Origin of the sequence: Ruminococcus sp. OA3 (genome assembly GCF_022440845.1) — a bacterium.
Lineage (GTDB): Bacteria > Bacillota > Clostridia > Lachnospirales > Lachnospiraceae > Ruminococcus_G.
Genome location: NZ_JAKNTO010000001.1, coordinates 3343068 through 3400612, shown reverse-complemented (window position 1 = coordinate 3400612; position 57545 = coordinate 3343068). Strand labels below are relative to the sequence as shown.

Annotated in this window: 60 protein-coding genes, 1 tRNA gene and 1 riboswitch (2 of these 62 cut by a window edge); of the genes, 48 read left to right on the top strand and 13 right to left on the bottom strand. The window is 46.3% G+C overall.

Annotation, left to right across the window (positions count from 1 at the left end):
- The 5 genes from MCG98_RS15475 to MCG98_RS15455 form a co-directional block, all read left to right on the top strand.
- Positions 1 to 679, top strand: partial view of a DNA-binding protein gene (locus MCG98_RS15475; protein WP_240302786.1) — the 3' portion only. 215 nt of this gene lie to the left of the window's left edge; 679 of the gene's 894 nt are visible here — the last part of the coding sequence; the start codon falls outside the window, past its left edge; the stop codon is at positions 677 to 679.
- A gap of 62 nt (positions 680 to 741) precedes the next feature.
- Entirely contained in the window at positions 742 to 903 is a 162-nt protein-coding gene (locus MCG98_RS15470) for a FeoB-associated Cys-rich membrane protein (RefSeq protein ID WP_240302785.1), read from the top strand.
- Between the two features lie 83 nt (positions 904 to 986).
- On the top strand, positions 987 to 2264 hold the full coding sequence (locus MCG98_RS15465; protein ID WP_240302784.1) for an aminotransferase class V-fold PLP-dependent enzyme: 1278 nt from the start codon (positions 987 to 989) through the stop codon (positions 2262 to 2264).
- Positions 2265 to 2288: 24 nt separating this feature from the next.
- On the top strand, positions 2289 to 2831 hold the full coding sequence (locus tag MCG98_RS15460) for a hydrolase (RefSeq protein WP_240302783.1): 543 nt from the start codon (positions 2289 to 2291) through the stop codon (positions 2829 to 2831).
- 17 nt (positions 2832 to 2848) lie between these two features.
- Positions 2849 to 3292, top strand: a complete 444-nt coding sequence (locus MCG98_RS15455) for a GNAT family N-acetyltransferase (RefSeq protein WP_240302782.1) — start codon at positions 2849 to 2851, stop codon at positions 3290 to 3292.
- Between the two features lie 61 nt (positions 3293 to 3353).
- Here the strand turns inward: MCG98_RS15455 and MCG98_RS15450 are convergent, their stop codons facing one another.
- Positions 3354 to 4256 (bottom strand): sugar kinase, encoded by a 903-nt coding sequence (locus tag MCG98_RS15450; RefSeq protein WP_240302781.1) that lies wholly within the window; start codon positions 4254 to 4256, stop codon positions 3354 to 3356.
- A 153-nt stretch (positions 4257 to 4409) separates the two neighbouring features.
- On the opposite strand from MCG98_RS15450, the gene MCG98_RS15445 reads away from it, so the two are divergent.
- The 4 genes from MCG98_RS15445 to MCG98_RS15430 all read left to right on the top strand — a co-directional run bounded on the left by MCG98_RS15445 (position 4410) and on the right by MCG98_RS15430 (position 8727).
- Positions 4410 to 5582 (top strand): LCP family protein, encoded by a 1173-nt coding sequence (locus tag MCG98_RS15445; RefSeq protein ID WP_240302780.1) that lies wholly within the window; start codon positions 4410 to 4412, stop codon positions 5580 to 5582.
- A gap of 102 nt (positions 5583 to 5684) precedes the next feature.
- Positions 5685 to 6104 (top strand): HIT family protein, encoded by a 420-nt coding sequence (locus tag MCG98_RS15440; RefSeq protein ID WP_028529630.1) that lies wholly within the window; start codon positions 5685 to 5687, stop codon positions 6102 to 6104.
- Between the two features lie 63 nt (positions 6105 to 6167).
- Positions 6168 to 6725: a LemA family protein gene (locus MCG98_RS15435; protein ID WP_240302779.1), complete on the top strand. Its 558-nt coding sequence runs from the start codon at positions 6168 to 6170 to the stop codon at positions 6723 to 6725.
- Positions 6726 to 6738: 13 nt separating this feature from the next.
- A complete protein-coding gene (locus MCG98_RS15430; protein ID WP_240302778.1) occupies positions 6739 to 8727 on the top strand; it encodes a DUF2207 domain-containing protein in 1989 nt (662 codons plus the stop codon).
- A 221-nt stretch (positions 8728 to 8948) separates the two neighbouring features.
- Here MCG98_RS15430 and MCG98_RS15425 read toward each other — a convergent pair whose 3' ends face one another.
- Positions 8949 to 9722, bottom strand: a complete 774-nt coding sequence (locus MCG98_RS15425) for a tyrosine-type recombinase/integrase (RefSeq protein ID WP_240302777.1) — start codon at positions 9720 to 9722, stop codon at positions 8949 to 8951.
- A 68-nt stretch (positions 9723 to 9790) separates the two neighbouring features.
- Between MCG98_RS15425 and MCG98_RS15420 the strand changes: the two genes are divergently transcribed.
- The 7 genes from MCG98_RS15420 to MCG98_RS15390 all read left to right on the top strand — a co-directional run bounded on the left by MCG98_RS15420 (position 9791) and on the right by MCG98_RS15390 (position 15180).
- Positions 9791 to 10213 (top strand): hypothetical protein, encoded by a 423-nt coding sequence (locus MCG98_RS15420; protein ID WP_240302776.1) that lies wholly within the window; start codon positions 9791 to 9793, stop codon positions 10211 to 10213.
- A gap of 52 nt (positions 10214 to 10265) precedes the next feature.
- Positions 10266 to 11027 carry a phage terminase small subunit gene (gene terS / locus MCG98_RS15415; RefSeq protein ID WP_240302775.1) on the top strand — a complete coding sequence of 254 codons (762 nt, stop codon included), beginning with the start codon at positions 10266 to 10268 and terminating at the stop codon, positions 11025 to 11027.
- Entirely contained in the window at positions 10960 to 12084 is a 1125-nt protein-coding gene (locus MCG98_RS15410) for a hypothetical protein (protein ID WP_240302774.1), read from the top strand. The genes terS and MCG98_RS15410 overlap by 68 nt, the downstream gene beginning before the upstream one ends.
- Positions 12081 to 12329, top strand: a complete 249-nt coding sequence (locus MCG98_RS15405; RefSeq protein ID WP_240302773.1) for a phage minor capsid protein — start codon at positions 12081 to 12083, stop codon at positions 12327 to 12329. Before MCG98_RS15410 ends, MCG98_RS15405 begins: the two co-directional genes overlap by 4 nt.
- Positions 12330 to 12717: 388 nt before the next feature.
- On the top strand, positions 12718 to 13569 hold the full coding sequence (locus MCG98_RS15400; protein WP_240302772.1) for a hypothetical protein: 852 nt from the start codon (positions 12718 to 12720) through the stop codon (positions 13567 to 13569).
- Positions 13566 to 14090, top strand: a complete 525-nt coding sequence (locus MCG98_RS15395) for a hypothetical protein (RefSeq protein ID WP_240302771.1) — start codon at positions 13566 to 13568, stop codon at positions 14088 to 14090. Before MCG98_RS15400 ends, MCG98_RS15395 begins: the two co-directional genes overlap by 4 nt.
- Positions 14091 to 14928: 838 nt before the next feature.
- Complete coding sequence (locus MCG98_RS15390) at positions 14929 to 15180, top strand: hypothetical protein (RefSeq protein ID WP_240302770.1); 252 nt, start codon at positions 14929 to 14931, stop codon at positions 15178 to 15180.
- 245 nt (positions 15181 to 15425) lie between these two features.
- Here MCG98_RS15390 and MCG98_RS15385 read toward each other — a convergent pair whose 3' ends face one another.
- The 6 genes from MCG98_RS15385 to MCG98_RS15360 all read right to left on the bottom strand — a co-directional run bounded on the left by MCG98_RS15385 (position 15426) and on the right by MCG98_RS15360 (position 21324).
- Positions 15426 to 18026, bottom strand: a complete 2601-nt coding sequence (locus MCG98_RS15385; protein ID WP_240302769.1) for an FtsX-like permease family protein — start codon at positions 18024 to 18026, stop codon at positions 15426 to 15428.
- Positions 18023 to 18712, bottom strand: coding sequence for an ABC transporter ATP-binding protein (locus MCG98_RS15380; RefSeq protein ID WP_240302768.1), 690 nt, complete (start codon positions 18710 to 18712; stop codon positions 18023 to 18025). The genes MCG98_RS15385 and MCG98_RS15380 overlap by 4 nt, the downstream gene beginning before the upstream one ends.
- An 84-nt stretch (positions 18713 to 18796) precedes the next feature.
- Positions 18797 to 19786: a HAMP domain-containing sensor histidine kinase gene (locus MCG98_RS15375; protein WP_240302767.1), complete on the bottom strand. Its 990-nt coding sequence runs from the start codon at positions 19784 to 19786 to the stop codon at positions 18797 to 18799.
- Positions 19773 to 20459 (bottom strand): response regulator transcription factor, encoded by a 687-nt coding sequence (locus MCG98_RS15370; RefSeq protein WP_240302766.1) that lies wholly within the window; start codon positions 20457 to 20459, stop codon positions 19773 to 19775. The genes MCG98_RS15375 and MCG98_RS15370 overlap by 14 nt, the downstream gene beginning before the upstream one ends.
- Before the next feature lie 186 nt (positions 20460 to 20645).
- On the bottom strand, positions 20646 to 20981 hold the full coding sequence (locus MCG98_RS15365) for a sporulation initiation factor Spo0A C-terminal domain-containing protein (RefSeq protein WP_240302765.1): 336 nt from the start codon (positions 20979 to 20981) through the stop codon (positions 20646 to 20648).
- Positions 20982 to 21135: 154 nt separating this feature from the next.
- Positions 21136 to 21324 carry a hypothetical protein gene (locus MCG98_RS15360; protein ID WP_240302764.1) on the bottom strand — a complete coding sequence of 63 codons (189 nt, stop codon included), beginning with the start codon at positions 21322 to 21324 and terminating at the stop codon, positions 21136 to 21138.
- Between the two features lie 273 nt (positions 21325 to 21597).
- Between MCG98_RS15360 and MCG98_RS15355 the strand changes: the two genes are divergently transcribed.
- From MCG98_RS15355 to MCG98_RS15340, 4 genes are all read left to right on the top strand, one after another.
- Complete coding sequence (locus tag MCG98_RS15355; protein ID WP_240302763.1) at positions 21598 to 23052, top strand: sodium:alanine symporter family protein; 1455 nt, start codon at positions 21598 to 21600, stop codon at positions 23050 to 23052.
- An 83-nt stretch (positions 23053 to 23135) separates the two neighbouring features.
- A complete protein-coding gene (gene truA / locus MCG98_RS15350) occupies positions 23136 to 23876 on the top strand; it encodes a tRNA pseudouridine(38-40) synthase TruA (protein ID WP_240302762.1) in 741 nt (246 codons plus the stop codon).
- Positions 23866 to 24972, top strand: coding sequence for a UDP-galactopyranose mutase (glf, locus tag MCG98_RS15345; RefSeq protein WP_240302761.1), 1107 nt, complete (start codon positions 23866 to 23868; stop codon positions 24970 to 24972). Before truA ends, glf begins: the two co-directional genes overlap by 11 nt.
- 13 nt (positions 24973 to 24985) lie before the next feature.
- Complete coding sequence (locus MCG98_RS15340) at positions 24986 to 25651, top strand: DUF6553 family protein (RefSeq protein WP_240302760.1); 666 nt, start codon at positions 24986 to 24988, stop codon at positions 25649 to 25651.
- 75 nt (positions 25652 to 25726) lie between these two features.
- Here MCG98_RS15340 and MCG98_RS15335 read toward each other — a convergent pair whose 3' ends face one another.
- Positions 25727 to 26791: a PTS sugar transporter subunit IIC gene (locus MCG98_RS15335; RefSeq protein ID WP_240302759.1), complete on the bottom strand. Its 1065-nt coding sequence runs from the start codon at positions 26789 to 26791 to the stop codon at positions 25727 to 25729.
- 21 nt (positions 26792 to 26812) lie between these two features.
- Positions 26813 to 27289: an S-ribosylhomocysteine lyase gene (locus tag MCG98_RS15330; protein ID WP_240302758.1), complete on the bottom strand. Its 477-nt coding sequence runs from the start codon at positions 27287 to 27289 to the stop codon at positions 26813 to 26815.
- 160 nt (positions 27290 to 27449) lie between these two features.
- Between MCG98_RS15330 and trpS the strand changes: the two genes are divergently transcribed.
- From trpS to MCG98_RS15230, 20 genes are all read left to right on the top strand, one after another.
- Complete coding sequence (trpS, locus tag MCG98_RS15325) at positions 27450 to 28454, top strand: tryptophan--tRNA ligase (protein WP_240302757.1); 1005 nt, start codon at positions 27450 to 27452, stop codon at positions 28452 to 28454.
- A 399-nt stretch (positions 28455 to 28853) separates the two neighbouring features.
- Positions 28854 to 29543 (top strand): F0F1 ATP synthase subunit A, encoded by a 690-nt coding sequence (locus tag MCG98_RS15320; protein WP_240302756.1) that lies wholly within the window; start codon positions 28854 to 28856, stop codon positions 29541 to 29543.
- 23 nt (positions 29544 to 29566) lie between these two features.
- Positions 29567 to 29794: an ATP synthase F0 subunit C gene (gene atpE / locus MCG98_RS15315; RefSeq protein WP_028529613.1), complete on the top strand. Its 228-nt coding sequence runs from the start codon at positions 29567 to 29569 to the stop codon at positions 29792 to 29794.
- A 21-nt stretch (positions 29795 to 29815) separates the two neighbouring features.
- Entirely contained in the window at positions 29816 to 30319 is a 504-nt protein-coding gene (gene atpF / locus MCG98_RS15310) for a F0F1 ATP synthase subunit B (protein ID WP_240302755.1), read from the top strand.
- Positions 30300 to 30803 carry an ATP synthase F1 subunit delta gene (atpH, locus tag MCG98_RS15305; protein WP_240302754.1) on the top strand — a complete coding sequence of 168 codons (504 nt, stop codon included), beginning with the start codon at positions 30300 to 30302 and terminating at the stop codon, positions 30801 to 30803. Before atpF ends, atpH begins: the two co-directional genes overlap by 20 nt.
- Positions 30800 to 32311 carry a F0F1 ATP synthase subunit alpha gene (atpA, locus tag MCG98_RS15300; RefSeq protein WP_345891677.1) on the top strand — a complete coding sequence of 504 codons (1512 nt, stop codon included), beginning with the start codon at positions 30800 to 30802 and terminating at the stop codon, positions 32309 to 32311. The genes atpH and atpA overlap by 4 nt, the downstream gene beginning before the upstream one ends.
- Before the next feature lie 6 nt (positions 32312 to 32317).
- The gene (gene atpG, locus MCG98_RS15295) at positions 32318 to 33199 is read left to right on the top strand and encodes an ATP synthase F1 subunit gamma (RefSeq protein WP_240302752.1); all 882 of its coding nucleotides are present in this window, start codon (positions 32318 to 32320) and stop codon (positions 33197 to 33199) included.
- Positions 33200 to 33236: 37 nt separating this feature from the next.
- On the top strand, positions 33237 to 34652 hold the full coding sequence (gene atpD, locus MCG98_RS15290) for a F0F1 ATP synthase subunit beta (protein ID WP_240302751.1): 1416 nt from the start codon (positions 33237 to 33239) through the stop codon (positions 34650 to 34652).
- 15 nt (positions 34653 to 34667) lie between these two features.
- Entirely contained in the window at positions 34668 to 35075 is a 408-nt protein-coding gene (gene atpC / locus MCG98_RS15285) for an ATP synthase F1 subunit epsilon (protein ID WP_240302750.1), read from the top strand.
- Positions 35076 to 35265: 190 nt separating this feature from the next.
- A riboswitch (cobalamin riboswitch) is annotated at positions 35266 to 35470 on the top strand.
- 100 nt (positions 35471 to 35570) lie between these two features.
- Positions 35571 to 36476, top strand: a complete 906-nt coding sequence (locus tag MCG98_RS15280; protein WP_240302749.1) for a hypothetical protein — start codon at positions 35571 to 35573, stop codon at positions 36474 to 36476.
- Positions 36477 to 36682: 206 nt separating this feature from the next.
- Entirely contained in the window at positions 36683 to 38773 is a 2091-nt protein-coding gene (locus MCG98_RS15275; RefSeq protein ID WP_240302748.1) for an NlpC/P60 family protein, read from the top strand.
- 230 nt (positions 38774 to 39003) lie between these two features.
- Positions 39004 to 39939, top strand: a complete 936-nt coding sequence (gene fba, locus MCG98_RS15270) for a class II fructose-1,6-bisphosphate aldolase (protein ID WP_028530323.1) — start codon at positions 39004 to 39006, stop codon at positions 39937 to 39939.
- Positions 39940 to 40281: 342 nt separating this feature from the next.
- Complete coding sequence (locus MCG98_RS15265) at positions 40282 to 41601, top strand: aspartate kinase (RefSeq protein WP_240302747.1); 1320 nt, start codon at positions 40282 to 40284, stop codon at positions 41599 to 41601.
- A 109-nt stretch (positions 41602 to 41710) separates the two neighbouring features.
- Positions 41711 to 42412, top strand: a complete 702-nt coding sequence (gene pyrH, locus MCG98_RS15260) for a UMP kinase (protein ID WP_240303463.1) — start codon at positions 41711 to 41713, stop codon at positions 42410 to 42412.
- A gap of 25 nt (positions 42413 to 42437) precedes the next feature.
- Positions 42438 to 42989 carry a ribosome recycling factor gene (gene frr / locus MCG98_RS15255; RefSeq protein ID WP_240302746.1) on the top strand — a complete coding sequence of 184 codons (552 nt, stop codon included), beginning with the start codon at positions 42438 to 42440 and terminating at the stop codon, positions 42987 to 42989.
- Positions 42990 to 43209: 220 nt separating this feature from the next.
- On the top strand, positions 43210 to 43935 hold the full coding sequence (locus MCG98_RS15250; RefSeq protein ID WP_240302745.1) for an isoprenyl transferase: 726 nt from the start codon (positions 43210 to 43212) through the stop codon (positions 43933 to 43935).
- Positions 43917 to 44708, top strand: a complete 792-nt coding sequence (locus MCG98_RS15245) for a phosphatidate cytidylyltransferase (RefSeq protein WP_240302744.1) — start codon at positions 43917 to 43919, stop codon at positions 44706 to 44708. The genes MCG98_RS15250 and MCG98_RS15245 overlap by 19 nt, the downstream gene beginning before the upstream one ends.
- Before the next feature lie 13 nt (positions 44709 to 44721).
- Positions 44722 to 45864 carry a 1-deoxy-D-xylulose-5-phosphate reductoisomerase gene (dxr, locus tag MCG98_RS15240; RefSeq protein ID WP_240303462.1) on the top strand — a complete coding sequence of 381 codons (1143 nt, stop codon included), beginning with the start codon at positions 44722 to 44724 and terminating at the stop codon, positions 45862 to 45864.
- Positions 45848 to 47152 carry an RIP metalloprotease RseP gene (gene rseP / locus MCG98_RS15235; RefSeq protein ID WP_240302743.1) on the top strand — a complete coding sequence of 435 codons (1305 nt, stop codon included), beginning with the start codon at positions 45848 to 45850 and terminating at the stop codon, positions 47150 to 47152. The genes dxr and rseP overlap by 17 nt, the downstream gene beginning before the upstream one ends.
- A 17-nt stretch (positions 47153 to 47169) precedes the next feature.
- Positions 47170 to 47631, top strand: coding sequence for a heme-degrading domain-containing protein (locus tag MCG98_RS15230; RefSeq protein WP_240302742.1), 462 nt, complete (start codon positions 47170 to 47172; stop codon positions 47629 to 47631).
- 79 nt (positions 47632 to 47710) lie between these two features.
- On the opposite strand, the gene MCG98_RS15225 is transcribed toward MCG98_RS15230, so the two are convergent.
- The 3 genes from MCG98_RS15225 to MCG98_RS15215 all read right to left on the bottom strand — a co-directional run bounded on the left by MCG98_RS15225 (position 47711) and on the right by MCG98_RS15215 (position 50265).
- Complete coding sequence (locus MCG98_RS15225; protein ID WP_345891730.1) at positions 47711 to 48952, bottom strand: peptidoglycan-binding protein; 1242 nt, start codon at positions 48950 to 48952, stop codon at positions 47711 to 47713.
- Positions 48953 to 49095: 143 nt separating this feature from the next.
- Positions 49096 to 49179 (bottom strand) — tRNA-Leu (locus MCG98_RS15220).
- Positions 49180 to 49323: 144 nt separating this feature from the next.
- Positions 49324 to 50265 (bottom strand): L-lactate dehydrogenase, encoded by a 942-nt coding sequence (locus MCG98_RS15215; protein ID WP_240302741.1) that lies wholly within the window; start codon positions 50263 to 50265, stop codon positions 49324 to 49326.
- A gap of 350 nt (positions 50266 to 50615) precedes the next feature.
- Here MCG98_RS15215 and MCG98_RS15210 point away from each other — a divergent pair, with 350 nt between their 5' ends.
- The 8 genes from MCG98_RS15210 to MCG98_RS15175 form a co-directional block, all read left to right on the top strand.
- Complete coding sequence (locus MCG98_RS15210) at positions 50616 to 50981, top strand: CidA/LrgA family protein (protein ID WP_240302740.1); 366 nt, start codon at positions 50616 to 50618, stop codon at positions 50979 to 50981.
- Positions 50978 to 51676 carry an LrgB family protein gene (locus MCG98_RS15205; protein ID WP_240302739.1) on the top strand — a complete coding sequence of 233 codons (699 nt, stop codon included), beginning with the start codon at positions 50978 to 50980 and terminating at the stop codon, positions 51674 to 51676. Before MCG98_RS15210 ends, MCG98_RS15205 begins: the two co-directional genes overlap by 4 nt.
- A 124-nt stretch (positions 51677 to 51800) precedes the next feature.
- The gene (locus MCG98_RS15200; protein WP_240302738.1) at positions 51801 to 52808 is read left to right on the top strand and encodes a deoxyguanosinetriphosphate triphosphohydrolase; all 1008 of its coding nucleotides are present in this window, start codon (positions 51801 to 51803) and stop codon (positions 52806 to 52808) included.
- A 15-nt stretch (positions 52809 to 52823) separates the two neighbouring features.
- Positions 52824 to 54608, top strand: a complete 1785-nt coding sequence (dnaG, locus tag MCG98_RS15195; RefSeq protein WP_240302737.1) for a DNA primase — start codon at positions 52824 to 52826, stop codon at positions 54606 to 54608.
- Between the two features lie 39 nt (positions 54609 to 54647).
- A complete protein-coding gene (rpoD, locus tag MCG98_RS15190) occupies positions 54648 to 55778 on the top strand; it encodes an RNA polymerase sigma factor RpoD (RefSeq protein ID WP_240302736.1) in 1131 nt (376 codons plus the stop codon).
- Between the two features lie 12 nt (positions 55779 to 55790).
- Positions 55791 to 56489: a class I SAM-dependent methyltransferase gene (locus MCG98_RS15185; protein ID WP_240302735.1), complete on the top strand. Its 699-nt coding sequence runs from the start codon at positions 55791 to 55793 to the stop codon at positions 56487 to 56489.
- A complete protein-coding gene (locus tag MCG98_RS15180) occupies positions 56479 to 57261 on the top strand; it encodes a Nif3-like dinuclear metal center hexameric protein (RefSeq protein WP_275891339.1) in 783 nt (260 codons plus the stop codon). Before MCG98_RS15185 ends, MCG98_RS15180 begins: the two co-directional genes overlap by 11 nt.
- A gap of 18 nt (positions 57262 to 57279) precedes the next feature.
- A protein-coding gene (locus tag MCG98_RS15175) for a nucleoside kinase (RefSeq protein WP_240302733.1) crosses the window boundary here: on the top strand, positions 57280 to 57545 show its start. Its footprint extends 1402 nt past the window's final position; only the first 266 of its 1668 coding nucleotides appear in the window; it begins with the start codon at positions 57280 to 57282; its stop codon lies off the right edge, out of view.

Below are 57545 nucleotides of genomic sequence, written 5' to 3'. Positions count from 1 at the left end.
ACGTCCTTTGACGGAGGGAGAGGCTGAACGGCTGACAGAGGAATTTGTGGTTGAATTCACTTATAATTCCAATGCCATCGAGGGGAATACACTGACTCTCCGTGAAACTGATATGGTACTGCGCGGTTTGACCATTGATCAGAAGCCGTTAAAAGATCATATGGAAGCGGTTGGACATAAAGAAGCCTTTGACTTTGTGAGGGACCTGGTGAAAGAACCGTTACCATTATCAGAAAGCATCATTAAACAAATTCATTATTTAGTGTTGGCTGATAAAAAAGATGACAGGGGTGTATACAGAAAAGTTCCGGTAAGAATTATGGGGGCAAAATGTGAGCCTGTACAACCGTATTTAATCCGGAAAAAGATGGAGCAGTTGCTGGAGGCTTATAGAAACAGCACAGAGCATATCATTCCCAGGCTTGCCCGGTTTCATATTGAATTTGAAGGCATTCACCCGTTTATCGATGGCAACGGCCGCACGGGCCGCCTGCTTGTGAATCTGGAATTGATGAAAGCCGGATATCCGCCGATTGACATCAAATTTGCAGACCGAATTGCATATTACAATGCTTTTGACGAATACCATGTGAAACATAATTTGGGAGCGATGGAGAAATTATTTGCAGGATATGTGAATGAAAGACTGGACAACTATTTAGCAATGCTGAAAGAATAAAATAAAGCGGGGGTAATCGATACCCGGTAATCCGGCTATATGAAACACAGGAGGAAATGAGAATGGCTGAATTTATCATCATCGCAGTGATTGCAGCATATGCAGTCTGGGTCATCGTGAGAAAAATCCGGCAGTTTCGGCAGGGTAAGTTCTGTGACTGCAACTGCGGCAGCTGTCCCGGACAGGCAAAGTGCCGCACAAAAGAACGGGATAAGGGAGAATAAATCTCCTTGCACAGTGACGCCGGACGCGTTAAAATAAGGGATAACGTGATGAATGAAAGATGTGTAGAAGAGAGGATAAAAGCATGGAATTGAAGAAAGAGACGATCTGTGTGCAGGGAGGATGGCAGCCGAAGAACGGCGAACCGCGTGTGCTGCCAATTTACCAGAGCACAACATTTAAGTACGAGACGAGTGAAGAGATGGGGAAGCTGTTTGACCTGGAGGCGGAGGGATATTTTTATTCCAGACTGCAGAATCCCACCTGTGATATCGTAGCGCAGAAGATCTGCGACCTGGAAGGCGGCGTGGCAGCCATGCTGACTTCATCCGGGCAGTCAGCGACGCTGATGGCTGTGACGAATATATGTGAAGAGGGTGACCATGTGATCTGCGCAGCGAAGGTATACGGCGGAACATCGAACCTTCTGACTGTGACACTGAAGCGGTTTGGGATTGAGGTGACGCTGGTCGACCAGGATGCGGACAGAGAGATTCTCGAAAAAGAGTTCCGTTCGAATACAAAGGCTGTGTTTGCGGAGAGCATTTCCAATCCCGCAGGAGTTATACTTGATATTGATAAATTCGTATCACTGGCACATGAGCATGGAGTTCCGATGATCTGTGACAATACATTTGCGACACCGATCAATTGCCGTCCGTTTGAGTTCGGAGTGGATATCGTGGTCCATTCCACGACAAAATATATGGACGGGCATGCCATGGCGATGGGAGGCTGTATCGTGGACAGCGGTAATTTTGACTGGGATGCATATGCCGATAAATACCCGGGTCTGACGACGCCGGATGATTCCTACCATGGGGTGGTCTATACACAGCGGTTTGGAAAGAAAGCATTTATCATGAAGGCAACGGCACAGCTGATGCGTGATATGGGAGTGTGCCAGTCTCCTCAGAATGCATTTCTGACGAACATCGGACTGGAAACACTGCACCTGAGAGTTCCGCGCCACTTTGAGAATGCCCGAAAGGTTGCCGAGTTTCTGGAGAACCATGAGAAGGTTGCATGGGTGGAATTCGCGGGTCTTAAGAGCAGCAGGTATTATGAGCTGGCACAGAAGTATATGCCGAACGGTACCTGCGGAGTGTTGTGTTTCGGACCAAAAGGCGGGAAAGACGGGGCGATGCGCTTTACGAATGCCCTGAAAATGATAGCGATCGTGACACACGTTGCAGATGCACGCTCCTGCGTACTGCATCCTGCCAGCCATACACACCGTCAGCTGAATGATGAACAGCTTGCTGAAGCGGGAGTACTTCCGGATCTGATCCGTCTGTCTGTCGGTATTGAAAATGCTGATGACATCATCGAAGATCTAAGGCAGGCACTTGCAGCCGTTTAACAATAACAGAAGAGGAGAATGAGTATGAGAATTAAGGCAGAAGATACGATGGCGATGATCGTAGATTATCAGGAAAGCCTGATGAAGGTGATGTACCAGGGGGAGGAGCTGGAGAGAAATGCGTCGATCCTCATCCAGGGGCTGAAGGCACTGGATATTCCCATGATGATCACACAGCAGTATACAAAAGGGCTTGGAAATTCAGTACAGTCTGTCTATCAGGCGGCAGGTACAGAAGAATATCTTGACAAAAAGACGTTCAGCTGCTGGAAGGACGATGCAATTGCCAGGAAGATAAAAAGTTCAGGAAAGAAAAATATTATCATCTGCGGCATTGAGACGCATATCTGTGTGCTGCAGACGTGCATTGACCTGAAGGAGAACGGATACCAGCCAATCCTGATCACGGACTGCGTGAGTTCCAGGAAAAAAAGTGACAAAGACACAGCGATCAGCCGTGCGGTTCAGGAGGGAATCCTGGTGAGCACGTATGAGTCGATTTTGTTTGAACTGCTGGAGATGGCAGGTTCTGATACCTTTAAGACGATATCCAAACTGATTAAGTAGGGAGGACAGTTTTATTTATGTTGCAGATAAGAGAGATGTGTGCCGGAGATGAGGAACTTGTCGTACCAATGGTTCATGAGTTTTATCACAGTGATGCGGTTGATCACACGGTGGATGACAGTATCCTGCAAAGGACGTTTAAAGATGCGGTGCGGGAAGGTTCTCTGCTGCGCGGTGTGGTGCTTCTGGATGGGGAGCAGCCGGTTGGGTTTGCGTATATCACCTGCTTTTATGCGTGTGAGACCGGGGGTGTCACCGTGATGATAGAAGAGATCTATCTGAATGAGACATGCCGCGGTAAGGGATATGGGACACAGTTTTTCGAATGGCTGTTTGAGGAATACCCTGAAGCAAAACGCTTCCGCCTGGAAGTGACGAAGAGCAATGAGGGTGCAGTGCGGCTTTATGAAAAGCTGGGCTTTACCTTCATGAGATATGACCAGATGATAAAAGACAGATAACGGTACAAGAGCCGCAGCCTGATACCTGATGGGCTGCGGCTCTTACATGTCTGACGCAATATCATTCAATCCATGCGGTGGCACCCATCCTGGCGATGCAGTGTGCCGCTGTTTCATTCGCAAGGCGGCCGCATTCGTACAGCGGCTGTTTTTTTATAAGCCCGTACAGGAAGCCCGCGGCAAAATTATCACCGGCACCGGTGGTATCGAGACACACGGCGCCTGGAACGGCGGGTACGATAATGCGTTCGCTGCGGCTTTTGATCAGACAACCCTGTTTTCCCAGCTTGATGACAGCATGTCTGACGCCGCAGTCCAGAAATACGTCCGCTGCCTCATCCGGATCTTCTTTCCGGGTTACCATCTGCGCCTCTTCGAGATTCGGAAATACATAATCCAGATAGGACAGTGCACCACGGATATCCTCCGTGGTTTCTCCGTTTTTACATTTTGTCATGTCAGCGCAGAGCGTCATCCCCTGTTCCTTCGCCTTTGAAAAAATACGTACGAGGTCGTCATTCTGAAAATACGGAAAGACGAAAATACTTGCAAAGCACAGCAGAGCGCTCTCTGAAAACGCAGAGAGGTCTATATCCTCAGGTTTCAGCTGGCGAAGGCCTCCGCTTCTGCTGGTGATGAAGCTGCGCTCACCATTTTTTTCGATCAGCACGATATTGATACCTGTATCCATGGACGGATCCGTGACAAAAGATGACGTATCGATCCTGTGACGGCGGCAGTGCTGCAGGATAAAATCCCCTCCTGGATCGCTGCCGATCTTGCTGATCAGCTTGATATCAGCTCCCAGGTGGGATAAGACGGTCGCTTCGTTGATGGCGTCGCCTCCAACCTGGAAGGCAAGCCGGTCCACCGGGTGTGAGCCTGTGGAAAATACAGATGCATCTACAGGTCCGGCAGGGATATCAATGATAGAAGCACCGATGATAATAGCGTCGTATGGCATATTGTGTCTCCTCCTTGAATGAATCTCTCTGTAATTAAAATGTAACAGTTCATACGGTTACATTAAATTATAGCACAATTTTTATCGGGAAAATCTTGTATTTTTCGACATTTTATATATAATAAAATTAACAGACATGAGGGCAGGTGTAAAATGAACGAAAAATTGAAAAAGGCGGGACGGACTGTATGGAAGAAAGTGACTCAGATTGCGGCTGGTTTTGCGGAGGATGTGACATCCCATGTGCATTGTGCGGCGGAACATAAGTGGAAGACTGCTGCGAACTGCAGTCTCTTTGTGCTGGCAATGCTACTGCTGTGTGTCTCGGTTGTTTATGCGAAGGGGCACAGCTATTTTGCGCAGTCGAATTATGTGCCGGACAGCGAGACGCAGGAGACAATACCGGAAGAAGAACCGGTGAAAGAAGAACCGGTTGATGAAGAACTGCAGGCGATTCAGGATAATATAGAAAAGTATCGCTATGAAGGCAATATCATGACGGAAGAGAATGTATATAACATACTGCTCGTCGGGGTAGACAGGACAACGAGCACGGAGAATGCAAATTCCGATTCCATGATACTGCTGTCGGTAAACTATGAGAAAAAGCAGATCAGCATGGTTTCTCTGATGAGGGATACGTATGTCGATATACCGGGGATCGGATACCGCAAACTGAATGCGGCGTATGCAAATGGCGGCGGACCGCTTCTCGCGGAGACGGTGACGGAGAATTTTAAGGTCAGCGTAGACCGGTATATGGTCGTTTCTTTTAAGGATATGATCGACATTATCGATGCAGTCGGAACGATCTCTCTCACGTTTACGGAAAAAGAAGCGGCAAATGCCAATCAGACAATGGAACATATGTGCCAGAATATGAACATTGAGGACAGATACCCGGAGTATATGATACCGGGGGAAGGCACCTATGAATGCAGCGGAATACAGGCCGTTGCCTATGCCAGAATCCGTAAGGTGGGAAATTCGGATTATCAGAGGACAGAGCGGCAGCGTGAAGTTCTGACGAAGCTTACTCAGAAAATCCGGCAGATGAGTATTCCCGATATTGACAGGCTGGCAAACAGGCTTCTGCCGCTGGTCACACACAACATACCGGAAAATGAATTCTGGGGACTTCTCGGAAAAGTGCCGTCCATGCTTCAATATGAGCTGGTCAAGGACAGGATTCCGTATGACGGGATGTTTGTCTCAAGAAATGAAAAGCTGATGCCGGACTGGGAACAGACGATTCCAAAACTTCAGGAGATGCTTTACGGGGCAGAACAGCAGGAGGAGACGGCCGGGGAGGAACCGGAATCATAAAAAAGGATTGTGAATTCTCAGTAAAAGAGGTATACTTATGCGTAAGCAGGAGATATTATTCTGCTTATGAGAAAACATTACAGTTAAAAAGGAGAGGGTAATATGAAGGATCAAAAATGCGCATACTGTGTAGAAGGCGAGTTCTTAGCACCATTCGGCCTCAAGATCTGCGAACTGGACAACGCACTGGTTTATCTGTTTAAAGAGCAGAGTCATAAAGGAAGATGTATCGTCGCAACAAAATCTCACGTTCCGGACATCACACAGCTGTCTGACGAAGAGAGAAACGGATATTTTGCAGATATGGCAAAGGTAGTGGCGGCAATCCAGAAAGCATTCAGCCCGGATAAAGTCAACATCGGAGCTTACGGTGATACAGCAGGCCACACACATTTCCACCTTGTACCGAAATACAAAGATGGATTTGAATGGACACAGGTGTTCGCAATGAATCCTGAAAAAGTATTCCTGAGTGATGAAGAATACGATGAAGTAATCAGCAAAATCAAAGCAAATCTGTAAAAGATAAAGGACGGAGGGTTTCTCGTAAGCTCCCCGTCTTTTTGGAAGAAAGAGGTGTAAAGTATGACAACAGCATTGATTATCATTCTGGTGATCGTTGTCCTGCTCGTCTTGTGGCTGGCAGGCACATACAACGGTTTTGTAAAACTGAGGAATAAGACGGAGGAAGCATTTTCCGCCATGGATGTCTCACTGAAGAAGAGATATGATCTGATACCGAATTTTGTAGAGACGGTCAAGGGCTATGCAAAGCATGAGTCGGAAACGCTGGAGAAAGTGATTGCAGCGAGAAACATGGCGATGACCTCCAGAACCCCGGAGGAGACGATCAAAAACGATAATGTACTGACGGGTACCCTGAAGTCACTGTTTGCATTATCCGAAGGATATCCGGATCTGAAGGCCAACCAGAATTTCCTGCAGCTCCAGGAGCAGCTTTCCAGAGTAGAGGAGGAGATCGCGGGTTCCAGACGGTATTATAACGGAGTCGTCAACAAGTATAACACGAAAACTGAAATGTTCCCGGGAAATCTGCTGGCAGGAATTTTCGGATTCCGAAGGAAGCCGCTGTATGAGGTGAATGAAGCTGCCGAGCGTGAAAGCGTTAAAGTTTCATTCTGATTGAGAGGCAAAAATGAAACGATTGAAACAGGTAATGGTTGTTGCCATCTGGGCAGTCCTCATTCTGCTGGTCACGAATGCCGGCACGCTGTTTGCAGCATTTGGCTCGTCGGGAACTTCAGATGAGGTTCAGAGCGTCCAGGAAGATGTCTACATGACGACGAATGGCTATGACACCAACGTGGTAATACATGAAGACAATTCATATACAATAGAAGAAAGGATTGACGCTGACTTTGTAACCCCGCGGCATGGGATTTACCGCTATATTCCTTACAGAGGCAGGCTCATCACAGGCGCCCAGGACGGCCGGATCGACGATATCCCCTACCGGGCGAGTATTGATCTGACAAGTTCCAATACGGAGACGGACGAATCGACGGAAAACGGAAATGTGGTGCTGCGCTTCGGAAGCGAGGATTCCATGGTGACCACTGCGGCATACAACTTTTCTTACGAACTGAAGCCGAAGACGCAGTATGGTTATACGGAAGTGTACTGCAATGTTTTTCCCGCCGGCTGGCAGAATGAGATACCGGCGGGCAGTAAATTCACAGTCAGTTTTCCAGGCGATTTCAATCATGAAATCCTTAAGTTTTATTACGGACGTTATGGAGAGCGCAAAGATGGCTCAGAGATCCTTACCCTGTCCTGGGATGGAGACACACTGACGGGGGTGCTGAAACAGCCGCTTGCGGTGGGAAATGGCCTCACGTGTTATGCTCCGATGCCGGAAGGCTACTTCACGGGGGTAAGATCGGCGGACAAAGAGGGATATTATCTGATGGTGGCGGGAGTTATCCTGACTGCAGTGATCGCCCTTCTGTTCTTTTTGTTCGGAAGGGATGAAAAAATCTATCCCTCCATTCAGTATACGCCGCCGGAAGGACTGGACAGTGCGGCGGTGGGTTATATCATAGACGGCAGCGTCCAGGACAAGGACATCGTATCACTGCTTGTATACTGGGCGGACAAAGGCTGCCTGGCGATAGAAGAAGGAAAGAGTGATGCGCTGACATTCATAAAACGAAGAGAACTGCCGGATGATGCCAGACAATATGAAAAGGATGTCTTCGACGGTATTTTCGGAAAACATGCGCCGGTTGGTGAGCGCAAGATGCTCTCTTCCCTGAAATATAAGTTTGCGCCTACGCTGCAGAAAGCGAAGACCAAGGTGAAAAAAGAGATGAACAAAAAGAAAAACGGAGGTGTCTATACCGGAAAATCTCAGGCTGCCAGAACAGCGGCAATGATTCTTTCACCGATTCCCTTCGGTCTTTTTGCTCTGGCTGTCAGCGTATATTCTGCCGACGGAAGCGGTGTCATCAGTCTGATCTGCTGGCTGCTGTACGTGGCGGCTGTGATCTATCTGTGTTATATGGTAGATAACTGGTATGCCAAAAAAAGCAGCTCACAGAAGGGCGGAATCATCACGGGCGCTGTCCTGTGTGCCGCGGGACTTGTCGTATTTGCTCTCAATTATCTAATAAAAGTACGTCAGCACATGACATTTTCATGGTATGTGCCGATGCTGGTGATTCTGGCGGCTTCTGTCCTGAATGCAGTCCTCACGGCTTTTATGAAAAAGAGAACGAAGAAATGCGCGGAGAGGATGGGCTATCTGATCGGTCTTCGGGATTTTATTGAGACGGCGGAGCTGGAGCGGATGCAGATGCTCGCTCAGGATAATCCAAACTGGTTTTATCACATCATGCCGTATGCCTACGTATTTGGTCTCTCGGATGTATGGATGAAGAAATTTGAACAGATCGCTGTTCCTGCCCCTGACTGGTATGTAAACACGACTGGAAGAATGGATGCGTTTGATTTTTATCTGTTCCACAGGTGCATGATGCACAATCTGCAGACAGTCTCCACGACCATGAGTGTTCCAAAACCGCAGAGCAGCAGCGGAGGATCCGGAGGGTTCTCAGGCGGTGGATTTGGCGGCGGCGGATTTTCAGGAGGCGGATTCGGCGGCGGTGGCGGCGGAAGCTGGTAGAATCAAAATTGTTTAGAGTTAGTCAAAATTAAACGGAAAATCAACGATTTTTGATAGCTGAGCATGAGGATAAATCAGTAAAAATACTTTTGTAATACACAAATAATACTCACGTAATACACAAACCAAATACGGTAATACACAAATAATATGGGCATGGTCCTTGATGGATTCATGCCCTGAATTTTTGTGGATGCTTATGCTTAAGCTTTGTATGCATCTCATGGTATTCTATTAATTTCTTGACGAAGCTGTTCAATCTTTCTATGGGTATACACCTTCTCTGGGATGTCATCGATTTCATGACCTACGATAAGCTTTAGACAATATTCATCTAAGCCAGGGGCTTTTGCATTGGTAATAAATGTGTGCCGGGTTTCGTGAGGCGAGTGATTCATTTCCAGGGTTTTCATTGCCTTTTTGAATTGTTTATAATAGTAGTCGTAATTAATGTATCGGCCATCTTTATTAACAAAAAGGTACTCGTTTTCTTTGGTATATCTGCTTTGTATGAGATTAAAAATGCGGTCATGGATAGGAACAATTCTATATTTTCCGGACGCTGTTTTTATACCGCCCATCATGTAATAATTTTCTAAATCCACATCAGTTATTTTTAAACCGGTAAGTTCTGCCGGGCGCCATCCAGAATAGATTTCAATTAATATCATATCCACATATTGAATATCAGCAACATGATCCCAGAGTTTATTAATTTCCTCTTGAGAAAAGGGAGTCTTTGCGACTGTTGGTTTAATAGTCCCGATCGGCGCGCATAGCTCTCCATAATTCTTGTTGGTAATCTCGTGCTTGATTGCCCATCGGTACATCATAGAGAACATGTTTTCCATTCGTGCTTTGGTTACATCGCCGACCTTAGCCTCTTTTATTGTTTTCTCAAGCGCAGCTACCTTTAGATCCCGGAATATTATATCATAAAGTGGTGCGCAATGGTTATACGCTGATCTCCTAAACCCCAACCCTATTTTTTTCAAGACGCCCTGTAGAAATATGGGGTGTTTTGGTGTAGAATGGAAGAAAATATAAAAAAGGTAGACGGTTAATGGAAAATGATGATATAAAAGAATTGTATCGCGTATACAAGACTTATAGAGAAAGAAAAGAGTTGTATGATAAGATATACGGCTTTTTGATGCAAAAAGAAAATAAGGAAATAAACTCTATCAAGGCCTATCTTATATCAGAATTAGAAAAAAATAAGATGGCGTCAATAAATTTTGCTAGTATCAGTATTATTGTTAGTTTATATCTGGTTGCCGTTAATTACCTTGTTGATTACATAAAAAATCTTAATATTTCAGATGCTTTTAGTTTTATAGTTATTATAGTTTTTACTTTAGCGATAACGGGAGCAATTGCGAAAATAGTATCTCGGACTACAAGCAAAAGTAAATATGGCGTAAAAAGAGATACATATATTCTATGCGTGATAAAAGACATAGAAAAAGAAGCAAATGAGAGGTGACTTCGGTCATCTCTTTTTTGATGCAAAACGAAACGAATGAGAGGTGGTGATAATGACGCGAAAGCCAGATGAAAGAATCAATCAGGCAAAAGAGATGTATTTGAATGGTGAGAAATTAGTTGAGATTGCAAGTCAACTAAATCTTCCGGAGGGAACAGTTCGGCGCTGGAAGAGTACCCATAAGTGGGATAACGAACGCTCGGATAAAAATAGCGAACGTTCGGATAAGCAAAAAGGCGGTCAACCGGGAAATAAAAACGCGGTAGGTCATGGAGGCACTGGGCCGCCGGGAAATAAAAACGCGGAAAAATTCGGCTTCTTCAGCAAGTATCTCCCTGACGAAACAAGGGAGATTTTTCATGCCATAGAAGAGGCGGATCCGCTTGGTCTGTTGTGGCATCAGATACAGATTGCTTATGCTGCGATCATCCGCGCCCAGCAGATTATGTACGTCAAGGATAAGGACGACAAAACCAAATCCAAAATTGAGAAAAAGGGAGGAAACATCTTAGGGGAGAAATGGGAGATTCAGTACGCTTGGGATAAACAAGCGTCTTTCCTTCAGGCTCAGGCCAGAGCGCAAAGTGAGCTCCGGTCGCTGATCGAACAGTATGACGAGATGCTGCACAAAAACTGGGAGTTAGCCAGTGAAGAGCAGCGGACACGAATTGACCAGATCAAGGCACAAACGGAACGCCTGACCTACGAGCACACAGGACAAGATGATGATGGGGTGGAAATAATCAATGATGCACAAAAAGAAACAGGTCAAGATATCGGAAATTGTGATACCGAAGTATCTGCCGATATTTAACGACACAAGACATAAACATATCATCCTGACTTCCGGCCGTGCCGGTACGAAGTCCAGCTATGCAGCTATCCGGTCCGATTACCAGATCATCAGTGACCGGAATGGCTCTGTGGTGGTATTGCGTAAGCACCACAATAAGCTGCGTAAGAAATGGAAAAGCTGGTACAATGCACGCGTCAGAAACTTCTCCTTTTACCGGGTGTGGACTGTAGCCTATGTGCCTTATTTGTACAACATGGAGGTTACAGAGGATGGCACAATCCTGTCTGGGCAGATTGGCATTGATTACGTAAGCGCTGGAAATATCTATCTGGTAAGCTGGAACAATGGAAGGGTAACAGAGTGTATCTTTACTTTTCCGAAGACAGTAAACCGAAAAAAGTATGTGCAGGTGCAGCACCACAAGATCGGGGCGGACATGTATGTGATTGAGAATACAGTGCTGGAATGTCTCACTGGCAGCCGCGAAGGAAGGGAACTCACACTGGCTGAATGGAAACAGATTCGCCCGTTTGCCACACTTGCGCCACGGATGGAAACACACTCACCGGAACCTCAGTTTGTTATTGATCGCCTGAACATTGTCAACAACGCGGATGAGGACGAGAGCAATCCGATGGGAGTTGCTATTTTTGCAAACTCCATTGACGTGCTCAAGAAGATAGACATTGAGTATGATTCTTACAGCAGTGAGTTTGAGCTTGGAAGGAAACGTATTTTCGTGGCTCCGGAGATGTTGAAAAATGTGGATGGATCCCCGGCATTTGACCCTGAAGACACCGGATTTTACAGACTTCCAGATGATTACGACAAAGGGAAAGAAGGGTTAATTCACGAAATTGACATGGATCTGCGCGCTGATCTGCACAGCAAGGCCATCAATGATGATCTAAATTACTTGTCTTTGAAATGTGGATTTGGAACGGAGCGGACCTCTGATCGTCAGGATGTTTCTATGGGAGCGATGTCACTCTGGGAGTATCGTATGAAATATTACGGGGAGACAGGGGCACAGGCAAAAGCGGCGGTCCAGCAACCGGCGGAGGTGATTGAATGACTCAGGGAGAGTTTGAACAGATCCCCCAGGAGGTCATCAAACAGATGTCGGTATTGGAGTTACGTATCCTAAGCGATATTGTGCGGAGGATCAAGGTCAATGGCTTCTCAACAGCATCCGCAGACTGGCAGATGACCCGGCTCCAGCAGCTGGGAGAGTCTGAGGCTGACATCAAAAAGTGGATCCGGGAGGCGCTGCGGGTCACTGATGCGGAGCTGAACCGGATATTTGATGATGATTTGTGATTTGATTTTTAAATATCAATGTAATTATAAAAGAAAATATCCGTATTCCTACAACAAATTAAAAATAAATTATCACAACTATAAATATACTCGCGAAAAAACAATAAGGCATTCTAAAATAATTATATAAACCAAATTAGCAATGTGATATAATGATTTTGTAAATAAAATATATAAAAACAGAATATGAAACACCCAAATTTACGGCAATCCGGTGAGAATCCGGAACGACAGCTCTGTATTGGAAGGAACATACTTCCTAAGTCAGAATGCTAATGGCAATGCGCCAGTCTGTGAATTTGGGTGTTTTTTTGATTATGAGGGAGGTGTGTAGAAACTAAAGGCTTGATACAAAAAATTAATATACATTTTACAAGGAGGATTGCATATGAAAAAAATTATAAGCTTTGTTTTGGTATTTGCTACTATGATGGGTACAGCTGTTTTGTGTGCTGCTGACGATTTAAGTTATCAGGAAAAATATGACGCTTTACTAGAATGCGGAGTACCAGAAGAGAATTTAGTATTACTAGAGGATAGAATTGACATATTGTATGATGAGATATGTATTCAGGGTTTTGAGTTTTTATGGGATTATGAAGAAGTAGTGAAAGATTTTAAGATAGAAAATCCACTAACGCGTGGAACAATTGAATCTAATAAGCTGAAACTTTCAATAGGTGGCAGCATGAGGGTAGAAAGAATCGTAGAGGGTAGACCCATATACAAAATTCTCGAAAACAATGCTATTATTTCATGGAAATGGCAAAATCCATTTCCGTTAATGACGAACGAAGATGCTCTGAATTTTAATTGGGATTCTCAACTTTTTTCAATGAATAATTATTCATTGAAAAAATGCTTTTATCAGAATGATAAAGAATACATACAGTGGACAAGAGACTATCCAGCGAAAACTGCCCAAGGCGGAGTTGGAGATTATATCGATATGCAAGAAGATAGCTTCCTCCAAACTGGAGGGAAAATGTATGTCTATTTAGTTCCAAATGAACCTCTGTATTCAGCAGGAGGCGGAATTGGCGGAGGAAGCAACGCTCACAGAACACAATTTAATGCTAATTATGCTCATGATGGAAATCCGATAGGCATTCCACATGCTAGTATTGGAATGAACATATTACCAAATTTGAGCATTGAGCTTAATGGAGACTTGTTCACAGATTATATGGGGGCTTTCACCACAATGGAATACTCATTATGGGAAGAATTACCAATATGAAAAAAGTAATTTGTTTTATATCTGGAATCATATACATTTTAGCAAAGTGGATTTTGTATTTCGAGCTATTAAATAGTCAAATAATAACTGATGCTTTAAGAGGATTATATATACTGAGTTTTGCTGCATTATTGATAGTACCTTTATTGTTGATTCGAGAAACGATAGTAACCAGAAACTGTACTTGTTTGAGAAAATATTGGTTATTAGTCATTGTATATTTTGGAATATTGGCTTTTACATTTTATTGTAACAGCTTTTCCTATCGGATTTTCCATAAAGTAATGACATCCGAGAAATACATCGAGGACGGAAATTATGTGGTGGTATTTAAGTATTCTACAGATACGGAGAATATGACTGAAAGCAGAATCACCATGCGCTGCCCTAAACAAACCTATGAGTTGCTTTATCAGGGGGTCACATTAATAGGTGCAGGTTGCTTAGATAATGGTGACGGGACAGCTGTACTAAAAGATTTTGCAGGAGTGGTTTACGAAGTAAGCGAAGAAAATGCATAAAAACAGAATCTAATCACCTAAATTTAAAGCGATTTGCGACGATAAAAGACCCGAAGAGTGCAGGGTGTAACAAGTCCTCAGAGCGCCATTATATGTTTATTCGCGATTTGCAACTCATTTGAACAGTACCAAGAAATACACTCGTAATACACAATGATACCAACAAAGTACAGTATCCTGTTAGTTGCAGATGCGGCGGCGAAGCTGGTAGGATGAATAGTGAAAAGAGTATAATCAGAATGTACAAATATGGGCATGGTTTCCTGATGGGAGCCATGCCCTGAATTTGTTGGAATCTAAGATCATTCATGGACAGCCGGGGATTTGTTTCAGAAGTACTGTGTCTGCTTACCGTATAAGTATGTTTGTAATAGTGTAAATATATTTATAAAAAACAGTGAGTTATATGAAAAGAATGATATAAAATGTTATAGCAGTGTGATAAAATAAAATCATATTATAAAAATGAAATATTTAATTATCCAAATTTACGGCAATCCGGTGAGAACCCGGAACGACAGCTCTGTATTGGAAGACACATACTTCCTGAGTCAGAATGCTAAGAACTGTCTGTCAGTCTGTAATTTTGGGTAATTTTTTGGTTTTTAAGGGGGGATGGAAACTAATTTGAGCATTGCTGTATTATTCATCATACTGTTATTGTTGATTCGGGAGATGACAGCAACCAGAAACAAATATCAGCGGTTATATTTTAGTATGACAGTCGCTCTTACCGAGGGATGGTGCAACGGAATCTGTTTTTTGCGGCTCTCTTTTCTGGGGTCTGCATTGAAAACGTAAATCGCAGTGGATATCGATGTATGGGAGCTATGTTCGGATGATTGTGATTGCGCCTGTGATGACTTTCCTGCAGGCACTGCTGCTGGAAGTCTGTTCAAAAAATTTAAAAAAACCTGTTAATACTATGATTTTGCAGATGACAATGGCAATTATCCTGATAAATGGCTGGCTTATGGGAAATTGGTATGTCGGAGGCTTTGGAGTTATTACGGGCATAGGACTGGCGGTACATAATTACAAAAGTAGAAAGTGTGCTTATCAAAATGAAAAGAATAAATACTCTTTTTGAAGCGGTAGTGGTTATAGCGATAGTGTGTGTTGCACTGGATATATCTAATGTATATCAATCTTTTTTCTTTAAAGTAAGTACTACTGTGTTACTTATATTTATTGGTTATACGTTAAGAGAGATATTAATATTTCTTACCAAAACTAAAAAGTAAAATAAAAGGGCACCTGAAAACCAACCATATAGTGCGAGCATCTCATCTCGCATGCGGCTGGTTTTCGGATGCCTTATTTCTGGGCTTTACATCAGGTCATATCATCGCGAAGCGCGTCAATGATATTTTCCTTTTTAATCCTGCTGACCGCATACAGCATCGTGATAAACACCACGAAGAACACGCTGAACGCACTGATCAAAAGACTGCCCCACGGGAATATATAATCGATCTCGGCCCCGCCTATAAACATGCCCTTGAAGATCAGCCAGGAGCAGACTGACGCTATGGGAAGTCCGAACAGCAGTGCCCTCATGCCGTAAAAAGCACACTCAAAATTCATCATTTTCTGGAAATCGCGTTCCGACATTCCCACGGAGCGAAGCATCGCAAGTTCCCGCCTGCGCAGTTTGATATTCGTGGAAATCGTATTAAACACGTTGGCAATGGCGATCAGTGAGATCATGATGACGAATACATAGGTGAACACGTTGGCTATAAATATCATACTGCGGTTCTCTTCGAGCATCTCAGACACATTGTAAAGTGTATAATCAGCTGTAATTCCTCCGCCCTGAATCAGACTTTCCATTTCCGCCGCCGACTGGGAAGGCTTTTCGGACCGGAAAGTCATGCCTTTCATATTAACACAGGCGTCGTCGGGCACAAGCTTTTCCCTGAGCGAGTAGGGCGCAATTACCATCAACATGTATGGTTTTGTCACAGACGGTCTTGAAGGGTCCGGGATGATATCGGGAGGTACGGTGTTAACAAATGTCACGCTTACGTTTTGTTTATGTTCCATTAATTTCCTGTCGCTTGTCTGGGGCGAAACTGCAAAATCCATGGAAGGACTCGTGAACATATCCATGGTTTTGTCAATCTCTTCGTGCTGCCCGTCTTTCATGTTCTGAACTGCGGCAACCGCGATTGTTTTCGCATTTTCTCCAAAATACTCCTCCGGCGTCAGGTCCAGACTTTTCAGCATATTCATATAGGTACTGTCATCAAGAAACTGGAAATCCATTGTCAGTGGGATCGATTCGTCTGAAGCGGACAATCCTGTGTATGTTAAATAATCTTCTGTGAGATCACTCGCCTTTACCTCACATGAACAGACCAGATTTGCCTGATACGAACTTTCATAGACACCGTCGGCCGTTTTCAGCATGTCGTACAGCCGCAGCATTTCACTGTCTTTAAGGTCCGGCGTGGCAAGAGCAATATCATAAGTAGTAGCCACGTTTGCCTGTTTCGATGCCCCTTTCAGTGTTGCGCCAAAAGAATTTCCGGAGACAAACAGCACGACGCTTAATACAAGGGAGAGTACGATACTGCGGTAGCGCTTCTTATTTCTCTTGAAGTTCTTTAATGCCAGAGTTCCTTCCAGACCGAAGATACGCTGTACGAGTTTTGAGGTTTTTACGTCCCCACCTTCGATTTTAACCTCGTTGGTCTGACGAATACTCTCCATAACGGGAGTGTTTGCAGCTTTTCGGGCCGGGATATAGGCGGAGATCAGGATGGTGACCATGCTGACCGCTGCCGCAGCAACAATTGCAGGAAGAGATACCGACAAGGTTAGAGGTACATTGCTGTACATCAGGTTTCCGAAGTTAGCCGCCACAATGGAAATAACAAGCCTCATACTGGCTATGCCGGTTAAAACGCCAATGGGGATGCCGACTGCACCAATGCAAAGACCCTCGAACAGGACGGAGTTTTTCAGCTGTTTCGCTGTGGCTCCAACAGACGAGAGAATCCCGAACTGGTGTGTGCGTTCATTCAGTGAGATGGTAAACGCATTATAAATAAGGAAGACAGACCCGATCATGATGATGGTTATTACGATTCCTCCAACTGTGTACAGAAGCATATTGAATATGTTATCATTTGAAAGCCCCATGAAACGAAGCACATTGTCGTTCGGGACATAAGATCCTGTCCCCCCTGTGCTGTCCGCATAATTCCGGACTCCGCGAGGGTTTGCAAGTGTGATAAATACGCTGTAACTGTCAGCGGTGACCGCCGGATCCGCCTTTGTGATCACGGTATAGCCCGGTGCGGAATACTCTTCAAAGGCGGGTCTTTGGCAGATCCCGACAACCGTGTAAGCTTTCTCGGAGTCTGGAATGAAAGTTTCTTTTTCGCCGCCGGATTCGCCGCCTGACATATAAGGGGTGTGCTGCCACAGGAGCTCATTTCCATTCATGCGGTTACCGACAGCAAGTGTCAGTGTATCACCCACCGCGTATTTCACACCGCCATTTGCAGCAACGCTCGCAGATATAAGAATCTCATCGCTGTTTTCGGGCAGTCTGCCGGACAGAAGGTTGATGGGCAGGGTGACAAAAGCTTCCTCGCTGAATCCAGCGATAAACAGATAGGGTTTATCCGGGTTTTTCCCGCCTTTCAGAAGCGCATAGCCGATATTCTGGAATGATGCAGTGCTGGCAACACCCTCATCGCGGGCACGCTCCTGTACAAAAGAAGAATCAACATCTGAAAAACCGACATGCCAGTCTCCGTATTTTATGATCGCCCCCCTGGTGGCATAATTCAGCAGGGAAACACCAAAAGTGGCGACCGCTGTGATCATGGCGGACGACAGTACAACTCCGATCACCGTTACGATCGTCCGTGTACGGCTTTTTTTCATGCTCTGCAGGGTGACTTTGTTGAAAATATTCATGGACGTGTCACCGTCCTCTCGTCCCTCGTCACTTTGCCGTCTGATATGCAGATAATGCGGTCTGCCTGCAGGGCGATATTTTCATCATGCGTGACAAGGATAAGCGTCTGCCGGTATTTCTTCTGACTTAATTTCAGCAGGTTTATGATCTCATGACCGTTTCTGCTGTCCAGGCTGCCCGTGGGTTCGTCCGCCAGCATGACCTGGGGTGCATTCATCAGGGCACGCCCTATTGAAACGCGCTGCTGCTGACCACCTGAAAGCTGATTCGGCAGATGTGTTTTGCGGTCCTCAAGTCCCAGCAGCTCCAATAATTCATCCAGTCGTTTTCTGTTGACTGTTCTCTTGTCCATCAGTATGGGAAGGGTGATGTTTTCCACGACATTCAGAGTAGGAATGAGGTTGTGAAACTGATAGATCAGTCCGACCTGCCGTCTGCGGAAAACAGCAAGCTTTTCGTTGCTCTGTGCATATACATCCTGCCCGTTCAGATATACCTTTCCGCCTGTTGGCACATCCACACCGCCGATAATGTGAAGCAACGTGGATTTACCGGAGCCGGAGGAACCAATGATTGCGGTGAATTCCCCTTTGTTGATGGTGAGGGATACGTTGTCAAGCGCCGTAACCTGATTTTCACCGCTGCCGTAAACCTTACATAGATTTTCAATTTTTAAAAACTCCATTATGTGAGTCTCCTTTCTCATGTAGTCTACCCATATAATAGAACCTCCAGCTTACATCCCGGTGACTTCCAGGTGAGAGATCTGTCACTTTGGAAAACGGATGGCAAATACAGCTCCGCCGTGCGGATGGTTTTTTGCGTTAATAGTTCCACCCTGGCGTGCTATGATCATTCTGCAGAGTGCCAGTCCAATTCCGTATCCTGCAGCGTCTGTGTTTTTACCGCGATAGAACCTGTCAAACAGACACGGTAAATCTTCTTTCTCAAATCCCGGACCGCTGTCATGAATGGTAATCTCGGTATATAACACAGTGTCATTATAGGTGATTTCGATCTTTCCGTTATCACCTGAGCTTTCCATGCAGTTTTTGAGGATATTTTGGACTGCCTCCGAAAGCCATGCTGAATCACCGCAGATCACGATCCCTTTTGGCACAGTTGTCTGAAGTGTAATATTGTGCAGCTCCATCGGGATCAGAAACGGACGAAGTGAGGCGTAGATCAGTTTGTCTACCTCTACCTGTTCACTTTGGAATAACACAACACCTGCATCCAGGCGGGATAATTTGAGAAGGGAAGTGATCAGCCAATCCATTCGCACCAGTAATTCCTCTGCCTCCCGCATCAAGGCTTTCCGCTTGTCTTCATCAGATTCATTCTCTGACAATGACAGAATAAGATTCGCAGAGGTTAGCGGAGTGCGGAGCTGGTGAGCGATATCGGCCAGTGAATCGGCAAGATGTTTTTTTTCTTTTTTTAACGCCTCATTTTGTTCCCGGATACGCAGCGTCATCTTTGTTATCTCGCTCTGCAGGATGGAAAGTTCGCCCTCATTTGATTCACCAATGTAGAGATGATCAGCATTATGGAGGACAAGATCGATCTGATCTGAAAGCTGTGAAATGCTGTTGTATCGGGCTTTGGTAAATATGCAAAATACTGTTCCGAAGGCGGCGGCAGCGGAGGCGGCAAGGATTCCTGCCGCCATATTGATCGCAAAACCAAGTGATACAGCGGTGGCTGTCATTAATAAGAACAAAACTGCAAATTGACGAAACTCTTTATTCCGAAGCATGGCTGCCTCCCAGTCGATACCCCGTCCCGCGAACAGTCAGAATAATCTGCGGGTTTGCGGGATCATCCTCTATCTTCTCCCTCAGGCGTTTGATGTATACTGTCAGGGTATTATCATTGACAAATTCACCCGCGGCATCCCACAATTCGTCAAGCAGCCTGCCTCTCGTGATAATGTTTTTCGAATTGCTGATAAACACCAGCAGCAGCCGGTATTCTAAAGCTGAGAGAAAAACTTCGCTGTCATTTTTCTTCACAACACCGCTTGTCGTATCGACATGAAGCCCACAGATTTCAAAAACTGAACCTAAGCGCCCACTTTTTCGCAGAGCAGTTTTGATTCTCGCAACCAATTCACGCGGGCGAAAAGGTTTGGTGATGTAGTCATCCGCACCCATGTTCAGTCCGGTGACAACACTCGCCTCATCACCGGAGGCTGTCAGAAAGATAACGGGAATCTCCTGCTTTTCTTTAATCGCTGTGCAGACTGTGAAACCGTTTCCGTCCGGCAGGGAAATATCAACCAGAGCCAGGTCATATTTGGTTCCGGTAAGTGCAGCAATGGCCTCACTGCGCGTTGCTGCATGCGTGACTGTAAAACCTTCCGAGCGGAGCAGAAGCATCAGATTCCTTGCAATCGCCTTATCATCCTCGACTAAAAATATCTGTTTCATTTCTATATCCCCCTTGATCTGTATAGTTGCCGTTCTATAATCAGAACCCTCCTTTTTCCTTTATCATATTTCTTTTCAGTAAAATATACAAGCCGGTACAGCCGTTTTTCAATCTGAAACAGGTTTTGATATGAGGTTCGGCGTACGAAAAGAATACCCCCGGCGGATACCGGGGGATTAATCTTTTTAAATTTTATTCGTGCTTTTTTCGAGATGATGATATAATATCGCGATGAATTCTCCGACAGCAGGGCATTGCTCCAGATGATAACCGGCAATATTGTGCAGGAGGTCTCTGTTGCCATAATTCCAGCATGCTGTTACAACTGTGCGCAGCGCCCGCTCCACGCTGCTTCGAGTCTTGCCAAAATGTTTCGCGACGTCACCGTACAGCCATTTCCAGACAAACAAGATATAGTTTTCGTCTTTGAGGCAGAGCAGCAGAGCATAGCGTAAATATTGATATCCAATATAAGTTGCCCTGATGCCAAGAGAATGAATAAGTTCTGTAATTTCTTTCATAACGAATCTCCTTTGATTTTTTCTCGCTCTTATTTTAAATCAGTCCATGTAAAATTTAAGAATGCCGTATAAAATAGACACTATTTGACATAATTTTACATTTTTTGAGCGTGTAAAAAATTATAAAGAGAACGTAAACATGTAGAAATAAATTTCAGAAGTTTGAAATACTTTTGATAATTTTGTTATAAAGTTCCTGCTTGGCAGCCGAGTCAGTCGGAATATCAGTATGTTCGATAGCTTTTTCGATTTCAGCGGCTTCCTGAAAAAGTTCCCTGAGAACCATTTCATGAATTCTATTGTCTGCCTGCAGATTTTTTTTCATTTTTTTCTTTTGACGCATATTCAAGAAATCACCCCTTTAAAAATTGTACCATAATGAGATGAAAATGATTATGGAAATACATGGTAATTTATAAGCATATTACGCAGTATAAAGTTTGGCATCAAATAAGCCGTAATAATTGTGGATGGCAGAAATAAGTTCTTGACATGATTTTACAAGATTAATATAATGAAAAGGATAACAACGGCTTAGATACGTTGTTTTTTTAAATTTACAGGAAATTCCTGCAGATTTTTTATCAAATGAGGAAAAATTAAGGAGATACAAGAGATGGATTCACAGCTGTTATTGGAAAAAGTGGGGGCGGTTCTAAAAAACATCGACGATGTTGTCTGGGGACCGGTTATGCTGGTACTGCTGGTAGGAACCGGCATTATTCTGACTGTCCGGACTGGATTTCTTCCAATAAGAAATCTGGGTTACGCGCTGCGCAGCGTGCTGAGCAAGGAAGCCAGAACAAAGAAAGGGGAAGGAGATATCTCTCCGTTCTCTGCGCTTACCACAGCTTTGGCTGCGACGATTGGAACGGGTAACATTGTCGGTGTTGCTACAGCCATGGTGCTCGGAGGACCTGGGGCTTTGGTATGGATGTGGATATCCGCATTTTTCGGAATGGCATCCAAATTTTCAGAATGTATGCTCTCGATCAAATACCGGGAAGTCAATGAGAACGGAGAGATGTCCGGCGGACCGATGTATACGCTGCGCCATGCCTTTAAACATAAAAAGGTGGGAGCAGCGCTGGGATTTATGTTTGCACTGTTTACTGTGCTGGCTTCTTTTGGAATCGGTAACCTGACACAGGCAAATTCCATATCTTCCGCTCTTCAGAATACTTTTCAGGTTCCGGTTGTGATCAGCGGGGTGGTTATTACCGTTCTTGCACTGCTTATCATCGTCGGCGGAATTAAAAGCATATCAAAAGTGTCACAGGTTGTTGTGCCGTGCATGGCTGTATTCTATGTGGTCGCAGGGCTTATTGTAATACTGATCAATGTTAAAAATGTACCGTCCGGCGTTGTACAGATCTTCTCAATGGCGTTTAATCCCAAGGCGGCTGCAGGAGGAGTCGGCGGTGTCGTTGTCGCATCGGTGATGCAGTCTGTGCGCTGGGGCGTTGCACGCGGAGTGTTCTCGAATGAGGCAGGCCTTGGTTCGGCTGCCATAACGGCGGCAGCTGCAACAACAGACAGTCCGGTAAAACAGGGATATGTCAACATGACAGGAACCTTTTTTGATACCATTGTGGTATGTACGATCACGGGCCTTGCCATTGCAAGTTCCGGGGTTCTGGGGACGATCGATCCGGCGACGGGTGAGCTGATGACCGGTGCCGCACTGACGATCGCGGCATTTTCGAGCGCACTCGGAGAAGCAGGCGGTATCCTGGTCTGCATCGGGATTGCACTCTTTGCGTTCTCTACAATACTCGGCTGGGAATACCATGGAGAGAAGGCATTTGAATATCTTGTGAAGAAACCGAAATACTGTTATATCTACAGAGTCATATTTTCTCTCGTTGCGTATATCGGCGCAACAACGACACTGCAGATCGTCTGGGATTTTTCGGACATTGCAAACGGACTGATGGCGATACCGAACCTGATCTGTCTTATCGCCATGAGCGGTGTCGTGGCCAGGGAGATGAAGGCGTATCAGAAAGTGATAGAAAAGGAAAAAGAAGACAGGAAAAAGGCTGCTCTGCAGAGAAAGATGGGACTGTGAGCCTTATCGCCGCAGGGAAAAGGTTGTGAAATTCACTAAGAATGGGTTTCACAACCTTCTTTGTTTATGCTATAATAAGGGCTATGAATTGTAAAATTATGATACAATATGACGGAACACGTTATGATGGATGGCAGCGGCAGGGAAATACAGACAATACCATACAGGGGAAACTGGAAAAAATTCTGACCAGAATGAGCGGATATCCGATTGAGATACACGGTGCAGGGAGGACAGACGCCGGTGTACATGCGCTTGGACAGACTGCCAATTTTCATTTGACAGAACGAGCAGACCCTGTGCAGATAAAAATGTATTTAAATCAGTATCTGCCGGATGATATTGAAGTTACGGACGTATCTGAGGTGCCGGACAGGTTTCACAGCAGGCTGAATGCCTGTGACAAAACGTATGCTTACCGTATCGGGACAGATGAATTTAAAGCGGTATTTGAGAGGAAGTACCGTTATCATTACGGAGAGCATCTGGATGTGAGTATGATGAAAAAAGCAGCGTCCTATTGCCTCGGCACACATGATTTTAAAGGATTCTGCGGGAATAAACGGATAAAGAAATCGACGGTGCGGACGCTTGAAGAGATTTGTTTTGAACAAAAGGAACATGATCTTGTGATTTCATATACAGGAAATGGTTTTCTGTATCACATGGTTCGCATATTGACAGGAACACTGATAGAGATCGGCGGAGGGAAACGGCCGCCGGAAGACATAAAAAAGATACTGGAGGAAAAAAATCGCCAGCTGGCAGGGTTCACTGCTCCGGCAATGGGGCTGACGCTGCTTCGGGTGCGATATGAAAAATAACATGTATGATTATCTGATTGTCGGTGCGGGACTGTTTGGATGTGTTTTCGCACATGAGGCGAAGAAGAAAGGGAAACGCTGTCTGGTCGTTGACAGGCGGAATCACATCGGAGGAAACATTTACACAGAGGAAGTAGATGGGATTGCAGTACACCGGTATGGGGCACATATCTTTCATACGTCAAACCGTGATATCTGGGACTATGTGCAGCAGTTTGTAACATTTAATCATTTTATCAATGCACCGGTCGCAGTCTACAGGGATGAGATTTACAATCTTCCTTTTAATATGAATACCTTCAGCAGAATGTGGAATATCAGAACACCGCAGGAGGCGAAAGCGAAAATAGCGGAACAGATCGCACAGCTGTTGATCATGGAACCCCGGAATCTGGAAGAACAGGCACTCTCACTCGTAGGGCGCGATGTCTACGAAAAGCTTATCAAAGGCTATACAGAGAAGCAGTGGGGACGTGATTGCAGCAGTCTTCCGGCATTTATTATCAGGCGTCTGCCTCTTAGGTTTACGTATGATAATAATTATTTTAACGACCGCTATCAGGGAATCCCTGAGGAGGGATATACTTCACTTGCAAGCCGTCTTCTTGAGGGGACAGAGGTACGTCTGAATACGGACTATAAAAGCGTGGAAGATCCGTTCAAGATTGCAGGGAAGGTTGTATATACGGGGATGATCGATGAATTTTTTGATTACCGTGCAGGCGTTCTTGAATACCGTTCCCTCAGGTTTGAGGAAGAACGGATGATGTGTGATAATTATCAGGGGAATGCCGTGGTGAATTACACAGAAAGAGAGATTCCATATACTCGCATTATTGAACATAAGCATTTTAATTTTGGAACTCAGCCTGCCACTGTGATCACAAGGGAATATCCAAAAGAGTGGAAGAAAGGTGATGAGCCTTATTATCCGATCAATGATGAGAAGAACAATCGGATTTACGAAGAATACCGCAAACTGGCATCCCACAGGGAACGCCTGATTTTCGGCGGAAGACTGGGCATGTATCAATACTATGATATGGATAAAGTAATCGCGGCGGCACTTGAGGCAGTGAGACTGGAGTTTAGATAGGAGACGGAGAAAAATGGATTTAGCAAAAGTAAAAGAACAAAAGCAGATGAGAACCCAGGCAGAAGAAAAGAAAGAAGTGCGGGAGATGAAGTGGCCGGACGATTATTACAGTACAACAGATGCTGATAAGCGTAAAGACCTGCTGGAATATGCCATCGGACAGGGCCTGGAGCCGGAGAAAAACAAAATCCGCATGGAACTTTGGGAAAAACGCTACGGCGTAAAAGCGGGAGTGGATCAATTTCTGGCAGCATGGATTAATCTGATCTACTACTCCAACATAGTAAAAGGAAAACGGATCGCGAGATGGCACAAAAAAGAGATTGATAAACTGATTGGCAGTATGTGTTTTGATATTGTGGAACGGGATGGGGAAGCGGCAGAAGAGCTTCTGTATCTGGAGTTTTATCATATGCTGGATTTCTATATGGATATCTGCCAGACTGACAAAAAATATACGGGAATTATTCTGGGACTGGGAACGATGAGTCAGGACCGCGTGGTTCAGAAAATAGCGACGGAGTTTTACCGTGTAGCATACTGTGTGCCGGATATGATAAAGAGTATGGGAGAGTATGATATCGTCAGACGGGCAGTGCTTGACTGTTTTGCAGCCAAGTTTCCAAACAATGCAGGTGCGATCGAAGAACTGGTCAGAACTGAGGAGGAACTTGGGTAAGTAAATACGCATGAAAAAAGGACTGCATGGATGCAGCCCTTTTTTCGTGCTATAGGATACTCTGTTATTTAATAATTAAAGGTCAAGCTTCATATCGCCATATTTGATCCAGCCCTTTTTGCGCATCAGCTCCGAGATCAGCAGAGTCACAGCCGCTGGAAGCAGGATCTGGATGACGAGAATCTTAAACAGCACAAGACCCGGGCTTTCAGCGGCGGTCATAACCTGCCATGTCATAATCTGACCGACCAGGCCGGCTGTTCCCATACCGGAACCTGTTGCGTTGCTTGTCATACGGAAAACCAGTGTCCCAATGGGGCCGAGGATTGCACTTGAAAGGATTGCGGGAATCCAGATGACCGGTTTTTTCATGATGTTGGGAACCTGCAGCATCGAAGTGCCAAGCCCCTGTGCCAGAAGACCGCCGAGTTTGTTTTCGCGGTAACTTGCTACGGCAAAACCCACCATGTTACAGCAGCAACCGATCGTTGCAGCACCGGCAGCCAGTCCTGACAGATCCAGAATGATACCAAGGGCGGCGGAACTGATGGGGAGTGTCAGGACCATGCCCATGATAACAGATACGATGATTCCCATCAGAAGAGGCTGCTGTTCCGTCCCCCAGTTGACAAGACCGCCGAGCCATACCATAAAAGAAGAGATTGGCGGACCTACAAGGAGGCCGGCAGCGGAGCCGCTCACGATCGTGACAAATGGTGTGACGAGAATGTCGATTTTCGTCTTTCCGGATACGAGATGTCCCAGCGTGATTCCAACCATGGCGGCTATGAAAGCACCGAGCGGTTCACCGGGTCCGGCCAGTACAACGGCGCCATCTGCCATCAGGCTTCCGGCGAGAAGCTTGGACGCGAAACCGCCGACCATTCCCGCAGTGGCGGAGGACAGCGTGACAAGTGGACTTTCCTTAAATTTAATTGCCACACCGACGCCGATTCCGGCTCCCGTGACAGCTGCCGCCATTTTGCCGGTCAGGAAGAGCAGGTCACCGAACGTTCCGCCGATCAGTGTCCCGATCTGCTGGATGATGGTCCCTGTGATCAGAGTCGCAAAGAGGCCGAAAGCCATGCCGCTTAAGCCCTCGATAAATATATGATTAAATATCTGTTTTAATTTTTTCATTTGTACCCCCTCGGCATTCTCTTATGATGGATAGACAAGGCGGTCCGGTTTTATATCAGTCAGCACGTCCAGATAGCGGCGTGACCAGTATTTTGCCATATCCAGATTCATATCCAGATAATTTCCGCAGTCTCTGGCACAGGCTCCGGGTATCTCACCTTCAAAGTCTGTGACAAATTGAAAGGTATCGATCAGCAGCGGGACAATGTCAGCGGATTCGTAATCGCCGGATAACAGCAGATAAAACCCGGTACGGCAGCCCATCGGACCGACATATACAACCTTTTCCCCATAAGTTTCATGGTTTCTGAGATAAGTAGCAGCCACGTGCTCGAGCGCGTGTACTTCGGCAGTGTTCATGACCGGCTCTTCGTTGGGCGAGGTAATACGCAGATCGAAGGTGGTCACAACTTCTGATCCAATCTGGTCTTTCCGGGAAACGTATACGCCTGGCTGCAGCTTGTTATGATCAATGGAAAAGCTGGGTATTTTTTTCATGTTGAAATCTCCTTTTATGATTTATAATGTGTGATAAGTTCTGTCTTATTATATAGGGAAAATGATTCATTTTCAAGCGGGGCCTTGCTTGACTTTCCTATTTTGTGGTGATAAACTTAACAAAATAAGAAAACTTATAGAAAAACAGAGGTACTCGGACATGATAAATGATAAAAAAGTGTTGTTCAGCGGCATGCAGGCAACCGGAAATCTTACATTGGGAAATTATCTCGGCGCGCTGAAAAACTGGGTTACGCTCAGTGATGAATATGAATGCTTCTACAGTGTGGTGGATATGCATTCCATAACAGTTCGCCAGGATCCCGCAGTCCTCAGAAAGAGGGCGCGTGCACTGCTGACATTATATATCGCGGCAGGACTGGATCCAAAGAAAAACTGCATCTATTATCAGTCACACGTATCCGGTCATGCGGAACTCTCCTGGATCTTAAACTGCTTTACGTATATGGGGGAACTCAACCGCATGACGCAGTTTAAAGACAAGTCAGCAAAACATGCGGACAATATCAATGCCGGGTTATTTACATATCCGGTGCTGATGGCTGCGGATATCCTGTTGTATCAGGCGGATGTTGTACCTGTAGGTATCGATCAGATGCAGCACCTTGAGATTACAAGAGATATCGCGATGCGTTTTAATAATATTTACGGAGATGTTTTCACTGTTCCGGAAGCCTTTATCGGCAAAGTAGGGGCAAAGATCATGAGTCTGCAGGACCCCGAAAAGAAAATGTCAAAATCCGATGAGAATCCTAACGGCAGCATTTATCTGATGGATGATCCGGATACGATTATCCGGAAATGTAAACGTGCAGTCACAGATTCCGAGGCGTGTGTCGCATACCGTGCGGAACAGCCCGGAGTTAAGAATTTGATTGATATCTACTGTGCGTGCACCGGAAGGACCCCGGACGAAGCGGTAAAAGAGTTTGACGGCAAAGGCTACGGTGATTTTAAGATGGCAGTGGGCGAGGCGGTAGTCAGTGTTTTGAAGCCTCTGCAGGATGAAGTGCACCGACTGGAGCAGGATAAGGCGTATATTGATTCTATAATTAAAGAAAACGCTGAAAAAGCGAATTATTATGCAACAAAAACGCTGCGGAAGGTTCAGCGTAAAATCGGCTTTCCGGACCGCATCCGGTAAATAAAAAAGAGCAGAAATGTGTTAAGAATCCGGCATTTTTCAGAAATACTTCTGACATTGCCGGATTCTTTTTTGTCAGCATTATAATATGAAGGTTTATGATCAAAAAAGACAGCTTTTTATAGCATTCTACAAAATTTCTACCTATTATAATTGTGAAACACTGGAAAAATGTTATCGTGAGATTACCGGTCCGGGAAAAAGAGGTCATATCACACAATAAAAAATGAATAAACAATGAAATAATATATAATATAGACAAAAGAAAGGGGAGGGGAAATAAAAATGTGGGTAAACTTTAATAGTTGACGTTGTAAAAAAACAGAGTTATAGTTGATTAAATTAATTTTAATAAGAAAGGAGAGCATCTGACAGAATAAAAGAAAGGAAGCGAGAGTTATGGATAATCTGGCATCGTCCCTGTTGGAAGAGCTGAATTGTGAGACTGTATTTACAATTCCCATTTTCGGCGGGATTCCGGTGAAGGAGTCGGTGGTAGTGACCTGGATCATTATGGCGGCAGTATTGGTGCTGTGTCTGGTGCTTGTCAGAAACCTGAAGGTTCACAATCCTGGCAGGAAGCAGTTGATACTGGAATCATTTGTCAGTTGGATCAGCAGATTCTTTGAAGATATCCTGGGCAGGAGCGGCAGGCGGTATGTTCCGTATCTGATCACGGTCATTGTCTATCTGGGTATCAGTAATGTGATCGGTCTGTTTGGAATGAAGCCTCCGACCAAGGATCTGAATGTGACTGCCGCTCTGTCAGTGATGAGTATCGTTCTGATCGAGTATGCGGGTATTCACAAAAAGGGTTGGAAAGGGTGGGGCAAAAGTTTTGCCCAGCCGATTGCAATCATAGCACCAATCAATGTGCTCGAGATATTTATCCGGCCGCTGTCACTTTGTATGCGGCTTTTCGGAAATATCCTGGGAGGATTTGTTGTTATGGAGCTGCTGAAGCAGCTTCTCCCCGTACTTTTGCCGATACCGTTCAGTTTTTATTTTGATATTTTTGACGGTCTCATTCAGGCATACGTATTTGTATTTTTAACGGCATTGTTTATCAAGGAAGCAATTGAGGATTAGAAAAAGAAAAGGAGTGTTCAATTATGTCAACAACTTTAATCGCAATCGGAGCAGGAATCGCAGTTTTAACAGGTGTAGGTGCAGGCGTGGGTATTGGAATTGCCACGTCAAAAGCAACGGATGCAATCGCAAGGCAGCCGGAAGCAGAGGGAAAGATCAGTAAAGCACTTCTTCTGGGATGTGCACTTGCAGAGGCGACAGCCATCTATGGTTTTGTTATTGCGCTTCTGATCATCTTATTCTTAAAATAAATTGAAAGGCAGGTGAGGCAGATGCTTAGCCTTGACATTTATAACGTTGTTTTTACCGTTATTAACCTGATCATCCTCTTTTTGATATTGACAAAGTTTCTGATCAAACCGGTTTCGGCCATCATGGAAAAACGGGATTCAGAGATAAAGAACAATCTGGAAGCGGCAGATCATGCAAATCAGACTGCGAATCAGCTGAAAGCGGAATATGAAGCATCTTTGCATCATGCATACGAGACGTCTGAAGAAATTGTAAAAAAAGCGCAGGCCACAGCCAGGGAGGAAGCAGAGCGAATTGTTCGCGAGGCCAACGAGAAGGCTGGAAAAATCGTAGAAGAAGCAAATCGCTCCATCGCGATGAGTCGGGAAAAGGCGATGGAAGATATGCGCTCTCAGATCGCATCTCTGGCTATGACTGCTGCAGTTAAAATGCTGAGCGATCAGAGCAGAGAAGATAATGACCGTATGCTCTACGATTCATTTCTAACAAAAGCAGGTGAAGCCAATGACACAAACAGCAATTAATTATGCCAGAGTCTTGTTTGACCTTGCCATTCCCGGAGATGAGATTGCGCAGACAGAGGAGCTTCTGGATAAAGAGCCTCTCATTTTGAAAGCTTTAAAGAGTCCGGTTGTCCAGATGAAAGAAAAATACAGAGTGATTGACCGTATTTTCCCGGCAGAGTTACATAGCTTTCTGAAAGTGATCTGCAGTAATGACAGGGTTGATGACCTGCAGGAGATATTTCGGGAATACAGAAAATATGTACATACGCAGAATAGGACCGTGGACGCTGTGATTGAATGTGTGACACCGCCTGCGGAGGCGCAGGAAGAAAAAATCTGTGCCTTTCTAAAGAAAAAATATCATGCAAAACAAGTTGTCCTTGAGAAAATAGGGAAGCCGGAACTGATCGGCGGATTTGTTCTGCGTGTGAATGACGAGGAATATGACTGGAGCCTCAAGGGGAGACTTCAACAATTAGAACAAAAACTGACCCGGAGGTGAAAAGAGTGGGTGCATTTAGTTCAGATGAAATCATATCGATTTTAAAAAGCGAAATTGAGAATTTTGAAATAAACGAAAAAGCCACGGAAACAGGCACTGTTATCTGGGTCGGCGACGGTATTGCTACGGTTTATGGTCTGAACCATGTGATGTACGGTGAAATCGTAATATTTGAAAATGGTTTAAAAGGCATGGTTCAGGATATCAAAAGAAATGAGACCGGCTGTATTCTGTTCGGAAAAGAGGCAGGAATCCGTGAGGGGACGAAAGTCAGACGTACAGAACGCAAAGCAGGCATTCCAGTGGGAGAGGGCTATATTGGACGTATCGTGGATGCGCTGGGCTCTCCGATCGACGGCAAAGGAGAGATTCCTTCGGATGATTACCGCCCAATAGAAAATGAGGCGCCGGGGATCATTGACCGTAAGTCTGTCGATGTACCGATGGAGACGGGGATCCTGGCCATTGATTCCATGTTCCCGATCGGACGTGGACAGAGAGAGCTGATCATCGGTGACCGGCAGACCGGAAAAACATCTATTGCGATTGATACGATCCTGAATCAGAAGGGTAAGGATGTGATCTGCATCTATGCCGCGATCGGACAGAAAGCGTCGACAGTGGCGAAAGTGGTAAATACGCTTCAGAAGCATGATGCGATGGATTATTCGGTGGTCGTTTCGGCGACGGCCAGTGACTGCGCTTCACTTCAGTATATCGCACCGTATTCAGCCACGGCACTTGCGGAATATTTTATGTATCAGGGAAAAGATGTTTTGATCGTCTATGATGATCTGTCTAAGCATGCGGTCGCCTATCGTGCGCTGTCACTTCTGCTGGGCAGATCTCCGGGAAGGGAAGCTTATCCGGGAGATGTCTTTTATCTTCACTCCAGGCTTCTGGAGCGTTCCAGTCGTCTGAGCGATGAGAAGGGCGGAGGTTCGATCACAGCACTTCCTATTATCGAGACGCAGGCAGGAGATGTATCCGCATATATACCGACAAACGTCATATCCATCACAGACGGACAGATTTTCCTGGAAAGTGACCTGTTCTTTGCCGGCATGCGGCCTGCTGTCAACGTGGGACTGTCAGTATCTCGTGTCGGCGGTGCAGCCCAGACAAAAGCCATGAAAAAAGCAGCAGGCAGCGTCCGTATCGATCTGGCACAGTATCGGGAGATGGAGATTTTCACGCAGTTCAGTTCGGACCTTGATCCGGCTACAACAGAACAGCTGAAATACGGAAGTGGATTGATGCAGCTGTTGAAACAGCCGCTGTGCCAGCCAATGAGCCTGTCGGATCAGGTCATCACGCTGTGCGCGGCAACAGGCAAAGTGCTGCTCGATGTGGATGCAAAAGAGATCAAACAGTTTCAGGCTGATATGCTTTCATTTTTTGCGAGTGTACACCCTGAAGTTGCCAGGGAAATCAATGATACGAAGGTACTGACAGATGATTTGATGAAAAAGATTGTTGACATTGCAATAGAATTTAAGAACAGGTGACGGCATATGGCGAATACGAGAGAAATACAAAGCAGAATGCGGAGCATTCAGGATACCATGAAGATCACGAATGCCATGTATATGATTTCTTCGGCCAAGATAAAAAAAGCAAAAAAACGTCTGGAAGAAACAGAACCATACTTTTATACCATGCAGTCGACCGTGCACCGCCTGATGCGTCATGTAGGAGATGTGGAGCACATATATCTGGAGGGAAACACGGGGAAGGATCCTGCTGAGAAGAAGGTAGGCTATATCGTGATCACTGCAGACAAGGGTATGGCTGGTTCTTACAATCATAATATTGTTAAAATTGCCGAGGAGTGTATGAGGGAGACTCCGAATCATATGCTGTTCGTGCTGGGGCAGCTGGGACGACAGTATTTCGAGAAGAAGGGCATCAGCATCGATATGACATTTCGATACACCGTTCAGAAGCCGACGATGCATCGTGCGCGTGTGGTAGCTGAGAAGATGATCGATCTCTACCGTAACAAGGAATTGGACGAAGTCCGGCTGATTTTCACCAAAATGACGGGTGCCGTACAGTCCGAAAACGATGTGATCCAGCTTCTTCCAATGAAGCGGATCAAAGTCAGTGAAGTACCGGTGGATGTGCATATGGAAGAGGTTTTGTTTCTGCCCTCGGCAGGTGAGGTACTGGAACACATTGTACCGAATTATCTGGCGGGCATCCTATACGGCGCGCTTGTCGAATCGTATTCCTGTGAGCAGAATGCCCGCATGATGGCGATGCAGGCGGCGACGGACAGTGCAAGGGATATGCTCAGAGATCTTTCGATAGAGTTTAACAGAGTGCGGCAGGCGGCGATCACTCAGGAAATTACAGAAGTCTGCAGCGGTGCAAGGGCGCAGCAGTCAAAATAGCATCATAACATTGATAAAAGAGTGGGAAGTGGATAGAATGAAAAAAGGCAAAATTGTACAGGTCATGGGGCCTGTAGTGGACGTAGGGTTTGAAGACAATGACCTGCCGTATATCAAAGATGCCCTTGAAGTCGACAACGGCGGAAAACGGTGCGTGATGGAAGTGGCACAGCATATCGGCAACAACACGGTCCGCTGTATCATGCTTGCGGCGAGTGAGGGACTCAGAAGGGATATGGAAGTCCTTGCAACAGGAAGCGGTGTGAAGGTACCTGTGGGCGCTAAGACGCTGGGGAGGCTGTTTAATGTCCTTGGGGATACGATTGACGGAGGCGATGAGAAACTTGACAGTGAAGAACACTGGGTCATTCACCGGGATCCTCCCAGCTTTGAGGACCAGAGTCCGGTCGTGGAGGTGCTGGAGACAGGAATTAAAGTCATTGACCTTCTGGCACCTTATGCAAAAGGCGGAAAGATCGGTCTGTTTGGAGGTGCAGGCGTCGGGAAAACGGTGCTGATTCAGGAACTGATTCATAATATTGCGACAGAACACGGAGGATATTCTATCTTCACAGGTGTGGGTGAACGCTCACGTGAGGGAAACGATCTGTGGTCGGAGATGAAAGAGTCCGGAGTTCTGGAGAAAACAGCACTGGTATTTGGGCAGATGAACGAGCCGCCGGGAGCTCGTATGCGTGTTGCGGAGACCGGCCTTACGATGGCGGAGTATTTCCGCGATCAGGAACATCAGAATGTACTGCTGTTTATTGATAATATTTTTCGTTTTGTACAGGCGGGTTCTGAGGTTTCTGCACTGTTGGGACGTATGCCGTCCGCAGTCGGATATCAGCCGACCCTGGCAAATGAAATGGGAGAACTGCAGGAGCGAATCGCTTCTACAAAGGAAGGATCTGTCACCTCGGTACAGGCGGTATATGTACCGGCGGATGACCTGACAGACCCGGCTCCGGCGACAACATTTGCGCATCTGGATGCGACTACGGTACTCTCAAGGAAGATCGTGGAGCAGGGTATCTATCCGGCAGTGGATCCTCTGGAGTCTACTTCCAGGATCCTGGAAGTAGAGGTCGTTGGTGAGGAGCATTATGAGACAGCCAGGAAGGTACAGGAGTTTCTTCAGAAATATAAAGAACTTCAGGACATTATCGGTATTCTTGGTATGGAAGAACTTTCTGAAGAAGATAAACTGACAGTATACCGTGCGCGTAAGATACAGAAATTCCTGTCACAGCCGTTCCACGTAGCAGAGAATTTTACGGGTGTTCCGGGAAAATATGTACCGATCTCAGAGACGATCCGTGGTTTCCGTATGATCGTTGACGGGGAGATGGACGAATATCCGGAGACGGCATTTTTCAATGTCGGGACAATTGATGAGGTTATCGAAAAAGCAGAAACAGAATCTTCTGACAGTCAGAAGGTCGGTGCATAGCGGGAGAGTGATTCCATGAGTACATTTAGAGTCTCCATCATAGCAACAGATAAAATATTTTACGAAGGTCTGGTCAAAATCCTGATACTGCCGGCTATGGACGGAGAAGCCGCTGTCATGGCACACCATGAGGATATGGTAATGGCGGTGGTCGCCGGCGAGATGCGTTTTCAGACGGAGGACGGAAACTGGACGGATGTGGTGGTCGGCACGGGGTTTGTGCAGATGATCAATAATCGTGCGCTCGTTCTGGTAGACACTGCGGAACGCCCGGAGGATATCGATATTGTAAGGGCGAGGGAAGCAAAGGAGAGGGCACAGGAACAGCTTCGCCAGAGGCAGAGTCTGGTGGAGTATTACCATACGCAGGCGTCTCTTGCAAGGGCCATGTCCAGGTTGAAGGCGGCCAGTAAGCATAAATAACGGAAAAAGGAGCAGAAGAACCTGGAAGGGTTCTTTTGTTTTTTATCAGTTAAAAATATACAGGAGTCATCTTGAGCATACCGATAGAATGGAAAACTGGAGTAATGCTTCTGTTTCATATGTGATTAAAACGGAAAATTATTCAAAAAAAAGATAAAAGTTCGTAATTTATTGATAGTAAAAAAGTTGACGAAATATTATGCAATACTGTATTATATATATAACACAAAACTTAATATTGCAGTGAAATTATTAGGAATGTGGTGCAAATCCACGCAGTTTCATCCCTGCTGTAAGGAGGACGAAGAAAGCTTTATACCACTGGCTTATGCTGGGAAGGTGCTTTTGGAGGAAGAATCCGAGTCAGAATACTAACAAGATATGACCACCAGACAATTAGGATCCGAGGCATGAACGGAGGCTTATTTTTTGTACTCTTTTTTAGGATTGGGCAGTAATTGGATATCGGATTTATAAAACGAAAGTCGGTACATTATGAAAAAACTCTTAATGATTGTAATTTTTATCATGCTGTTTCCCGTAACTGTCCAGGCAGATGTTGCCCCCAAGAGACAGGTAAACATTGCGTTTGAAAACATGCCGGAAACTGTTTTTTATGCCACCTTGATCTCGCCGGTCCCATGTACTGGCCGGTATGGTCCGACTGCCAAAGACGGAGGATATGATTTATACGATTCCGATGACCGTGAATATGATATATGGAAAGCATTTGCAGAGTTTGGTGATGAGGATGGTATGCTTTTTCAACAGTGTTTTGAAAAATGTTCTGACAGCGGACAATTTAGATGGTTTGAACGTCCCCCTCACAGATTTAAAATCTTGTTGTATTTTCCGGAATCCGACAACTATGCAGTAAGTGATAAGATCTACAGCCAATATGCGTTTTACAGTAATTTTGTGGTTGATCTTAACGGTGTGGATAGTTCAGAGGCCATGGTTCTGGGGTCTGAGACAATACAGAAAAGTAATAATTATAAACCTGAAGTGACATCGGCTGCTGCATGTATGGCTGCTACTATCATATTAGAGCTACTGATTGGGCTTTTGTTTGGATATCGGACAGGGCGTGAAATAAAGATTATCATCATAACAAATGTGCTGACACAGTTGTTCTTAAATATTCTTCTTGTGACGCTGGAAATACATCAGGGTCCATGGGCATATATATTCCATTATATCTGGATGGAGGTACTTATAACCGGAACAGAGGCCGTAGTATACCGGGAATGTTTAGGCACTTCCATCAGTAATGGAACTAAAAAGGGGAAAAAGCCTGTGGTATATGCTGTGGCTGCAAATCTGTTCTCTTTCGGAACGGGCCTGATATTCATGGGAGTATTGCAAAAAGTATTCTGGCTGATCAGGATCTTGAGACAATAAAACATGAGTGTTTTTGCGTAACGAATAATTTTACGCTGTTCACAAAAAAGACACATATGTATTCCAAAATGGAATGAAAAAAACTTGCATTCTGGTGTAAATTGGAATAGTATATAAATAATGATGTATTATTGTGTGCATTGTTAAAGCATATTAGAAATGCATGAAGAGAGTATATTGAAACTGGAAAGGATAAGTGAATCGACATGCACAAAAAAAGAATATATAGGGCACTGGCGATTGCGATCTCGGTAAGCCTGATCTTACCGTTTTCGTCTCTTGTAGGAGCTGAGGCGGAGGATGTTTCGGGGACAAGTCCGCCAGTGGAGACGGTAGAACCGGAACCGCCGGAAGAGCCGACCCCTGAGCCGACCCCAGACCCCACGGAGGAACCGACCCCTGAGCCGACCCCGGACCCCACGGAGGAACCGACCCCTGAGCCGACCCCAGACCCAACGGAAGAACCGACCCCGGAGCCAACGGAGGAACCTGCGCCGACCATAACGCCGACCCCGGAGCCAACGGGGGAGCCTGCGCCGACCGTAACTCCGACACCGGAGCCGACACCGACGGTAACGCCGGAGGCGGAAGAGACACCGGAACCCGAGGATGAGCCGGAGCCGACACCAACGCCGAGCCCCTACAATTCTAATGAAGAACTGATCGCTTCTCAGGATATCATCGTTCCGCCGATCATCGTAGATACGTTCCGTTTTACAACGGTTGATAAAGTATATGCGATCTGCCAGGCAGACGAGATGAACGTCTATGAAGAGAAGAGCGAAGATGCCCGCGTTGTGGGGACCATGAAAAAGGACGGGCTTTGCTTTATTCTGAAGGAAGAAGGCACTGACAGCGAGTGGATTTATATTGAATCCGGAGTTGTCAGAGGATTTGTGAAAAAAGCTGATCTGATGACTGATGACGAAGCAGAGAAATTTGTCAGTGAAAAGAAAGAAGAAAACCTTCTTCTGGCGGAATCACTGATCGATCCCCTGGAAAACGCTGCACTTACTTATACAAAGACGACGGTCCGCGAGACGATCGTATCCAAGGAATACGCGCTGGTCACCGGCGAGAACATCAACATCCGTGAGGAGATGAATACGGATTCCAGGATCATCGGGGTGCTCCCGAAAGACGGTCTGTGCTTTATTCTTGCAGATGATCTGGACGGCTGGGTGTTCGTAGAGTCGGATAACGTCAGAGGATTTGTAAAAAAAGAACTGCTCACAGCCGGCGAAGAGGCGAAGAATCAGGTGGCAGCGACCGGCGGCTGGACAGATGAACAGGAACAGCAGTATCAGGATACACTGAAAGCATACCGCGAAGCTGATAAGGCGCTGGACGAATATGAGGCAAGCGAAGACAGGACCGACGAGAAGACACAGGAACTCAATCAGGTATTCGCGGAAGCAAAAGAAGCCAGAGAAGAGGTTGTGGAAGCAAAAGATGCGGCACTGTCCACTGGCGAAGAGAATTATACCCTGGCTGAGGAGAAGATTGCCCCTGCTGAAAATAAGGCCTGCTATTATACATTGACTTCTGTAAAAGATGCGAGTGTATCCAGTGTTATCGGTACGTCAATGGTTGAATTTGCAAAACAGTTTCTTGGAAATCCATACGTATGGGGAGGAACAAGCCTGACAAACGGAGCAGACTGTTCCGGATTCGTTCAGCAGATCTACGCACATTTTGGATACTCACTTCCGAGAACATCGAGAGAACAGGCACAGTACGGGACACAGATACCGATTTCGGAAGCACAGCCGGGAGACCTGATTTTCTATGCGAATAACGGTACGGTTTATCACGTGGTGATGTACATGGGCAACGGACAGGTTATACATGCCAGCTCCAGTACGACCGGTATTATCACATCCGGGATAAACTACAACAATGCTGTCTGGGCAACCAGACTGATATCAGAAAATGATTCAGACAAGATTGAGGCTGTCAACGCGAAGTCCCAGAGCTACGGTGCTTCCTATCTTCTGGCGACGAGTGACCAGTATGGAGAGGTACTCGGGAACTTCAAACTGACGGCATACTGTAACTGTTCCATCTGCTGCGGTAAGTGGGCAGGCGGACCTACGGCGAGCGGAACAGCTCCGACACAGGGAAGAACTGTAGCTATGGCCGGTGTACCGTTTGGGACAAAGCTGATCATCAATGGAAGGATCTATACCGTAGAGGACAGGGGAACGCCTTATGGACATGTGGATATCTATATGAACGATCATGACGAGTGTAATCAATTTGGTGTTCAGTATGCACAGACATACTTATTGAAGTAAGGAAACAGAGAAGATTTGCAAAGGAGGCCGGAATTCGCGGCCTCTTTTTGATTGAGGGCAGAGATTTGTAACAGTCTTATAAAAAATATAAAAGATTTATTGCCATTCTCCCCTGAATTAGGTATAATGTATAAGACCAAGATTTTTAGAATTATACGCAACAGTTCAGAACGGGATGCGCCGTTCTGAACTGTTAAAAATCATGAAACAAAAGAAAGGATGGTATTATTATGGCATTAGTTACAACAACAGAAATGTTTAAGAAAGCTTATGAAGGCGGTTACGCTATTGGTGCTTTCAATGTAAACAACATGGAAATCGTTCAGGGTATTACGGAAGCAGCAGGAGAATTAAACTCTCCATTGATTCTGCAGGTTTCAGCAGGAGCAAGAAAATATGCGAACCACACATACCTTGTAAAATTAGTAGAGGCAGCTCTGATTGAAAATGATATCCCGATCGCACTTCACCTTGATCACGGTGCAGATTTCGAAATCTGTAAATCCTGTATCGACGGTGGATTTACATCTGTTATGATCGACGGTTCTCATCACTCATTTGAAGAGAATATCGAAGTGACAAAAAAAGTTGTAGAGTATGCACATTCTAAAGGTGTAGTGGTTGAAGGCGAGCTGGGACAGCTGGCAGGAGTAGAAGATGACGTTAACGTATCTGCAGAAGATGCCAAATATACACATCCTGATGAAGTAGAAGAATTCGTAGACCGTACAGGCGTTGATTCCCTGGCGATCGCTATCGGAACAAGCCACGGTGCTTTCAAGTTCAAACCGGGACAGAAACCAGTACTGCGTTTCGATATCCTGGAAGAGATTACAAAGCGTCTCCCGAACTTCCCGATCGTTCTTCACGGTGCATCCAGCGTATCTCAGGAATATGTTAAGATTATTCAGGAAAACGGCGGGAATCTGGCTGATGCTATCGGTATTCCGGAAGATATGCTTCGCCAGGCTGCAAGAAGCGCTGTTTGTAAGATCAACATCGATTCCGACCTGCGTCTTGCTATGACTGCAGGTGTAAGACAGGTTCTCTGGAACAAACCGGAAGCATTTGACCCGAGAGAATATCTGAAAGTAGGACGTCAGAATGTAAAGGACGTCGTTGCTCATAAGATCACAGAGGTTCTGGGAAGCAACGGAAAAGCCTGAGATCAGGCGTTTAACAGGTAAAAATATGGTCGGCAATCCCGTTATATGCGGGTTTGCCGGCCATTTTGTATGTTTTCACATGTTTTGGTGCATATTGGCTTGACTTTGAAGAAAAATTAAGCTAAATTGTAACTGTTCGGGACGGCGCATCTTCTTGACCGAAAAAGCCGGTCATGAAGCATCGGATGTCCATCCGATCTGGAAATTGGTACGAAAAAGCGACTTACAGGCAAGCTTGACGCTGCTTTTTCGTACTAATTTCCCCGCCGTCCTGAACCGTTACGCTAAATTATTTTTTAGCAGTCAAACTGGAGCTTTATATACAAACCGGAGGAGAATACCATGAAAAAAGTAGTGAAATTTGGAGGAAGTTCGCTGGCCAGCGCAGAGCAGTTTCAAAAGGTCGGCAATATCATCCACGCAGATAAAGACAGAAGATACGTCGTGCCGTCAGCGCCGGGAAAGCGCTTTTCTGAAGATATCAAGGTGACGGATATGTTGTATGATTGCTACCGCGCAGCTGAGGGCGGCAAAGAGTTTTCCAAAAAATTGCAGAAAATTCAGGCGCGTTACCAGGAGATCATCAGTGGATTGAAACTGGAACTGTCATTGGATGAAGAGTTTGACCTGATTGCCCGGAATTTTAAAGAGCAGGCGGGAGAAGATTATGCGGCTTCCAGAGGAGAATATCTGAACGGCATCGTGATGGCAAATTATCTTGGCATGGAGTTTATCGATGCCGCAGAAGTAATTTTCTTTGATGAGAATGGAAACTTTGATGAGGTAAAAACAGATAAATGTCTGTCTGAACGTCTCGAGGGTGTGGAATCTGCAGTAATCCCGGGATTTTACGGAAAGCGTGCAGACGGAGTCATCAATACGTTCTCCCGGGGCGGTTCAGATATCACCGGTTCTATTGTGGCGAAGGCAGTAAAGGCTGATCTATATGAAAACTGGACGGATGTTTCCGGCTTCCTTGTAACAGATCCGCGTATCATCGCAAATCCGGAGACGATCGGCACCATTACTTATAAGGAACTGAGAGAACTTTCTTATATGGGCGCTACAGTCCTGCACGAGGATGCGATCTTCCCCCTCAGAAGCGCCGGAATCCCGATTAATATCCGCAATACAAACCGTCCCCAGGACAATGGGACAATGATCGTAGAAAGTACCTGCAGCAAACCGAAGTATACGATCACTGGTATTGCAGGCAAAAAAGGATTTGCCTCCATCAATATTGAAAAAGATATGATGAATTCAGAGATTGGGTTTGGCAGAAAGGTCCTTCAGGTATTTGAAGAAAACGGTATCAGCTTTGAACATGTTCCCTCCGGTATAGACACAATGACTGTATATGTGCATCAGGATGAGTTTCAGGAAAAAGAGCAGAGCGTGATCGCAGGGCTGCACCGCGCAGTACAGCCGGACACGATCGAGCTGGAATCTGATCTTGCGCTGATTGCTGTAGTTGGAAGAGGTATGAAACGCAACCGCGGGACAGCGGGAAGAATCTTTTCTGCACTGGCACACGCGCATGTAAATGTTAAGATGATCGACCAGGGTTCGAGTGAGCTGAACATCATCATCGGTGTTGAGAACCGTGACTTTGAAGCTGCGATCAAGGCTATTTATGATATTTTTGTGACTGTGTGTATATAAGATGAGATCACAGAAGGGCGGGGAACTGATCACCTGCCCTTTTTTCAATTAATACTACCCAAACAGAAAAAAAGTTGATATAATGGGAATTATAAAAAGTACAAGGAGTATCCCTATGAAAAGAGTGTTACTTAAATTAAGCGGAGAGGCTTTGGCCGGGGATAAGAAAACCGGATTTGATGAAGCCACTGTGACTGAGGTCGCCAGGCAGGTTAAGGTACTGTGTGATGAAGGTATTAAAGTGGGTATTGTGATTGGAGGCGGCAATTTCTGGCGGGGCAGAAGCAGTGAGAATATTGACCGCACGAAGGCTGACCAGATTGGAATGCTGGCGACAGTGATGAATTGTATTTATGTTTCTGAAATTTTCCGCTCACAGGGTATGCAGACATCGGTTCTGACACCTTTTGAGTGCGGTTCATTTACAAAATTATTTTCTAAAGACCGCGTAAATAAATACTTCGATCACAACATGGTCGTTTTTTTTGCTGGCGGAACGGGCCATCCGTACTTTTCCACAGACACTGCAACCGTACTGCGGGCAGTAGAGATTGAGGCGGAGACGATCCTTTTGGCGAAAGCGGTGGATGGCGTCTATGACAGTGATCCGAAAGATAATCCGGATGCCGTGAAATATGATGAGGTTAGCATTCAGGAAGTGATCGATAAAAAACTGGCGGTCGTGGATATGACAGCCTCTATTCTCTGTATGGAGAATAAGATGCCGATGATCGTCTTTGGTTTGAATGAAAAAGACAGTATTGTCAGTGCTGCACACGGAATCATCACCGGAACGAATGTAACGGTATAGAGAAAATAGCAGGAGGAAAGAAGACATGGATGAGAGAATTCAGGTGTATGAAACAAAAATGGGGAAAACATTGTCCAATCTGGAGGGAGAGCTCGGTACGATTCGCGCCGGACGTGCAAATCCGCATGTACTGGACAGAATTGTGGTAGACTATTATGGAACCCCGACTCCGATTCAGCAGGTTGCCAATGTGACGGTGCCCGAGGCCAGGATGATCCAGATCCAGCCATGGGAAGCTAATATGGTAAAAGTGATAGAAAAGGCGATCATGACTTCCGATCTGGGAATCAATCCGACGAACGATGGAAAACTGATCCGGCTGGTGTTTCCTGAACTCACAGAGGAACGCAGAAAAGAACTGGTGAAGGATGTCAAGAAAAAAGGAGAGGCAGCCAAGGTTGCTGTCCGCAATATCCGAAGGGATGCCAACGATGCGATGAAAAAACTTGCAAAGCAGGATGTGTCTGAGGATGAGATTAAAGAACTGGAAGAAAAGGTCCAGAAGATGACGGACAAATATATCAGGGAAATCGACGGGGCAATTGAAGTAAAATCCAAAGAAATTCTTACGGTATAATGATTGCACAGAGTGCAATCCACAGCAACCGCGTTGCTGTGCCGTTGCTACGCAGCGGATTATACCCGGCAGGCCACGGCTTGAAAAACAAATATCCTGCGGGCTGCTTGTTTTTCTGCGCACGTGGTATAAAGAGGTGAGGGGCACCGCAGCATGGAAAGGATCCGTGGTCCGGTGTCCTTTTTACGTAAAACAGGGACAATGAGAGGAGACGTATCGCATGAATGTGCCGAATCATATAGCGATTATTCTGGACGGCAATGGCAGATGGGCGAAAAAGAGAGGGATGCCCCGAAGTTATGGACACGTAAAGGGGTGTGAGAATCTTGAGACGATCTGTGAGAATGCCAAGGAACTGGGGGTAAAATATCTGACCGTCTACGCATTTTCCACGGAAAACTGGAAACGCTCAAAAGAAGAGGTGGATGGCCTGATGAGGCTGTTCCGAAATTATCTGAAGAAATGCCTGAAAATATCCAGGAAAAATGATATGCAGGTCCGTATTATCGGTGACTATACGGCATTCGATCAGGATATCCAGGACAGTATCGTGAAGCTGGAAGAGTTTTCCAAAGATTTTCAGACACTTCATTTCCAGATTGCACTGAACTACGGAAGCCGGGATGAGATGCTGCGGGCAGTGAACCGTATGCTTGCGGATCAGAAAGAGGGACGCCTTCAGGGAGAGGTAACGGAAGAAGTGTTCTCAGGATACCTGGATACTGCTGGTATTCCTGATCCTGACCTGATGATCAGGACGAGCGGAGAGCTGCGGTTATCCAATTATCTTCTCTGGCAGATGGCGTATACAGAGTTCTATTTTACGGATGTCCCATGGCCGGACTTCAATAAAGCAGAATTAATACGGGCAATCGAAAAATATAATGATAGAGACAGAAGATACGGCGGTGTGAAGGAGGGGAACACATGTTCAAAACAAGACTGATCAGCGGCATTGTGCTGGTACTGGTTGCGCTTCTTACAATTTCAGGCGGAGGGCTTGTATTGTTCGTAACGCTGCTGGGAGTTTCCGTGATCGGCATGGATGAACTGATGCGCGCTATGAATGTGCGTACTGAGAAGTTTAATCTCCTGGAACTGACCAGCTTACTGATGATCATCGGATATTATCTGATGTTATATTTTGAGCAGGAAGAGTATCTGCTGCCGGTGCTGCTTGCCGGTCTGGTGCTGAATATGTTTGTCTATGTGTTCACGTATCCGAAATATCATGCAAATCAGATCATGGCTGCATTTTTTTCTGTAGTTTATGCAGGAGTCATGCTGTCTTACATCTATCAGACCAGAATGATGGAAGAGGGAGTGTTTCTTGTATGGCTGATCTTCATCTGTTCCTGGGGATGTGATACGTGCGCCTACTGTGTCGGAATGTTGATCGGTAAGCATAAGATGGCACCCGTTTTAAGTCCGAAAAAATCGGTGGAGGGAGCCGTGGGGGGTGTTGTGGGTGCAGCACTTCTGGGCGCTGTCTATGCAGTTGCTGTCAGGACGGGTATATTAGAATACGCACTGATCTGTGCAGCAGGTGCGCTGATTTCCATGGTTGGGGATCTGGCAGCCTCTGCGATCAAACGAAATCAGGAAATCAAAGATTACGGAACACTCATACCGGGACACGGGGGAATTATGGACCGGTTTGACAGCGTGATTTTTACAGCGCCTGTGATCTATTATCTGGCGCAGCTTCTGATCGGTTAGAAGGAGTTATATGATGAAAAAAATTGCAGTTTTGGGTTCCACAGGCTCAATCGGCACGCAGACTCTTGAGGTCGTGCGGGAGAACCGGGATATTGAGGTGGCAGGACTGAGTGCGGGCAGGAATATAGAACTTCTGGAACGCCAGATTCGTGAATTCAGGCCAGGAATAGCTACTGTCATGGATGAGAAGGACGCGCGTGCACTGCGGGTTGCAGTGGCGGATCTTCCGGTGAAGGTCCTTTCCGGTATGGAAGGTCTGATTACGCTGGCTCAGATGGAAGAGTCGGAGCTTCTGGTGACGGCTATTGTCGGTATGATCGGTCTGAAGCCCACGGTTGCGGCGATTCGTGCCGGAAAAGATATCGCACTGGCAAATAAAGAGACGCTGGTGACGGCGGGACATCTGATCATGCCTCTCGCCAGGGAAAACGGCGTTTCCATCCTGCCGGTAGACAGCGAACACAGCGCTATTTTTCAGGCGCTTCACGGAGAAGACCCACGGGAGGTCAGCCGGCTTATCATCACGGCATCCGGCGGACCATTCCGCAATAAGACCAGAGAAGAGCTGGAACATGTCCGGGTAGAGGACGCATTGCGTCATCCGAACTGGGCAATGGGACAGAAGATAACAATAGATTCTGCGACACTTGTAAATAAAGGTCTGGAAGTGATGGAAGCAAGATGGCTGTTTGATATGCAGCTTTCGGAAATACAGGTGGTTGTTCAGCCGCAGAGCATTATTCACTCCATGGTGGAATTTCAGGACGGTGCTGTGATGGCGCAGCTCGGGACACCGGATATGAAGATACCGATTCAATATGCTCTTTATTATCCGCACCGGCGATGTCTGCAGGGGGAGCGGCTTGACTTTTGCAAGCTTAAGGAAATCACTTTTGAGGAGCCTGACACCAGTGTACTGCGCGGGCTTCCGCTCGCAGTCCGGGCCTCACAGGAGGGCGGTACCATGGCTACAGTATTCAATGCGGCAAATGAACGTGCCGTGGCAAAATTTTTACGGCGTCAGATACGTTTTCTGGATATTTATGAAATTATCGAAGAAGCTATGAACAGACATCAGGTTATGGTACATCCGGATATTGAGGAGATCCTTGCAGCAGAACAAATGACTTACGAATGGATTGAAAGCAGGTGGTAATATTAAGATTTTCATAGCGATCGTGATTTTCAGTATTCTGATACTGTTTCACGAACTGGGCCATTTTTTACTGGCTAAGAAAAACAAAATTGTGGTAGAAGAATTTTCGCTGGGCATGGGTCCGCGGCTTTTTGGATTTACCAGGGGGACGACGAGGTATTCTCTGAAACTGTTCCCGTTTGGCGGTTCCTGTATGATGAAAGGTGAGGACGGAGAAGATGATGAAGAGGGTTCCTTTAACCATGCCCCGGTCTGGGGACGGATCAGCGTGGTTCTGGCAGGACCGGTATTTAACTTTATCCTGGCCTTTGTTCTCGCGGTCATTGTGATCGGGATCGTCGGATATGATCCGGCAGAGATTATCGGATTTCCGGAGGGCTCTCCTGCTCAGGAAGCAGGACTGCTCGAGGGAGACATCATTAAAGAGATCAACGGAAGCAATATCGATGTCGGACGGGAGATTTATAATTATGAGACTTTTAAAGGGCTGAAAAACGAGCCTATGACGCTTCAGGTTGAACGGGACGGTGAGGAGCTTGAGATTTCCTATCAGCCATATCATCAGACGCGTTACATGCTTGGATTTAATTATGTGGCGGATAACAACCCTGCACAGGTGACTTCGATAACGCTGAATCTTCCGCTTCACAAAGCAGGCATGCTGGCCGGAGATATCATCACGTCGGTGGATGGCACGAACGTGGCCAGCGGAGAGGAGCTGGCGGCGTACTTTGAGGAACATCCACTCGAAGACCAGCCGGTTACACTGACGTATGAACGCGACGGAAAAGAGAAGAGCGCGGAGGTCGTTCCCGTCACACATACCAATGTAAGCCTTGGATTTTATTATAATATGGCACGTGAAAAGACAAATCTGCCCGGCATTATAAAATACGGTGCCATTGAAGTGAAATACTGGATCAAGACGACGGTACAAAGTCTTGGAATGCTGGTTACCGGCAAGGTTACGGTCAATGATATGTCAGGTCCTGTCGGTGTGGTGAATGTCATCGGGGATACGTATGAAGACAGTAAATCGGAAGGTGCGCTGATCACATGGCTGAGTATGTTCAATATCATGATCCTGCTGTCGGCAAACCTGGGTATTATGAACCTGCTTCCGATACCGGCGCTGGATGGAGGACGTCTTGTCTTTCTGGTCATAGAAGCGGTCCGCGGAAAAGGGATCCGGCGGGAAACGGAGGGAATGATCCATTTTGTGGGGCTGATGCTTTTGCTGGCACTGATGGTTTATGTGACATTTCATGATATTACGAGACTATTCTAATGAAAAGAGGTTGTTATATGGAAGACTTGAAAGAACTGCAGAAAAAATGCAAGGAGCAGGAGGCGGAATATCAGTTTCCTTCCTTTTCGAGAGATGACGCCTGGCGTCTGGGAGAAATGCTGATCGATGCAGCGAAGCAATTCGACGGCGGCGTTGCTGTCGGCATTGTTCTGAACGGGCTGAAGGTGTTTCAATTTGTGACTGAGGGGGCGACAAGGCATAACACACAGTGGCTGGACCGTAAAATAAATCTGGTCACGCAGTTTCACAAATCGTCCCTGCATGTCTATGCCGACTTTGAGCTAAAAGGCATCACACTGGAGGGTGAGCGCCTCGATCCTATGGATTTTGCAATGTGTGGCGGCGGATTTCCTCTTACCATAAAAAATGTGGGTGTGGTGGGCGCGATAGCCGTATCCGGTCTTCCGCACCTGGAGGACCATCAGGTCATCATCGATGCACTGCAGAAGTGGTTTTAACGGCTGAATGACGAGAAAGAGCCTGAGAGCAGCTTTAAGCTGCGCTCGGGCTCAAATGATATCCGGCATTCCGCTTCGTCTAATTTAATTCTGCTATCCTGGTGACACCTACAAAAATTTCCTGAATCTTATACCACGTCGCATAATCAACGATTCCCGTCACGGGCAGCCGGAATGTTCGCTGAAAGACTTCCACTGCTTCCTGTGTGTTCTCGCCGTAAATGCCGTCGATGATGACAGGCGGTATCGCCGTATAGACTTCTGCGATCGTGTTCAGCTGTTCCTGCATCTGCAGCACTTTATCTCCGCTGGCTCCGATCGTCAGATTGTATCCCGGCCAGGAGGAGGGAACCCCCGAGATTTCTTCGGCAGTATTGATGTATATGTCTTCGCCGTAATAGTATCGAAGGATATCGATTGTCGAATATCCCTGATCCCCCAGGTACTTGGAACCCCACTGGGTCATGGCATTCGGGCATTGAACCCGCTGGCCGTCGCAGTATTGTGTCAGGATGGGCTGGCGAACATTTGGTCTGGACAGGTAATTGGCAAACACTTCGTCGACGATGCCAGAGATATCGTCGAAAATATTTCTGCCGTAGATCCATTTGTGATCAAACGCCGTCGATGACGTGATCGTGAAATCATAGCCTTTGTTGCGGTACCATTCTGTGTAGACTCGGTTCAGGGTGAATGACATAATGGCAAGCACATTGGCGCGTATGGTGTCGGTAGGCCACGTTGCGTAGATTTCACTGCAGGCTACATTTTTTATATAGTCCCGGTAACGGACATAATAATTCTGAGCTGTTGGATCATCAGGAGCGCCGTCATGGACCACGACGAATTCCGGCACCACAACACGGCTCAGGACGATTTCTCCCGTTTCGTCCATCGGTTTTATTTCATCCTCGGGTATTTTGGGAGGATAGTCTCCGAAAAGAGTGTGCGCGGGGATCACGATCAGCCTGTAGTCATCTATCTGCTGTGAGGGCTGCATGCGCACGGGCTGGACAGAGACGACATCCGGAAGAAGTTCCGTGCCGCTGATCTCTACAGGTTCATATCCCTCGGCGCGGATGGTCAGGTTGTATTCTGAATAAGGCTGATTCGGCTGGGGCTCCAGACTGTATTCCAGCGGGGGTGTCGGGAGTTCCAGAACAGGTGTCTGGCCGAGAGAATCCGTCTGTACCTCTTCGATCACCTGATCCGGTTCCCCGGTATAGGAAATTCTGATCGTGGCGTTTGCGATCGGGCGGTTTTGAAGTGCAGCATTGACAGTGATCTGAAGTCCGCCTCTGGACAGGGATTCCTGCTGCATGGCCTGCATCGTGGGAAAGTTCATAATTGCCTCCATAGTTAACCGTTGGTTTAGTATATGCAGCAGAAGGCCCTTTTGTCCGGCGTTTTTGTGTTTGCAGCATAAAAAACCCTGTATTCGTTTCGAATACAGGGTTTTTGTACTGCGGGAGATGGGACTTGAACCCACACGATCATACAACCACTAGATCCTTAGTCTAGCCTGTCTGCCAATTCCAGCACTCCCGCCTGTTTTGTTTTCAGCGCGTATCGCTCAAGCGCCAACAGTGAAAATTATAAATGATATTGCAGAATTTGTCAATAACTTTTACAAGATTTTTTTGTTTTTTATTTTCGCGGAACCGTCTGTGAAACGGTCCCGCAGATAAATTCTTACATTACATTATTCCAGAACTCCTGCATGGTCTCCGCAGAGCGGTTTAATGCAGCTTTTTCGTAATCTTCCATATTAATATTTACCACCTGTTTAATACCGTCTTCATTGACGATACACGGAACACTGATTGCAACACCTTCCCAGTCGCCGAATTCTTCGCCGAGTACGTGGGATACTGCGAGTACAGCATGTTCATTTTTAACAATAGCTTCCACGATCCTGGAGGTAGCCATTGCCACACCGTTGTAGGTAGCGCCTTTTTCCGCGATGATCTCAGCCCCGGAGTCTTTGGCTTCCATGGAAATTGCCTTGTAATCAAGTTTGATGCCGAGCTGGCTGGTGAATCCTGTCAGGGAAATACCTCCGATACGGACACGGCTCCATAAGGAAACCTGGCTGTCTCCGTGTTCGCCGAGTACGTATGCGCAGACATCACTGATGCTGACACCACATTCTCTGGCGATCAGATAACGCAGACGTGCGGTATCGAGAGAGGTTCCTGTTCCGATAACGCGTGAAGGCGGAAGACCGGTTTCCTTCTGGATAGCCATTGTGAGGATATCCACTGGATTGGATACAACCAGAAGAAGTGGATTGTCCGCATATTCCATGATGCTTCTCGCGATGCTTGTAGCGATAGAGATATTTGTCTTAGCCAGTTCCAGGCGTGTCTGACCTGGCTTTCTTCCTACACCTGCTGATATGATGATAAGGTTTGCATCGGCACACTCTTCATAACCGCCGGAACGAACCGTGATCTGATCATAAAATGCAGTACCGTGAGCAATATCCAGGGCACTTCCCTGTGCACGTTTTTCATTCAGGTCGATCAGTACGATCTCGTTTGCGAGCTCACGGATCATCAGTGTATAGGCGATTGTTTCACCTACGTTTCCAGCGCCGATTACTACTATCTTGTCTTTTCTCTTCTTTGCCATTTTCGTTTTATTCCCTTTCTGATGTTGTTTGTTTCATGTTGTGGGTAATCTTATGTGCTGATCCAACAAAAAAGTCCAAATTTTCTCTGTTTTTCAAAGAAATATAATTATTTGAAATATACACACATGTGCATTTTCTATATATTACTGGCATTTTTTGTTAAAAAAAGCACAATATCGTACAATTCGAGTATTATTATAACGTAAAAAGTAGAGAAATACAATCGAAATCTTGTCTTACTGGAGAAAGCGAAAGAAATTACCATAATTGCAGTTTATAAAAAATTATGGATTTTTTTAATATATCGCAGTATACTCAAGGAGCATAAAACAGTGAGGAGTGATTTAACATGAAATATCTGCGGCAAATTCTGATCATTGGCAGTATTACCTTTGCCGGGGAAATGCTGCATATTCTGATACCGCTGCCGGTGCCCGCCAGCGTATATGGTATGGCACTTTTATTTTTGTGCCTGTGTCTCCATGTAATCAGAGAAGAGCAGATCGCTGAGACTGCTGAGTGGCTGCTGGCTGTCATGCCGGTGATGTTTATCGGGCCGGGTGTCGGTATTATCGATCACTATACGAGTATATCGGACAGCATCCTGCCATTTACAGCAGTGGTTCTGCTTACCACTGTTCTCGTCATGGGAGTCACCGGGGCTACTGTCCAGGGCGTGATGGCATTGACAGGAAGACGGAGGAAGAAAGGATGAGCAGTGTATTTACCGACTCGGTATATTTTGGTTTCTTTTTAAGCCTGATCACTTATTTCGCAGGAGTCAAGATTAAACAAAAATTTAAGTTCAGCATCTTTAATCCCCTGCTGATATCCATTATCATCATCATCGCGATTCTCTGTGCGGCGAATATCCCGTATGAAGATTTCAACCGCGGTGCTGACTATCTGACGTATCTGCTTACACCGGCAACCGTCTGTCTGGCGCTGCCTTTGTACCGTCAGATACGCATTATCAGGGAGTACTGGATCGCAGTCACCTGTGGACTGATCGCGGGCTGTGCAGCGACAATGCTGCTGGTGATTGGAATGTGCAGTATGCTGCGCATTGATGAGACACTGTGCCGTTCTTTGCTGCCAAAATCCATCACGACAGCGATCGCTATTGGAATTTCGGAAGAAATCGGAGGAATTTCGCCGGTTACGGTAGCAGCAGTGATCATCACCGGTGTGATCGGGGCAATCGTGGCCAGCCTTGTGTTCAGGCTGTTCCATATTAAAAATCCAGTTGCTCAGGGACTGGCCCTCGGTGCGTCTGCACATGCCATTGGAACGACAAAGGCACTGGAACTGGGAGAGGTACAGGGAGCCATGAGTTCTCTGGCGATTGTCGTAAGCGGTATTCTTACGGTGATCACAGCGCCGGTCGTTGCAGGAATGCTCGGCACTTGAGTGCGGATGCTGTCAATCAATGAAACTTTGTATTTAACTTCCTGAGAAAATAAAAAGGAAATCACCGATTCGCGCAGAATAATACTTATAGAAGACATTTTGTCATTTACGATGGAGGGCTGCGATGACAATTCGGGAGATCTTTGAAGAAAAAGAATATAAGGAACTCAGTGCCTATGCATCTCACAGCAGAGAGTCGAAAGGACGTGAGAGGCCGGAGGCAGAATGTGACATTCGGACCGTCTATCAGAGAGACCGTGACCGTATTCTGCACTCCAAGGCGTTCCGCAGGCTGAAGGATAAGACACAGGTATTTCTTGCACCCCAGGGGGATCATTACCGGACCCGGTTGACTCATACGCTGGAGGTTTCACAGACGGCGAGGACAATCGCGAAGGCGCTGGAACTGAATGAGGACCTGGTTGAGGCGATCGCACTTGGTCATGATCTGGGCCATACACCGTTTGGGCATGCCGGGGAGGCTGCACTTGATGCGGTGTGTCCGGAGGGTTTTGCACATTACCGTCAGAGTGTCCGGGTCGTGGAACTTCTGGAAAAGGAAGGAAAGGGCCTGAACCTGACCTGGGAGGTGAGGGACGGCATTTTGAATCACAGAACGGCGGGCAAACCGAATACGCTGGAAGGGCAGGTCGTGAGGCTCTGTGACAAGATTTCCTATATCCATCACGATATGGATGATGCGGAACGCGCCGGAATCATCAGTGAGGATAATATTCCCATCACGATCAGGGTTGTTCTCGGCGGCTCCACAAGGGAGCGGCTCAATTCGCTGATTCACGATATTGTGATCAACAGTTATGGAAAAGACAGAATCATGATGTCGCCGGATAAAGAGGATGCAATGAAGACGCTGCGCTCTCTGATGTTCACTTACGTGTACAGAAGTCCGGTGGCAAAAAAAGAAGAGGAAAAGGCAAAGCGAATGCTGACAGAGCTGTATCTGTACTACCGGGAGCATCCGTTGAGTATGTCAGGGGAATACCGGAATCTTATCATGCAGGGAGAGCCGTTGGAGCGTGTCGTATGTGACTATATTTCCGGAATGTCTGATCAGTATTCAATTGATAAATTTCAGGAAATCTTTGTGCCGCACGGCTGGGATGTAGAATAACAGGCAGGAGAGGATATGCGCTATTCAGAAGATTTAATTGAAGAGATTCGGCAGAGGAATGATATCGTAGATGTGATTTCCGGCTATGTGAAACTGACACGCAAAGGAAGTTCTTATTTTGGACTCTGCCCGTTCCATAATGAAAAATCCCCTTCATTTTCGGTCAGTCCGGACAAGCAGATGTATTACTGCTTCGGCTGCGGAGCCGGAGGGAATGTTTATACCTTTATTATGGAATATGAGAATTTTACTTTTACGGAGGCGGTAAAATTTCTGGCAGAACGAGCCGGAGTACAGCTTCCTGTTCAGGAGTATTCAAAGGAAGCAAAGGAGCAGGCTGACCTGAAGACACAGCTGCTGATGATACATAAACTGGCGGCAAAGTTTTATTTCTACCAGCTGAAAGATAAGGCGGGCGAACAGGCTTACCATTATCTTAGAGGTCGGGAGCTGTCGGATGAAACAATCGTGAAATTTGGGCTCGGTTATTCTGCAAAATTCAGCGATTCCCTGTACCGGTATATTAAGGGTAAAGGGTATACGGACGATGTTCTCAGCAAATCCGGACTTTTTCAGGCGGATGAAAAAAGAGGAATGTACGATAAGTTCTGGAACCGTGTAATGTTTCCAATCATGGACGTCAGCAGCAGGGTCATTGGATTTGGCGGCAGGGTAATGGGAGACGGAAAGCCTAAATATCTGAATTCTCCGGAAACACTCATTTTTGACAAGAGCAGAAATCTGTACGGACTGAATATTGCAAGGACAGCCAGGAAGAAAAATCTCATTATCTGCGAGGGATATATGGATGTGATCGCTATGCATCAGGCTGGATTTGACAATGCGGTCGCCTCGCTGGGGACGGCACTTACGGCACAGCAGGCAAACCTGATCAAACGATATTCGAACGAGGTTTTGCTTTTGTATGACAGTGACGAGGCAGGACAAAAAGCAGCGCTCCGGGCGATTCCGCTGCTGAGGGCAGCAGGGGTATCGGCCAGAGTCATCGACCTGTCTCCGTATAAGGATCCCGATGAATTTATCAAGGAAGCTGGTGCCGGGGCATTTCAGGAACGTCTGGAGAATGGGCGAAACGGTTTTATGTTTCAGGTTATGATAGACAGCAGAGGGTTTGATATGAAAGATCCGCAGGGACAGTCTGATTTCTTTCACAGTGTTGCAAAAATGCTGCTGGAATTTGAAGATGAGATTGAACGCACCAGTTATCTGGAGGCTGTCGCCAGGGAGTACCAGGTGAAGCCCGATATGCTGCAGCGTCTGGTTGGAAGGCTGGCGCTGAAGGGAGCAGGGGTCCCACGGACGGAGCCTCCAAAATCGGGACAGCACAGAAGACAGGAGAAAGAAAGTGGATATGAGCTTTCTCAGAAGCTGCTTCTTACCTGGCTGGTAACATATCCAGGGATTTTTGAGGAAGTTATCGAATGGATATCACCTGAGGATTTTACGACGCCACTGTATCACACGGTGGCAGGGATGCTGTATGAACAGCATCAGAACGGAGAAGTGAATCCGGCGAGGCTGTTGAATGCCTTTTCGGACAGTGAGGAACAAAAATCCGTGGCGGCTGTGTTTAACGCACGATTTCCATTGCAGGATGATGCACAGCGTACACAGGCACTGTGGGATGTGATCTGCCGGATGCTGGAGAACAGCATTGCTTACCGGACAGAACACCTGGATCCTGCAGACATGAAAGGCCTGATGAAAATCATGGAGGATAAGAAAAAGCTGGAGGACTTGAAAGGGAGGAAAGTGCAGCTGCATATTTCTTTTGATTAAGGATAAAATATAAACAAGCTATGGAAGGATGGAAAACCAATGGAAATGGATATCGCGAAATTTAACGAGAAACTGGCAGAACTTTTAGCGCAGGGAAGAAAGAAAAAAAACATTCTGGAGTATCAGGAAATCAGTGATTGTCTTCAGGATATGCCATTGGATGCAGAACAGATGGATAAAGTGTTCGATTATCTTGAGAACAACGGAATTGACGTACTTCGTATGGTGGAGCCGGAGAAAGAACCGGATGTCCTTCTGCTGTCGGACGATGATGAGATTAATCTGGAGGAAGAAGAAGAGGTTGATGTGGAAAATATCGACTTGTCTGTTCCGGAAGGTATCAGTATTGAAGATCCGGTCCGTATGTACTTAAAAGAGATTGGTAAAGTTCCGCTTCTCTCTGCTGAGGAGGAGATCGAACTGGCGAGACGGATGGAAGAAGGAGATGAAGATGCGAAGAAACGTCTGGCTGAGGCAAATCTGCGTCTCGTTGTCAGCATAGCAAAGCGGTATGTAGGGCGCGGTATGCTGTTCCTGGATCTGATCCAGGAGGGAAACCTGGGTCTGATCAAGGCCGTTGAAAAATTTGATTACAGAAAGGGATATAAGTTCAGCACATACGCCACATGGTGGATCCGCCAGGCGATCACCAGAGCAATCGCAGACCAGGCCAGAACCATCCGTATCCCGGTCCATATGGTGGAAACGATTAATAAACTGATCCGTGTGTCCAGACAGCTGCTGCAGGAGCTTGGCCGTGAACCAACCCCGGAAGAAATTGCGGAGGAGATGAACATGTCCGTGGAACGTGTCCGTGAGATTCTTAAGATCTCTCAGGAACCTGTTTCTCTCGAGACGCCGATCGGTGAAGAAGAAGACAGTCACCTCGGTGACTTTATCCAGGATGACAATGTTCCGGTACCGGCGGATGCGGCTGCCTTTACACTGCTCAAAGAGCAGCTGGTTGAGGTGCTTGGCACGCTGACCGAGAGAGAGCAGAAGGTACTCAGACTGCGCTTCGGCTTAGATGACGGAAGGGCCAGAACCCTGGAAGAGGTTGGAAAAGAGTTTAATGTAACGAGAGAACGTATCCGTCAGATTGAGGCAAAGGCGCTGCGTAAGCTACGCCATCCGAGCCGGAGCCGTAAACTGAAGGATTATCTGGATTAAGAATGGTGCAAAATGATGCAGTTATCAAAAAGATTGTCGGCGATCACCCGGCTGGTCACAAAAGGAAACCGTCTGGCAGACGTCGGCTGTGACCACGGTTACATTCCGATTGCACTGGCAGAGGCGGGAGTCATTTCCGGTGCGATTGCGATGGATGTCAATGAGGGGCCGCTTGAGCGGGCCAGGCAGAATATATCAAAGTCGGCTGCAGCACCGTACATAGAAACAAGACTGTCGGACGGCCTGGAGGGACTTGAGCCGGGAGAGGCTGAAACGCTGCTGATCGCCGGTATGGGAGGCTGTCTGACTGTTGATATCCTGAAAGCCGGGATGGAGACTGTGCGTTCGATGAAGGAAGTGATACTTCAGCCACAGTCTGATATTGACAAGGTGCGTCGATTCCTTGCGAAGAATGGCTTTCTGATCATTCAGGAGGATATGGTCTGTGAGGATGGAAAATATTATCAGATGATGAGGGCTGTTCCGGGGAAAATGGAATACGACCGTGAGATCTTTTTTCTCTATGGCAGGCTTCTGCTCGAACAAAGACATCCTGTCCTGCAGGCATATCTGAAGAAGAAACAACATAACAATGAAAAGATCCTTGCACGGATTCAGGAACAGGGGCAGTCGAAATCAGAAAAAAGGACTGCCGAAATCAGACAGGAGATGCAGAAGATTTCTTCTGCTTTGGAATACTATGACATGTAAAGAGATTATAAGAGTTTTGGAAGCAAACTGGCCGTTGGAATATGCGCTGGAGTGGGACAATGTCGGACTGCTCGTGGGTCGGGAAGAGAAAAAAGTCTCCCGTATTTATGTGACGCTGGATGTGACAGATGATGTCCTTGCGCAGGCACAGGGCTGGGGGGCTGATATGATTATTTCGCACCACCCGCTGATCTTTTCCGCGGTGAAACAGATCAACAACAGTACATTCCTCGGCAGGCGGATTTTAAAGCTGGCTGCGGGGGATACTGCTTATTATGCGATGCATACAAATTTTGATGTGATGGGTATGGCACAGCTGAACCAGGCAAGTCTGGAGCTTCGGGACGCCTCAGTGCTGATGGTTACATGCAGAGAAGCAAACAGAGAAGAAGGGATCGGCCGGGTAGGTTTACTTCCTGAAGAAATGACGCTGGGCCGGTTTGCAGAATATGTGAAAGATAAGCTTCATCTTCCGCAGGTACTGGTATACGGGAAACAGGATTCTGTGATAAGGACGGCGGCAATATCCGGCGGTTCCGGGAAAAGTGTGGTGAAACCGGCCGTTGCTGCAGGCGCCCAGGTACTCGTCACGGGGGATATTGATTATCATACAGGGATCGATGCGGTCGCAGAAGGTCTGGCGGTGGTGGATGCCGGACATTATGGGACAGAAGCCGTATTTATCCCGTATATGACGGAACAGCTTCAGAAGCTGTTTCCGGAACTGGAGGTGCGCGGTGCGGATATTGTGCCGCCGTTTGCGGCAGTATAGTGCAGGAGGCCTGAAATTATGGACAAAAAGATGTATCGGGTAACAATGGAGGGAATTACCAGAGAGTTTCCGGAAGGAATGCCATATGGAAATATTGTGGAGGCGATAAAGCCTGACACACAGTATGCGGTGATGCTGGTGATGGTTAACGGGCGGCTTCGGGAGCTGCATAAGACACTGAAAGAAAGCTGCGAACTGGTTCCCATTACGACTGCAGATAATATCGGGCATAAAACATACAAAAGAAGCATGACGCTGCTGATGTTAAAAGCAGTCTACCACGT

Excerpts from the sequence above, each read along its gene's own strand:
- MCG98_RS15470 (WP_240302785.1), top strand. The coding sequence starts at position 742 with ATGGCTGAATTTATCATCATCGCAGTGATTGCAGCATATGCAGTCTGG.
- MCG98_RS15465 (WP_240302784.1), top strand. The coding sequence starts at position 987 with ATGGAATTGAAGAAAGAGACGATCTGTGTGCAGGGAGGATGGCAGCCG.
- MCG98_RS15460 (WP_240302783.1), top strand. The coding sequence starts at position 2,289 with ATGAGAATTAAGGCAGAAGATACGATGGCGATGATCGTAGATTATCAG.
- MCG98_RS15455 (WP_240302782.1), top strand. The coding sequence starts at position 2,849 with ATGTTGCAGATAAGAGAGATGTGTGCCGGAGATGAGGAACTTGTCGTA.
- MCG98_RS15450 (WP_240302781.1), bottom strand. The coding sequence starts at position 4,256 with ATGCCATACGACGCTATTATCATCGGTGCTTCTATCATTGATATCCCT.
- MCG98_RS15445 (WP_240302780.1), top strand. The coding sequence starts at position 4,410 with ATGAACGAAAAATTGAAAAAGGCGGGACGGACTGTATGGAAGAAAGTG.
- MCG98_RS15440 (WP_028529630.1), top strand. The coding sequence starts at position 5,685 with ATGAAGGATCAAAAATGCGCATACTGTGTAGAAGGCGAGTTCTTAGCA.
- MCG98_RS15435 (WP_240302779.1), top strand. The coding sequence starts at position 6,168 with ATGACAACAGCATTGATTATCATTCTGGTGATCGTTGTCCTGCTCGTC.
- MCG98_RS15430 (WP_240302778.1), top strand. The coding sequence starts at position 6,739 with ATGAAACGATTGAAACAGGTAATGGTTGTTGCCATCTGGGCAGTCCTC.
- MCG98_RS15420 (WP_240302776.1), top strand. The coding sequence starts at position 9,791 with ATGGAAAATGATGATATAAAAGAATTGTATCGCGTATACAAGACTTAT.
- terS (WP_240302775.1), top strand. The coding sequence starts at position 10,266 with ATGACGCGAAAGCCAGATGAAAGAATCAATCAGGCAAAAGAGATGTAT.
- MCG98_RS15410 (WP_240302774.1), top strand. The coding sequence starts at position 10,960 with ATGATGCACAAAAAGAAACAGGTCAAGATATCGGAAATTGTGATACCG.
- MCG98_RS15405 (WP_240302773.1), top strand. The coding sequence starts at position 12,081 with ATGACTCAGGGAGAGTTTGAACAGATCCCCCAGGAGGTCATCAAACAG.
- MCG98_RS15400 (WP_240302772.1), top strand. The coding sequence starts at position 12,718 with ATGAAAAAAATTATAAGCTTTGTTTTGGTATTTGCTACTATGATGGGT.
- MCG98_RS15395 (WP_240302771.1), top strand. The coding sequence starts at position 13,566 with ATGAAAAAAGTAATTTGTTTTATATCTGGAATCATATACATTTTAGCA.
- MCG98_RS15390 (WP_240302770.1), top strand. The coding sequence starts at position 14,929 with ATGATTGTGATTGCGCCTGTGATGACTTTCCTGCAGGCACTGCTGCTG.
- MCG98_RS15385 (WP_240302769.1), bottom strand. The coding sequence starts at position 18,026 with ATGAATATTTTCAACAAAGTCACCCTGCAGAGCATGAAAAAAAGCCGT.
- MCG98_RS15380 (WP_240302768.1), bottom strand. The coding sequence starts at position 18,712 with ATGGAGTTTTTAAAAATTGAAAATCTATGTAAGGTTTACGGCAGCGGT.
- MCG98_RS15375 (WP_240302767.1), bottom strand. The coding sequence starts at position 19,786 with ATGCTTCGGAATAAAGAGTTTCGTCAATTTGCAGTTTTGTTCTTATTA.
- MCG98_RS15370 (WP_240302766.1), bottom strand. The coding sequence starts at position 20,459 with ATGAAACAGATATTTTTAGTCGAGGATGATAAGGCGATTGCAAGGAAT.
- MCG98_RS15365 (WP_240302765.1), bottom strand. The coding sequence starts at position 20,981 with ATGAAAGAAATTACAGAACTTATTCATTCTCTTGGCATCAGGGCAACT.
- MCG98_RS15360 (WP_240302764.1), bottom strand. The coding sequence starts at position 21,324 with ATGCGTCAAAAGAAAAAAATGAAAAAAAATCTGCAGGCAGACAATAGA.
- MCG98_RS15355 (WP_240302763.1), top strand. The coding sequence starts at position 21,598 with ATGGATTCACAGCTGTTATTGGAAAAAGTGGGGGCGGTTCTAAAAAAC.
- truA (WP_240302762.1), top strand. The coding sequence starts at position 23,136 with ATGAATTGTAAAATTATGATACAATATGACGGAACACGTTATGATGGA.
- glf (WP_240302761.1), top strand. The coding sequence starts at position 23,866 with ATGAAAAATAACATGTATGATTATCTGATTGTCGGTGCGGGACTGTTT.
- MCG98_RS15340 (WP_240302760.1), top strand. The coding sequence starts at position 24,986 with ATGGATTTAGCAAAAGTAAAAGAACAAAAGCAGATGAGAACCCAGGCA.
- MCG98_RS15335 (WP_240302759.1), bottom strand. The coding sequence starts at position 26,791 with ATGAAAAAATTAAAACAGATATTTAATCATATATTTATCGAGGGCTTA.
- MCG98_RS15330 (WP_240302758.1), bottom strand. The coding sequence starts at position 27,289 with ATGAAAAAAATACCCAGCTTTTCCATTGATCATAACAAGCTGCAGCCA.
- trpS (WP_240302757.1), top strand. The coding sequence starts at position 27,450 with ATGATAAATGATAAAAAAGTGTTGTTCAGCGGCATGCAGGCAACCGGA.
- MCG98_RS15320 (WP_240302756.1), top strand. The coding sequence starts at position 28,854 with ATGGATAATCTGGCATCGTCCCTGTTGGAAGAGCTGAATTGTGAGACT.
- atpE (WP_028529613.1), top strand. The coding sequence starts at position 29,567 with ATGTCAACAACTTTAATCGCAATCGGAGCAGGAATCGCAGTTTTAACA.
- atpF (WP_240302755.1), top strand. The coding sequence starts at position 29,816 with ATGCTTAGCCTTGACATTTATAACGTTGTTTTTACCGTTATTAACCTG.
- atpH (WP_240302754.1), top strand. The coding sequence starts at position 30,300 with ATGACACAAACAGCAATTAATTATGCCAGAGTCTTGTTTGACCTTGCC.
- atpG (WP_240302752.1), top strand. The coding sequence starts at position 32,318 with ATGGCGAATACGAGAGAAATACAAAGCAGAATGCGGAGCATTCAGGAT.
- atpD (WP_240302751.1), top strand. The coding sequence starts at position 33,237 with ATGAAAAAAGGCAAAATTGTACAGGTCATGGGGCCTGTAGTGGACGTA.
- atpC (WP_240302750.1), top strand. The coding sequence starts at position 34,668 with ATGAGTACATTTAGAGTCTCCATCATAGCAACAGATAAAATATTTTAC.
- MCG98_RS15280 (WP_240302749.1), top strand. The coding sequence starts at position 35,571 with ATGAAAAAACTCTTAATGATTGTAATTTTTATCATGCTGTTTCCCGTA.
- MCG98_RS15275 (WP_240302748.1), top strand. The coding sequence starts at position 36,683 with ATGCACAAAAAAAGAATATATAGGGCACTGGCGATTGCGATCTCGGTA.
- fba (WP_028530323.1), top strand. The coding sequence starts at position 39,004 with ATGGCATTAGTTACAACAACAGAAATGTTTAAGAAAGCTTATGAAGGC.
- MCG98_RS15265 (WP_240302747.1), top strand. The coding sequence starts at position 40,282 with ATGAAAAAAGTAGTGAAATTTGGAGGAAGTTCGCTGGCCAGCGCAGAG.
- frr (WP_240302746.1), top strand. The coding sequence starts at position 42,438 with ATGGATGAGAGAATTCAGGTGTATGAAACAAAAATGGGGAAAACATTG.
- MCG98_RS15250 (WP_240302745.1), top strand. The coding sequence starts at position 43,210 with ATGAATGTGCCGAATCATATAGCGATTATTCTGGACGGCAATGGCAGA.
- MCG98_RS15245 (WP_240302744.1), top strand. The coding sequence starts at position 43,917 with ATGTTCAAAACAAGACTGATCAGCGGCATTGTGCTGGTACTGGTTGCG.
- dxr (WP_240303462.1), top strand. The coding sequence starts at position 44,722 with ATGAAAAAAATTGCAGTTTTGGGTTCCACAGGCTCAATCGGCACGCAG.
- MCG98_RS15230 (WP_240302742.1), top strand. The coding sequence starts at position 47,170 with ATGGAAGACTTGAAAGAACTGCAGAAAAAATGCAAGGAGCAGGAGGCG.
- MCG98_RS15225 (WP_345891730.1), bottom strand. The coding sequence starts at position 48,952 with ATGCAGCAGGAATCCCTGTCCAGAGGCGGACTTCAGATCACTGTCAAT.
- MCG98_RS15215 (WP_240302741.1), bottom strand. The coding sequence starts at position 50,265 with ATGGCAAAGAAGAGAAAAGACAAGATAGTAGTAATCGGCGCTGGAAAC.
- MCG98_RS15210 (WP_240302740.1), top strand. The coding sequence starts at position 50,616 with ATGAAATATCTGCGGCAAATTCTGATCATTGGCAGTATTACCTTTGCC.
- MCG98_RS15205 (WP_240302739.1), top strand. The coding sequence starts at position 50,978 with ATGAGCAGTGTATTTACCGACTCGGTATATTTTGGTTTCTTTTTAAGC.
- MCG98_RS15200 (WP_240302738.1), top strand. The coding sequence starts at position 51,801 with ATGACAATTCGGGAGATCTTTGAAGAAAAAGAATATAAGGAACTCAGT.
- dnaG (WP_240302737.1), top strand. The coding sequence starts at position 52,824 with ATGCGCTATTCAGAAGATTTAATTGAAGAGATTCGGCAGAGGAATGAT.
- rpoD (WP_240302736.1), top strand. The coding sequence starts at position 54,648 with ATGGAAATGGATATCGCGAAATTTAACGAGAAACTGGCAGAACTTTTA.
- MCG98_RS15185 (WP_240302735.1), top strand. The coding sequence starts at position 55,791 with ATGATGCAGTTATCAAAAAGATTGTCGGCGATCACCCGGCTGGTCACA.
- MCG98_RS15180 (WP_275891339.1), top strand. The coding sequence starts at position 56,479 with ATGACATGTAAAGAGATTATAAGAGTTTTGGAAGCAAACTGGCCGTTG.